The sequence below is a fragment of the Pandoraea capi genome, assembly GCF_902459735.1.
Classification (GTDB): Bacteria; Pseudomonadota; Gammaproteobacteria; order Burkholderiales; family Burkholderiaceae; genus Pandoraea; species Pandoraea capi.
Genome location: NZ_CABPRV010000002.1, coordinates 57672 through 115342 on the forward strand (window position 1 = coordinate 57672; position 57671 = coordinate 115342).

A 57671-nucleotide genomic window follows, 5' to 3' on the forward strand; every position below is an offset into this window, starting at 1 on the left:
ACTGGCGGACGTGAGTGACGCCGGCGGGACCGGCGCTGTCGAGGGTATCGACGGCGCCGACGCCATCGTCGGGCCTGTGTGCGACGTGGCGCCGACCGCCATCGACCCGGAGAGCCTTTCGCCGCACGCGTCGTTCGCGGTGCGGCGATTCCGTCATGGCGCCTGGCAGCAGGCGAGCGACGAATTGGCGGAGGAGGTGCCCGTTGCGCTGGAATTCAACGGCATCTCCCATGTGGTGATGCTCGCGACACCTGCCGATATCGAGGACTTTGCGCTGGGTTTCGCGTTGTCCGAAGGCATTCTGAATGATCGTCGAGAGTGCTACGGCATCGATGTCTCGGCGACGTCGCTGGGTATTACGGCGCATCTTGAGATTTCGTCCCGGGCGTTCGCCGGACTCAAGGAGCGGCGGCGCAATCTGACCGGACGCACGGGCTGTGGCCTTTGCGGCACGGAAAGCCTCGATCAGGTGTTGCGCCCGTTGCCGTCGGCAGGCGAGCCGCTGCGAGTGACACATACCGCGCTGGCGGCAGCGCACGCCGGGTTGGCGGCGCACCAGCCGCTTAACGGTGTGACGGGCGCGGTGCACGGCGCGGCGTGGTGTTCGCCGCAAGGCGAGATCCTGTGTCTTCGCGAGGACGTCGGGCGTCATAACGCACTGGACAAGCTCATCGGCGCACTGGCGCGTGACGGGCAGGCATTCGACCGAGGCTTCGTGCTCATGACGAGTCGCGCGAGCGTCGAAATCGTGCAAAAGGCCGCACAGGTGGGTATCCCGATGGTGGCGGCGGTCTCTGCGGCCACGGCGCTGGCGGTGCGCACGGCCGAGGCGGCAGGCGTCGCCCTCGTGGGCTTCGTTCGTGGGGAGCAGTGCGTCATCTACACCGGCGGGGCGGCGCTCGACGCGCCGGCCTGAACCATTCATCCACGCTAACTTAATGAAGCGGCAGGAGATTTTCGATGGACGGTAACAATCTCGTGCGAATGGCGAATCGCATCGCAGACTTCTTCGAATCGCTGCCCGATCGCGAGGAAGCGATGGGCGAAGTCGCCACCCATCTCCACAAGTTCTGGGATCCGCGCATGCGTACTCAGATTCTGGCGCTTGTCGATACGCCCGCCGCCGACGAAATGCACGCGCTGGTGCGCGAGGCACTTGCGCGGCATCGCGAGAAACTCACGCCTGCCGCCTGACGATCCGCATGCGTTGGGCGCTTGGTGTTTGATTTGTGTTTGATTCGCATCTGACGCGAGGCTACGCAGCTCGCGGTATAGTAGGGGTGACGGTCGTCGAGCGGCGGCCACACCACTAGCGGAGGACTTGATGAGCGATACCCCCACGCGCAAGCCAGGCCCACAGCAACCTCACAAAGAGGACGAAGTGGAGCGCGACCTCGACGAAGCCCTTGAGGAGACGTTCCCGGCGAGTGACCCCGTATCCATCGAAATCGACAAGCCGCGGCGAGTGCCGGCGTCGAAGTCTTCCGTAGCGAAGCGTCTTGACGAGGGGCTGGAGGAAACGTTCCCGGCGAGCGATCCGGTGTCGATCGATACTGGGAAGACGCCAAAGCGGTAACGTTTGTAGTCCGATGCCGGTAGATGGCGTGCCAATGCATCCAGATTCCGCTCGCAGCCCCGCCCGGCAGGGCCGCTGGCGAAAATAAATCTCGGGTCTCGTGCGGGTTTGCCGCCCGGGTTGCCCGATTTCATGGCAAAATGCCGCGCCTGACTCTCTCAGGCTGGGACTGTAGGAAATAAATGGCGGCAGGTACGGTAAAAAAAGTTCGACGCTACGCGCTGGAAACCATCGATGTGATGGGGCAGAGCGGGCTTGGCGTCGTCGAGCGCCCTGATGGGCGTTTCGTCATGTATCCGGAGTACTGGACACAGACGCAGGCGCTCAGCCAGAAAATGCGCACGCTTTACCGCCGGAACTGTCAGCTTGAGTACCAGTTGGCGAAGCTCACGCGTGAACTCGATCGACTGCGCAGCGTGGTCGACACGCCGCGTCCCGCCGGCAATCCGCAGGCCTCGTTACCCGGTACGGACGTGCCGCAGCCCGAGCCCAAGCTGGAACGAAAACCCGCCTCCGAACTACCGCCCCGACGACGCAAACGCGCCGCCTGAATGGCATTTCCGCGACGGCATTACGCTGTCATCCGTCCCGGCGATGACCCCGCGACATCAGCAACTTCCTGAATTCCCCAGCTTTCCACTTTCCATTAACAGCCAGTCTTTTGCCCGCTTCGCCGACGATCATGGCGCTTACCGCATCGCAACTCGAAACCTTCCGTAACGACGGTTATCTGATCCTCCCGCGCTACGTCGCGCAGGCCGACTGTGAGGCGATTCTGGCAGATGCGCGAGCGCAGTTGGCGGCGGGCACACTGCCACTCGAGTTCGAGGCCGACGTCGGTTACGAAGGGGCGCCGCAGTCGCGAGACGCCGAAGGCGGTCAGACGGTACGCCGCCTGCTCAAGGCCTACGATCGCGGCGACGCATTGCGCCATTGGGCAACGCGCCCGGATCTCGTCGAATCGCTGGCGCAGATCTTCGGTGAAGACGTCGTGCTCACGCTGGCCCATCACAACTGCGTGATGACCAAGCACCCGCATTTCGGCACGGCGACCGGTTGGCACCGTGACATTCGCTATTGGTCGTTCCCGGAGAACTCACTCATCTCCGTGTGGCTGGCATTAGGCCCGGAGACGCGCGACAACGGCGCGCTTCGCTTCATTCCGGGCTCGCACCGCGAGCAGCTCAAGCCGCATCAACTCGATTCGCTCGACTTCCTGCGCCCCGACGAACCGGACAATCAGCCGCTCGTCGTGCGTGGCAAGCAGGTCGAACTCGCTCAGGGCGATGTCGTGCTGTTCCACAGCGGCCTGTTCCATGCGGCAGGGCGCAACGAAGGCGAGACCACGAAGTTCTCGGTTGTCTTCGCGTACCGCGGCGCCAGCAATCCGCCGACACCGGGGTCGCGCTCCGCATCGGCTGGCGAAGTCGAACTCGGTCACTGAACTGAACGGCGCGGCACCGTCGCGCCAGCATCCATTCGATTTCCCCGTGGCAACCGGGCATCCATGTGCCCGGCACGCACGCTGCATTGGGCGTCACGCGCCATTGGCGCCATTTGTACTATCACCCACCATCTCGCATCTTTAAGCACCGCAGGCTGCGGCCATCTGCTTTCAATTTTCGCCATCTATCACCGTTTTGGGTGCTTTCCTAAAGCGACAAGTCTCTTTTCCCGCGTAGACTCTCCGGCCGCCCTTGTGGTGTCGTGCGCTGGTGCCAGTGGGCCACATCGACCTTCCGTCGATGTCGTGCCGCGCCAGTAATCTGCCTGACGCCATTCCATGAACAAGCGACGTGTCGCGCCTATGCGGATGTCATGCCGACATACCGCTGGGCGTGCAGGTCCGTTTCCGGAGGAGACACGTGTCCCATTTGCCCATTACGCCCGCAGCGCCAACTGCGTCCCTTGTTGCTTCCGACGCGTGCGGCGAAGCGAGTCGCGCCACCTGGGGGTCGCGACTGGGGTTCGTGCTGGCCGCCGCCGGCTCCGCCGTCGGCCTCGGCGCCGTGTGGAAATTTCCGTATGTCGTCGGTCAGCATGGCGGTGGCGCGTTTCTCACCGTCTATCTCGGCTGTGTGCTGACGCTCGGTGTCGCGTTGCTGCTCGCGGAGATGACCATCGGCCGACTTACGGGACAGTCGATCACGACGGCGTTGCGTACGTTAAGCGGACGCGGTTGGGCATGGGTCGGTCGCATCGCCACGTTCAACGCGTTCGCCATCCTGTCGTTCTATGTTGTCGTCGGCGGCTGGACGGTCGCCTATTTGCTGCGCGCACTCAGCGGTTCCGTATTGGCGAACGACGCCGCACGTCTGGTCAGCGAGTTTTCGACGTTTACGGCCAACCCGGTGGCGTCGCTCGCCAGCATGAGTGCATTTCTCGGCCTCACGGCGCTCATCGTGGCGGCTGGGGTGCAGAAGGGCATCGAGCGTGCAGGCAAGTGGCTCATGCCCGCACTGTTCTTCCTGATGCTGCTGGTCATCGCCCGGGCGCTCACGCTGCCGGGAGCAATGGCCGGTGTCGCCTGGTTTCTGACGCCTGACTTCTCCGCGATTTCCGGCGCCACGTTGCTTCAGGCGTTGGGGCTGGCATTCTTCTCGCTGTCGCTGGGGGCGGGCATGATCGTGGTCTATGGCTCCTATCTGCCCCGGGACGCGCGGCTCGCCGGTTCGGCCGTCTGGGTCGCGACACTCGCCACGCTGGCCTGTTTCCTCGCCGGCCTGATGATCCTGCCGGCCGTTTTTGCCTTCGGTGTCGCGCCCGACGCCGGTCCTGGCCTGACGTTCATCACCATGCCCGCGATCTTCGCGCAGATGCCGTTCGGCCATGCCGTCGCCATCGCCTTCTTCATGCTGCTGCTCTTCGCGGCGCTCACCTCAGCCGTCTCGTTGTTCGAGCCCGTGACAGCCTTCCTCATCGATGAGTATCAATGGCGTCGCGGTCCGGCGGTCGTAGCCGTGTTCATCGCGACGTTCCTCTTCGGCGCGCCTGCCGCACTGTCCTTCGGCATCTGGTCGGATGTGCGAATTTTCGATCGGACGATTTTCGATCTGATGGACTACGTCACCGTTAACTTGCTGATGCCTGCCGGCGGCTTGTGCGTGGCGTTCTTCGTAGGGGCGCGCATCTGGCCGAAGGCGCGTACCGTGCTCGAAGGCTCCCAGGCTCAGTGGTTCATTCCCCTGTGGCGGTTGCTGCTGCTCGTACTCACCCCGATCGCCATCTTCGGTGTCTGGTATCAGAGCCTCTGACGTCTCTGACGTCTCTGACGTCTCTGATGCCTCTGAAGCCTCTGGCGCATTCGGCGCATCACTGGCGTATTGCGGCGCTATGCAGAGATGCGCCAGAGGTCATCGCAAGCCTCGTGCGGGACGCGTGCCTAGCACGCCAGCCCAGGGGCCCAGGCTTCAGGCGAACGGCGTGCGCATCGTCACCCACTCCTCGGCAGCGGTCGGGTGCACGGCCAGCGTGCGGTCGAAGTCTGCCTTCGTGGCGCCCATCGAGAGCGCCACACCGAGCAACTGCACTTGCTCGCCCGCGTGATCTCCCACCATGTGCGCACCGACGATCTTGTCGGTTGCGCCATCCACCAGCAACTTCATCAGGATCTTCTCCTGACGGCCCGACAGCGTCGCCTTGAGCGGACGGAACGATGCCTTGAAGACTTTGAGCTGTGAGTACTGCGCACGGGCTTCGCTTTCCGTCAGTCCCACGACGCCGATTTCCGGGGTGCTGAACACCGCCGTCGGGATCAGCTTGTGATCGACGCGCGTGGGTCGCTCGCCAAACACCGTGTCGGCAAACGCCTGACCCTCACGGATCGCCATCGGCGTGAGATTGACGCGATCGGTGACATCTCCCACCGCAAAAATCGACGGCACGTTCGTGCGCGAGAACTCATCGACGATGACCGCACCCTTGTCATTGAGCGCCACGCCACTGGCGGCCAGTCCGAGGCCTTGGGTGTAAGGCACACGTCCTGCTGCGCTCAGTAACACGTTGGCGTCATGCGCGCTGCCGTCGGAGAGGGTGATGCGCAATCGATCCTGAATCTTCTCGGTACGCTCGATGGTGCGCTCGAGCAGGATCTCGATGCCACGTTCACGGTATGCCGCTTCGAGCGACGTACGGACTTCCTCGTCGAAGCCGCGCAGCAGGTGCGGCCCACGATGCACGACGGTGACCTTGGACCCCAACCCGGCGAACACGCCGGCGAATTCCAGCGCGATGTAACCGCCGCCGATGATCGTGATGCGCTCGGGCAGCGATTCGAGATGAAAGACCTCGTTGGAGGAGATGGCGTGCTCGCGGCCGACGAAGTGCGGCTGATCGGCCGGGCGTCCGCCGGTGGCGATCAGAATATGTCGCGCGGTAATGCGCTCGCCCGTCGCGGGCAGCACGACTGTGTGCGGGCCTTCGATCACGGCACGTGCGGCGACGAGTTCGGCGCCCGCGCGCTCCAGATTGGTCCGGTAGATGCCTTCGAGCCGCGCGATCTCCGCGTCTTTGCGAGCAATCAGCGTCTTCCAGTCGAACTTGGGCGAGGGGACCTGCCAGCCGAATCCGGCGGCATCTTCGAATTCGTCGGCGAAGCGGCTTGCGTAGACGAGCAGCTTCTTCGGCACGCAACCGCGAATCACGCACGTGCCGCCAACGCGAAATTCCTCGGCCACTTTCACCCGGGCACCGTACTGCGCGGCCACGCGCGCGGCGCGCACGCCGCCCGAACCGGCGCCGATGACGAACAGATCCACATCGAACTGGGACATTGCTGACTCCTTTATGTCATTAGGCATATCGCACGGGCAGACACCGATTCGGCCTGCGTGCCGAGCCCTGTGCTTATCGCGTGGAGCGATTGTGCCAGAGACAAGCTCCCTACATCGGACGGCCCGGGGATTTTCAGAGACGTCCGATGCCGACGTCGGACGCCACCGGCATCCTGCGCCCGTCATAAGGCAAAACGCCCGTCAATCCGGGTTTTCGCACGGTCGTGCACTTTTGTTGACTCACATCAATGCGTCAGGCGAAACACCGGCCGACAATCGAAGGCGTCGAAAGTCGATCAACGTTTCACCGGCGCGCTCGGGCGAGGGCCCACAAGGCCTGGCTCGGGTGACGTCGATAATCAATCGCGGCTGCCGGATGTTTCTGAAATGAAACGTTTCTCGGAAATTTTTCGGACTTCACGCGAATGGCGGAATTAGAAGTGCATAAGAATCAACACGTTGTCTCTCGTGGTCCGAAATTTGCTGTGTTCTATACAGGACAGGCGGGACTCACCGCCGGCACACGAGGATGTCATGACGAAGTCGCTTATCCGCCTCATGGGCGCCATGTCGGCGCTGGCGTTGTTGTGTTGCTTCTGGATGACGGCATCGGCACATGCCGCCAATCCGCCGGGCGCTGCGAAACATTCCGGTGCACCGGTTGCGACGAAGTCCACAACCGCCAGCGCCGGGCACGGCGCCCGGCCGTCGCGGGCCGCGCGCGCGAAGCGTGCGGCCCGTGTCTCGGCCTATGCCCCGCCTGGCGCTCCACCCCCCGCGCTGATCGGGGTGGCGCCGGCGCCGTGGCGCGATGTGTTCGCGGAAGCGGGCGCATGGGCCGCCGATCCGGTCATCGTGAGCGGTCGGACGTTGAGCGGAACACTGGGCAACGCCGGGCTGACGTTCGGCGCGGACGGTCTGGTGACCGGGCCGCGCGCTGGCCTCACGGGGCTGTATCAGACCGTGTGGCAGCGTGCGTTGACCAACCCCGTTCTGAGTACCCAACTCTTCGCCGGATCACCGGAATACTTCGGACTGCACTTCTAAACGCTTCCCTCCGCGCATGCGGCGTTCATTGCCGCGCTCAACGTCACGCTCAACGCCACACTCAACGCCACACTCATCGCAACGTTGACCGGCTTGCGACATCTCGCGCGAACGCCGATCGCACGACACCTTCACCCGGGTTCGTCGCTGCGCTCGTCATCGTCGCATCTGCGCGCCTATCGGGCCGCAAGGCCCACGGCGTCTGCCATTCCCTCGTGCTTGCCTCGCGAAGTTCAATGCGGTTAGGATTAACCCGCAGTTCAAGCGTGGCATTTCTCAAGACATGCCGACTGCCGGCATGCCATTCCGTTCTGGAGCCCCCTTATGAGCACGCCTGACGTATCTGTGCAAAGCCCTCCCCAGAAGAAAGCGATTCCCATCGGACTGATTGCCGGCGTGATCGTGATGATTGCCGTGCTCCTGATTCCCATGCCCGACGACCTGCCGGTCGCGGGGCATCGCATGCTGGCGATTCTCGCCTTCGCCGTGGTCGTGTGGATTACCGAAGCCGTGTCGTACGAAGCGAGCGCCATCATCATCACCTCGCTGATGGCTTTCCTCGTGGGCACGGCGCCTACGGTGCAGGACCCCAGTGTCGAATACGGCACCTCGCGCGCGATCAGCATGGCGCTCGCGGGTTTCTCCAATTCGGCGCTTGCACTGGTTGCCGGCGCGTTGTTCATCGCAGCGGCCATGACGCTCACCGGACTCGACCGGCGCATCGCCCTCGTCACGCTCTCGAAGATCGGCACGAGTACGCGTCGCGTCATGATCGGCGCGGTCGCCGTCACCATCCTGCTCTCGCTCGTCGTTCCCAGTGCCACGGCCCGCAGCGCGTGTGTGGTGCCGATCATGATGGGGGTGATTGCTGCGTTCGGTGTCGACAAGCGTTCGAACATCGCGGCCGGTGTGATGATCATCGTGGCGCAGGCCACCAGTATCTGGAACGTCGGGATTCAGACGGCTGCGGCGCAGAACCTGCTGACCGTCGGCTTCATGGACAAGATGCTCGGCGATCGCATCACGTGGGCAGAGTGGCTTGTGGCCGGTGTGCCGTGGGCCATCATCATGTCGGTGATCCTCGTGGTGCTGGTGCTCAAGATGATGCCGCCGGAGGCCGATGCCATCGCCGGCGGCAAGGAAGCGGTCGAAGCGCAACTGCGTGAGATGGGACCGATGACGAGCTCGCAAAAGCGTCTGCTTGCCGTGTCGATCGGGTTGTTGCTGTTCTGGGCGACGGAAGGCAAGCTGCATCGCTTCGATACGACGTCGGTCACTTACGTGGGCCTCGTCGTGCTGATGCTGCCGCGCTTCGGCGTGATGACGTGGAAGGACGTGCAGTCGCGCATTCCCTGGGGCACGGTGATCGTGTTCGGTGTCGGTATCAGCCTGGGGACCGCGTTGCTCACGACGCAAGCTGGGCAGTGGCTGGGCAATCATGTGGTGGCGGCCACCGGCCTCGATTCGCTGCCGACGTTGTGGATCTTCGCGATTCTGGCGGCATTCCTCATTCTCATTCACCTCGGTTTCGCGAGCGCTACGGCGCTGACGTCGGCCATGCTGCCGATTCTGATCGCCGTGCTGCAAACCTTGCCGGGCGACTTCAACCGGCTTGGCATGACGATGCTGCTGGGCTTCACGGTCAGCTTCGGTTTCATCCTGCCGATCAATGCACCGCAAAACATGGTCTGTCTGGGCACCGATACGTTCACGGCGAAGCAGTTCGCGCGTGTCGGGATCGTGGTCACCATCGTCGGTTATGCGTTGCTGCTGGTCTTCGCCGCGACGTACTGGCGCTGGCTGGGCTGGCTGTAATTCCACGCGTGCGTTGAACAAGGAGTCACAATGCGAATCCCCCTGAAAGACGCCGTCGACTTCGGTAAGCAGCTATTGCTCGCGCAAGGCGTGCCCGACGATATCGCGCTTGACGTCGCCCAGCATCTCGTCGAGTCGGACCGCGTCGGCTATGCGAGCCACGGCCTCTCGATCCTGCCGACCTACCGAAAAGTGCTGGAGGATGGGCAGGTCAATCCCACCGGACGCCCGAGCGTTCTCACCGATCATGGCAACCTGTTGCTGTACGAAGGCAATCGCGGTTTTGGCCAGCACGTCGGCAAGTTCGTCGTCGAGCATGCCATTGCACGCGCTTTCGACAAAGGCGTTGCGATCCTGACACTGCGCAACAGCCACCATCTGGGGCGCATGGGCCAGTACGGCGAGATGGCTGCGCATCAGGGATTGGTGTTCATGGCGTTCACGAACGTGACGAACCGCCAGCCGATGGTCGCGCCGTTCGGCGGCAGCGAACCGCGTCTGACGACCAACCCGCTGTGCTTTGCCGGTCCGCTGCCGAATAACCGTCCGCCGCTCGTGGTCGATATGGCGACGAGCGCCATTGCGATCAACAAGGCGCGGGTGCTGGCCGCCGAAGGCAAGCAGGCGCCGCCGGGGTCGTTGATCGACGGCTACGGAAACCCGAGCGCCGATCCGAACGCGCTCTTCACGGAACCGTTCGGGGCTCTGTTGCCGTTCGGCGGACATAAAGGTTATGCGCTGGGCATCGTGACGGAGTTGCTGGCGGGCGTGCTCTCGGGCGGCGGTACGATCCAGCCTGAGCATCCGCGCGCCGGGGTGGCGACGAACAACATGTTCGCCATCGTGCTCAATCCGCAGGTCGACTTCGCTGCGACATGGCGCTCGCATGAAGTGGAGGCGTTCATCGATTATTTGACGTCGTGCCCGCCGCAGCCCGGTTTTGATCGGGTGCAGTATCCGGGCGAGTACGAGGCGGATAATCGCAAGAAGCATCATGATCACGTCGATCTCACGCCGCCGATCTGGGAGTCGCTGCTGAAAATGGCGACGGACCTTGGCGTGGCGACACCGCGTACGTTGTAAGTGAGTGAGGCACGGTTTGCGCCGTGTCCGCTCGATGCAGTCCCTACGATAGACACGGCGCAGTGACAGCGCCGCAGCAGGTTCAGGCGATGCCCGCCCGTCCTTGGCGGCGCATTGCAGGGAGAAGTGAATACATGGCTTTACTCAAGGTGGACGTCGTTAGCACCGAGCGGTCGATTTTCTCGGGCGAGGCACGATTTGTCGAGGTGCCGGGCTCGGCAGGTGAGCTGGGAGTGCTCCCCGGGCATACGCCATTGCTCTCGGGGGTGCGCCCGGGTACGGTGCGAATCGAAGGGTCCGATGGCACCGAAACGTTTCTGTACATCGCGGGCGGCTTCGTCGAAATCCAGCCGGATCGAGTGACGGTGCTGGCCGACACGGCGATGCGCGCCGACAGTCTCGATCAGGCGCGAGCCGAGCGAGCGCGCGAGGCCGCCGCTGTGTTGCTCGAAAAGCAGACGGGCGACATCGACTACGCGAAGGCACAGGCCGAACTGGCCGAAGCCGTGGCTCAGTTGCAGGCCATCCGGCGCTTGCGCAAGCACAAGGAATCGCGCTGAGCGTATTTCGTCGACGGGCCTTGGCGCCAAGGCCCGTCATCCCTTCGGCGTAAGTTCTCGCCCCTCCGCCCACGATCATCGGGACGACCTGTCTCGTCGTCTCTCTCGTCTTCCCGCAGGACCCTCCCATCAACGAATTCCGTCGCGATGCCCGAATGGCATTCGACGGGTCTTTGCGCGACCCCAGCGCCCGAACCTGAGCGCCGCACCCCCCGACGCGGGGCGGCGAGTGCGCGACATCCGCGCGCCCATGCCGGTGCAACCGCATGAGGTAAACCCTGAAACGATTCAGCTTGCACCATTTTTTTGAACTCACTATATTTCTTTCAAATAACAGTTATTGCACTGAGATAACTGTTTAGCGAAAAATGCGTTGACCGCATTGTCGTCATCTCAATGCACGCGTGATGTCCACGCGTCGATGTCCATGGAGTTCAAATGAGCGAGACCGCAAAGCAAACGGAACAGGAAGTTCTCTTTACGCAGGTCGGCAAGGTTGCCGTCATCACGTTGAATCGCCCGCAGGCGCTCAACGCCTGGACTATCGCCATGCGCGAGCTGATCATCGATGCGCTCCAGCGCTTCAATGCCGATGACAACGTGGCGGCGGTGATCATGACCGGCGCGGGCCGCGCCTTCTCGGCCGGGCAGGATCTGGCCGAAGCGAAGCACTTCGACGGCGATACCGCCATCGAGTGGATCAAGGGCTGGGAGCATTACTACGACGTGATTCGCAGCCTGAAGAAGCCGCTGGTGATGGCGCTCAACGGCACCGCCGCCGGCTCGGCCTTCCAGGTCTCGCTGCTCGGTGATATCCGCGTGGGCCATCCGGGCGTGCGCATGGGGCAGCCGGAGATCAATGCCGGCATCGCCAGCACGACCGGTCCGTGGATCATGAACCACATGCTGGGCCTGTCGCGCACCATCGAACTCACGCTGACGGGCCGTCTGATGGAGGCCGACGAGAGCCATCGTCTGGGCCTGATCCATCACCTCGTGCCGGAAGACAAAGTGTTCGAAAAGGCACTCGAGATCGCGACTGAACTCGCCGAGAAGCCGCCGGTGGCCATGCGTCTGGACAAACAACGCTTCCGTGAAATGACCGAAGGCACGTTCCAGGACGCGATCGAAGCCGGCATGCGCATCCAGCGCGAGTCGTACGAATCGGGTGAACCGGCGCGCATGATGGCCGCCTTCTTCGCCAAGCGCGCCGCGAAGGCCGAGGCAGCGAAGGCCTGACGTCGACGTCCATTCCAGAAGAGATCGTCATCGAATGAAGTGCTGTCACGGTGCGCCGCCAGTGAGCGCGTACCGTGGCGAACCACACAGGGCATGCGCGGCGCGCCTGTCCACTGCAAAGCGGAGTTTCTTATGTCTGACTCGCACGACCCGCAAAACCCGTCCCGTCGCCGTCTGCTTCAAGTGGTCGGCGCCACCGCGCTGGCTGGCGCATTGCCGCTGGCCACCTCGCGCGGCGCCTTCGCGCAAGCCAAGCAGTTGATCGTTTCCGACCCCGGCGGTCCGTACGCCGTAGCGTATCGCCGTGCGTTCTACGATCCGTTCGAGAAAGCGACAGGCATCAAGGTGGTCAGCGTGGCGCGGGATTCGCAACCGGTTGCCCAATTCGCGGCAATGGTGCAGACGAAGAACTTCGTGTGGGATGTGACGACGCTCACGCTTTCGGCCGATATTCCCTATCTCGAATCGAAGGGCTTCCTCGAACCGATCGGCATGAAGGTCAGCGACTTCCCGGGCATCATGCCCGAGGCCGTGACCGCCGACTGGCTTGGTGTCGACGTCTATTCGACCGTGCTCGCTTACCGCACTGACAAGTTCCCGAAAGACGCCCCGCAGACGTGGGCCGACTTCTGGGACGTGAAGCGTTTCCCGGGCCGTCGTTCGCTGCGCCGCAGCCCGCTCGACACGCTGGAACAGGCGCTCATGGCCGATGGCGTGCCCATCGACAAGCTGTATCCGCTCGATCTGGACCGCGCGTTCAAGTCGCTCGACAAGATCAAGCCGCACATCAACCTCTGGTGGACGTCGGGGGCGCAGGCCATGCAGGCGATCCAGAACGGCGACGTCGACATGATGTCGACGTGGAACGGCCGCGCGCAGGCCGCCATCGACAACAAGGCGCCGGTAAAGATCGTCTGGAATCAGGGGCTGTATTCCATCGAAGGCTGGGGCATTCCGAAGGGCACGCCGCGCGCCGAGTTCGCCCGTCAGTTCGTGCGTTTCTGTGCGGACCCGGCACGTCAGGCGCTCATCACGCAGGATCTGGCGTACGGCCCGACCAACCTCAAGGCGTTCGACGGCATTCCCAAGGAGCGTGCGCCGCTGCTGCCGACGGCGCCGGCCAACCTGAAAGGCATGCGTCTGCCGAGCCCGCAGTGGTGGGCAGAGAACCGCACCCGAGCCACCGAGCGTTTCAACGCGTGGTTGTTGTCGTAAGCGTCGCGAACACCGGAACAGCGGAGCAGGATGAGCACGAACATGAGTACCAAACTGGAAACCATCGGTCTTGCCAAGACGTATCGCGAGACCCCCGCGCTCCTGCCGACGGACCTGCGGGTCGCGGCAGGGGAATTTCTCACGCTGCTCGGCCCGTCGGGCTCGGGCAAGACCACGCTGCTGCAAATGATCTCGGGGCTGGTCGAGCCCAGCGCCGGTCAATTGCTCATCGACGGGCGCGACGCCACGCATGACGCGCCGGGCAAGCGCGGCATCGGGATGGTGTTCCAGAGCTACGCGTTGTTCCCGCATATGACGGTCTGGGAGAACGTGGCGTACGGCCTGCGCATGCGCAAGCTGCCGCGCGCCGAACTCGCTCCGGCCGTCGATGCGGCGCTCGCGATGGTCAAGATGCAGGCCTTTGCACAGCGGCTGCCCTCGGAGTTGTCGGGCGGTCAGCAGCAACGGATTGCACTCGCGCGCTGCTTCGCGTTTCGTCCGTCGATCATCCTGCTCGACGAACCGCTCGGGGCGCTCGACAAGAAGCTGCGCGAGCACATGCAACTGGAGATTCGTCGGCTGCATCAGGAGTTGGGGGCCACGTTCATCTACGTGACCCACGATCAGGACGAGGCGTTGACGCTGTCCGACCGCATCTGTCTGATGAATCAGGCACGCATCGAGCAGATCGGTACGCCCGCGCAGTTGTACGACCGTCCAGCGACGCGTTTCGCTGCTGATTTCCTTGGGCACTCCAACTTGCTCGACGGTGTGGTCGAGCGCTTGCCCGATGGCCGTGTGGCGCTGCGGGTTGGGGCAACGGAAGGGGCGACTGACGGTGCGACAGGCACGCGTCTCGTGCCGATCGGCCCGAGCCCCGATCTTCCGGCAGCAGGGGCGGCCAGTCTGCTGGTACGCCCGGAGGCGGCCCGTCTGACGTCGCCCGAAGACGGCGCGCTCGCCGGCACGATTCGCGAAGTCGTGTTTCTCGGATCGGACACGCGCGCCATCGTTTCGCTGGGGCAGGGCGCCAGTGAGGGAGGGGATGGCGTGGCGGACTTCACCGTGCGTTGTCCGCGCGAGCTGACGCCGCGTGTGGGCGACCGTGTCGGGCTGGCGTGGGACCACAGTCGCGCCACGCTGCTTACGCGCTGAGCCACCTTCGGGGCGTTCGAGCGAGCGCCCGAGTCATTCGCTTCAGGAGTATTTGCCATGTGGCTTGTTCAACGCCTGCCTCAGGCGGGGCCTCGTATTGCCTGGCCGAAACATCTGGCCCGCTGGTTGCCGGCTTTGCCCGCGCTACTGTTCCTCGCAGTGTTCTTCATCGTGCCGGTCGTCGAGATTCTGCAAGGCGGCCTTTACGATGCCGACGGCGTGCTGTCCGTCGCGCAATTTGCGCGCATGACGCACTCGGCCGTCTACATCAAGGTGCTTGGTTCGACGTTCTGGATCGCGTTTCTGACGGCCGCGTTGTCGGTGTTGCTCGGCTATCCGGTAGCGTATCTGCTCGCCCGGTTGTCGGCCCGCTCGCGTGAGCGCTGGTTGCTGTGGATCGTGCTGCCGTTCTGGACCAGCTATCTCGTCAAGACTTATGCGTGGATGCTGCTGCTGTCGCGCACGGGTCTGCTCACGACGCTGGCGGCGCATCTCGGTCTGATCGACACGGCGGGCACGCTCGCACCTTCGCTCACCGGGGTGCTGATCGGCATGGTGCACGCGATGCTGCCGCTGGCTGTCATGACGATGCTGCCGATCATGCGCGGCATCAATATGCAACTCGTGCAGGCGGCGCAGACACTCGGTGCCGACCGCTCGACCGGCTTCTTCACGGTGTTTCTGCCGTTATCCGGTCCGGGCGCGGCGGCGGCCGGACTGCTCGTCTTCATCACGAGTCTGGGCTTCTTCATCGTGCCCGCGCTGCTCGGTTCGCCGCGTGAGTCGATGGTGGCGCAACTGGTCATCTCGTCGGTGCTGGAGCTGTTCGATCTACGCTTTGCCGGGGCGCTCTCGACGGTGTTGCTGCTGTGCTCGATCGTCGTGTTCTTCGTCTATGACCGGGTCGTCGGCCTGTCGTCGCTCGCGGGCGAAGCACCGGAGCGGCGTGCCGGGTCGGGCGGCCGAATGTTGCCGGCGCTGATCGCTGTGGGACGTATCGCAGGCAAGTTGTCGTTCTCGCGCGGCCGTGAGCATGCGCAGGGTGGTCTGGGCCTCAAGGCGTACACCTGGGCGGTCGTGCTGGCGCTGATACTGCCGATCGCGTTCGTCGTGCCGCTCGCGTTCACCAAGCAATCGTTCGTGTCGTTCCCGCCGGAACTCTTCACCTTCAAGTGGTTCGTGGCGTTCCTCGAATCGAGCGTGTGGCAGGCGGCGTTGCTGCGTTCGCTCGGCGTGGGTTTCGCGACGGCGGCGCTGGCGCTGGTCCTCGGCTTCGGTGCCAGTCTGGCGCTCGTGCGGTTGCCGTCGCGCTGGCGCAAGCCGTTGTTCGCGATGTTCATCGCACCGCTGATCGTGCCGCGTATCGTCGTTGCCGTCGGTCTGCTTTATCTCTTTGCACGCTGGGGGCTGGCGGGTACCAATGCGGGCCTCGTCATCGGTCACACCGTGCTGGCGATTCCTTACGTGGTGGTCACCTTGTCGGCGAGCTTCAAGCGCTTCGACTGGCGGCTCGACGACGCCGCCAAGATGCTCGGTGCGTCGGCCTTCACCCGCGTGCGTACGGTGCTGCTGCCGTTGCTCGCGGCAAGTCTCGGTTCTGCCTTCCTGTTCGCGTTCATCGTCTCGTTCGACGACCTGACCATCGCCATCTTCGTCTCCGGCGGGATCAACACCACGTTGCCGAAGCAGATGTGGGACGACATCCAACTGGCCGTCACGCCGACGCTGGCCGCAGTGGCCACGTCGCTCGTGTTCCTGATGGTGTTCGTCGTCTGGCTGTCTTCCATCTTCAAACGCAAGAGCTATTGATATCTGCGGATTCTCGTATGTCTATGTCCAACGTTGCCCGAGTCGCGCCGGTAAATGCGCAAATGTCTTCTGCTTCACATCCTGCATCACATGCTTACACGCAGTACTTTCCGCAGCGGGCTGCGGGCGACCAGCTCGACGTCGTACCGCTGCTCATGGCGGGGCTTCACGGGGCATCGACGAAGCCGGTCGTCGTCTTCGAAGGCGAGGCCATCGACCGCGCGCAGATGGCCGCGCGCGTCGGTGCCATGCAGGCCTGGTTCGCAGCGCAGGGGCTGGTGCCCGGTGATCGTGTGGCCGTCATGCTGGGCAATAGCGCTGCGCAGATCGCGCTGATTTATGCGCTCATGCTGTCCGGTCTCGTGTGGGTGCCTGTGAATACGCGCCTGAAGGGTGACGGTATCGAGTATCTGCTCGGTCACGCGAAGCCCCGGTTGCTTATCTCGGAGCCGTCGTTCGCGGCGGTGCTGGATGCCGGCGTTGCCCTTGCTGCCGAGCAAGCGGGACATCACGGCCCGCAGGTCGTGCGCCACTGGCTGGCCGACGTCATGGCGCAGGCCGCCGCGTTTGCCGGTACGGCGCCCGTCGCCGCGAACGTCACGCCCGCCTCGGTGCTCTGCATCATCTATACGTCGGGCACGACCGGCGCGCCGAAGGGGGTGCTGTTCACGCATCGCATGATGCGTATCGCCAGCGAAGCCGCGTTGCGCGTGGCCGATGCCGGTGACGGCGACCGTCTGTTCCTCTGGGAGCCGCTGTGCCATATCGGTGGCGCGCAGATGCTGTTGCTGCCGTTCCTGGTCGACGTCGAAATGCACGTGGTCGAGCGATTCTCCGCGAGCCGCTTCTGGCAGCAGTGCGGGCAGGCGCAGGCAACGCATCTGCATTACCTCGGTGGCATTCTGGACATCCTCATGCAATTGCCCCGGGACGCGCAACCGGCGACGAATTCGCTGCGCGTGGCGTGGGGGGCGGGGGTGTCGGCCAGTGCGTGGGAGGCGACACGCGACCGGCTGGGGTGCGCCTTGCGCGAGTGCTACGGCATGACGGAGTGTTCGAGCTTCGCGACGCTCAACGATGCCGACCGCCCCGGTTCCATCGGTCACGCGCTGCCTTGGCTCACGGTGGCGCTGCTCGACGACGACGGTCAACCCGTCGCAGACGGCGAGCCGGGCGAGATCGTGCTGTCGAGCGACGTTGACGGTGTGTTCCTGCCCGGGTATCTCGACAATCCGGAGGCCACGGCCAAGGCCTTGCGCGACGGCAAGCTCTACACCGGCGACAGCGCGCGACGTAACGCGGATGGCAGCCTGGTCTTCATCGGGCGACGCACCGACAGCATGCGGGTGCGCGGCGAGAACGTGTCGGCATGGGAGATCGAGCGCGTGTTCGCGCGACATCCGGCGGTGGCGGCGTGTGCAGCGATCGGTGTGGCGAGCGAGATTGGCGAGCAGGACGTCATGCTCTATGTGCAGTTTCGCGAGGCGGCAGTGGACTGGCCGACGTTGTCGCAATGGGCGTCGGAGCGGCTCGCCAGCTACCAGCGGCCACGTTACTATCGCGAGACGTCACACTTCGAGACGACGCCGTCGGAGAGAATCCGCAAGCACCTGCTGTCGCGCGAGACCGATGGCACATGGGATAGCGGCGGCATGAAGTGATTTTCCGCGTCGGCGTGAAGTCCAATTGAAGTCGCATTGAAGTCGCATTGAAGTCGAATGGGTTATTGCATAAAGATAGAGAGTTATTTTTATGAGATAATCCTGCGAAATTCTTCAAATACCGATCTGACTGTGGCCACCACCAAGACACCTCGCAGCCGAGCCAAAGACAAAGCCGTTACCACGGACGCGTCGCCGGGTGCGGCGGCATTGACCGACTCCACGCTTTACGTCAATTCCGTCGAAAAGGCGATGAAAGTGCTGACGGCGTTCGATGGTTCGAAGCGACATCTGTCGCTCTCCGAAATCGCGGTGGCCACGGGTCTCGACATCAGCGCCGCGCAGCGCTTCACGTTCACCCTTTCGGCTCTGGGGTATCTGCTCAAGGACCCGCAGAGCAAGAAGTACGAACTTTCGCCGAAGTTGCTCGACTTCACCTATCACTATCTCGTCTCGAACGAACTGGTGAGTCGGGCCGCCCCTTATCTCCAGCAACTGGCGGCCGAAACGGAAGAGGCGACGAACCTCACGGTGCGTCTCGATACCGACATCGTTTTCGTGTTGCGTATCGTGAGCCGTAGTGTCTTCAATGCCAACGTGATCGTCGGCTCGCGTCTGCCTGCGTACTGCACCGCACCGGGGCTGGCGATGTTAGCCACGCTCGACGACACTGAGATCGACGACATCCTCGCGCGCACCCATCTCGTCCAGTTCACGCCGGCGACCGTGGCACAGCCGCGCAAGATCAAGGAGCGGCTCGCCCGCATCCGCAAGCAGGGCTACTCGCACACTGAAGACGAGTTCTTCATGGGCGACATCTCTACGGCGGCGGCCGTCGTGAATCAGGACGGCCGGGCCATCGGCGCGATCAATATCGCCGTGCCCCGGGTGCGCTGGAACGCCGAGCGCGACGAGCGTCGCTTTGCCGATCTCGTCATTCAGACCGCCGGCGCGCTGTCCGCGCGCCGACGTCAGGAAATGTGAGACGTGCAGCACGCGTCAAGGCACGCTACCGAATGACGGGCCCAGGCCCAAGGGCACCCGGAAAGGCAGTGTAAGGAAGGTTGACACCGCCTTTGCCGACGGGCCTTCGCGGCAGTTGCCGTCCCAATTCGACGTGCTAGAATCCCGCCCCATGGGTATGGAGATACAAAACCGATGGCCGGACCGGGGCGGCCAGACGGTGCGTCATATAAGGCGCGCAAGCGGCTGTTGCGTTTGTTCATCTCCAGCATGACGAATGGCTGCGAACCGCCGATCGTTCGGTCAGGGTGCTATCTCCTGCCATCTCCTGATATCCCCCGTACTTCAAACTGCGCGTTGTGTCCGGGACCGAGGTGAGGGTCCGTCGGTTGCGATGCGTACGGGGGACGGAGCCATGGCTCTTGGTTTGTCGCTGCCGGCGTTAGACCTGCCGACACTACAGTTTGTGACCTTCCTGTTGAGTATCGCGACAGGCATCCTGTTCATGCTCGATGCGCTGCGTCGCGACGAGGCCGAATCGCCGCGATGGTGGAGTCTCGCCTTCCTGCTCGCAACATTCTCTCCCGTGCTCTATCTGCTCGCCGCGCGAAGCTCCCAGCTCGCGGTGCTCTATCCGTTGGGCAACGCGGTGGCAACGCTCGCCTTTGCCATGGTATGGAGCGGCGCACGCCGCTTCTATGGCCGCAGTGTGCAGTGGGTGGCCGTGTTCGGCGGCCCGGCCGTGCTGTTGTGGGGGACGTGGCTGTTTGCCCGGCCCCTGGACGCATGGAGTGGCGGCGTGTTGTTCTTCTCGTTGCTCGCGTTCTACAGCCTGATGGCGGCCAAGGAATTCTGGCAGGCGTCAGGGCTGCGGCTGCCCAGCAGCATCGTGCTGGCCGTCGTCGCCGTGCTGCACGGCTCGTTCTACACGGCACGTGCGGTGGCGCTCGTCTGGCTTGGCCCGACCGACGCGAAGTTCCTCGCGTGGTTCGGCCCGCAAGCGTCCACGACCGAAATGCTCGTGCTGATCGTCGTGGCGAGCTTCCTGATGGTGTCGCTGGGCAAGGAGCGCTCCGAGATCGCACTGCACCGCGCCGCAACGCGTGATGGCCTCACGCAGGCGTTCAATCGTCCCGAGTTCACCCGCCTCGCACGCGAGCAGCTACGACGTCACGGCGCGGCGCGCGCACCTGTCGCCTTGCTCCTGCTGGACCTCGATCACTTCAAGCGTATCAACGACACGTACGGGCATCCGTTTGGTGACACGGTGCTGCTGCTCTTTGCACGCACGGCGGCGCAGCAATTGCGGGCCGACGACATCTTCGGGCGATACGGCGGCGAGGAGTTCGCGCTATTCCTGCCGGGCGTGGGCGCCAACGAGGCGCAGGCCATTGCGGAGCGCGTGCGCGAGGCGTTCGAGCGCTCGGCGAGGGTGGTGCAGGGCGAGACGGTGGCGGCGACGGTGAGCATCGGCATTGCCTGCGACGAACGCTCGCGCGGTGAGTTGTCGTCGCTGGTACAGCGCGCCGATCGCGCGCTCTATCAGGCCAAGGCCGCCGGCCGAAATCGCTGCATGCGTTACACGCCCGAGACGACCATGCCCGTGATCGATCCCCGCGCCGACTTGCCCTCGCAAACGTTGCAGGCGGCGGGCGGGTGACGTCGGTCGCGCTTACCAGCGCCAGCGCACGCCGAGCGTGGCAGACACACTCTGCTGGCGCGTATCGTCGATCTGCGTGAGGTAGGCGAGCGAGGCATACACGCTCGCGTGCTTGTTGAAGCGGCCGGCCACACCGACGCCGAACTGGGCCGCCGTGGTGTTCGCGCTCGATACGATTGGCGTCGTGCCGCCGAAAATCGCTTTCCCGTCGTTGCCGAACGTGTGCAGCAGATTGAATAGCAGATAGGGACGCAGCAGGCCACGTTCGCCGTCGTAATTGCCTTCCAGACGGGCGCCGATTCGGGCGAGCCAGCTACTGGTGCTGTCGAACGACACCGTGGAGACCGCGTCGGTCAGGTCGTTCAGCGACTGGCGCTGATAGACGATTTGCGCCTGCGGTTCGAGCGTGAGGGTCGACGTCAGACGGATCGGCCAACCCGTCTCCAGCGACGCCGATATCGCTTTGCCGCGCGTGCTCGTGTTCATGCCGCTGACCGGCTTCGATTCGTATTGCAGGGTCGAGCCAAGCACCACGGCATCGAGGTAGGCGAGGTTGGGCATCACGTGTGTCCAGTACAAACCTGCGCTGTACATGTCCAGGCCCAACGTGCCGGTGTGAGTGTCCATCGCGCCCAGTGCGCTGCCTTGCGTGTCGCCCGAGGCGCGTGTCCATCCCGCGATAATCCCTACGTGATCGTTGTGCCCGCTGTCCGTTCGGCGCGACACGAGGTCATGGCCGATCTGTACGCCCCCGATGTTGCCGTCGAATTGGGGCGACACATCGCCTTTGGGACGAAACTGTTCCGTCTGCCCCCAGACCCGCGCCCAACCTGCCGGCAGCCAGCCGTTCTCGTCGAGCAGGCCTTGTTGCCCCTGCCGCTCGTGGAACGTTCCCATCTGCGCGAAGCCGGCCACGCGTGCGATCTCCGGCATGACGGAGTACACCGGGACTTCCACCCGGTAGATAGGCATCGGGGCCGAGCCTTCGGCGCCCGTTGGCGGACTGCCGACGGCGCCGACCGGCGAGAGTACCGTGCTGATCGTCTGTCCCGTCAGCGGGTCGACATAAGTCACCGCAGTGGCCACGGGCACGGTGGAGCGTAGATACCAGTTGTTGGCAGTGCCGGGCGTGGTGCCGCCTTGATACAGGTAGTACGTGTAGGCGCCCTGACTGACGGCGCCGTTCAGCGTGAAGGCGCTGGCCGACGACGTGGCGCCGCCGACTGCGTTGACCATCGGAATGCCGTTACCCGTCGTGAGTGCCCCGGCCCCGCCCATGTTGTTGACCGAGAGCGTCGTAGTGCCGCCGATCGCACCGCCGCTCACGGTGAGCGGGGCGACCTTCGAGTTGTCGTCGCCAAGCACGGTATCGATCGCGAGTTTGCCGCCCTGGCCCGTGTAATTTCCCACGACGGTCAGCGTGCCGTTGCCGGCGCCATCGCCCGGGCGCACGGTGCCGGCGTTAGTCAGATTGCCGGTGAGTGTGCCGGTACCGGTGAGCGTGGCGCCCGATGCCACCTGCGACGTTGCACCCCCGAGCGTACTGTTCAGCGTGAACACGCCGCTTTGAAACTGTGCCGATGTGAAGTTGCCGCTGCCCGTCCATGTCCAGTTGTCGCCCTGCATATTGAGCGTGCCGAAATTGACGAACGGATTGCTCGACGTACCGCTGCCTTGCAGATTGACGGTGCTTACCGCACTGCTACCGCCGTCGGCGGTGCCGATGATCTGCGAGCCTGTCTGCAATGTCAGCGTATTGGAGCGTGCGGCTGCGTTCATTGCAATGGCCTTGCCCACGTCGCTCTGGATCAGGCCCGCATTGGTGATGGAGACCGTGCCGTTGACCGTGCGAACCCCGAACCCCTGACGGCTGATGATCTGGCCGCCCGCCTGATTCACGATCGACGTTGTGAAGCCCGAGGCCGTGTTCGACACGACGGCGTCGCTGTTGATGCCGCGCGCTTCGATGTAGCCGCTGTTGGTTAGACGGTTGTTGTTGCCCTGCATGAACACCGTGAACGAACGGTTCGACGCTGTGCCGCCTGTCGTGATCAGCGTGCCGCTGTTCGTGACGCTGCTTTGCCCGCCCACCACGCTGATCGCACGGCTGCCGCCGCCGTTTGCCGTCACGGTCCCGGTGTTGACGAAGGTGCTGTTCAGACCGAGGCCGGACGATTGCCCCCATGCGGCGGTCATGCCGAAGGCGTTCGGACCGTTGACGGTGATCGTGCCGTTATTGGTCAGCGAGTCGTGGTTGCCGTTGCTCGCCATGCCATCGTTTTCGAACCCTGATGTCGTGATGACGCCGGTCGACGTGTTGACGAGCGTGTTGTCATCATGAGCGCCGAGCATCGCCGCGCCACGGCCTGACGGGTTGGTGCCGGTCATGCTCACCGTGCCGGCGTTGGTAATCGTGCTGGAGGAGTCGACGGTGATCGTCGCGATATCGGGTGACGCGCGCACCGAGGAGATCGTCGCGCCTTGCTGGACATTCACCGTCACCCCCGTGCTGCCCGCCTGTGCGGCGACGACGCCGTCTGTGCCCGTGCAGGTCACAGTGGTGCCGCTCGGTGGCGCAACGTTATCGCATGCGGCACGCGCCTGCGTGGCGCAACACAGCGACAGGGCCAGAATGAGGGGCTTGAGGGGCAGCGGACACTGCGCGGATCCGAAAGACGCAACGGCACGTGGCGAGGTCGTCATATCGCGCTCCTGAGGGTGGGGAAATTTTTTAATTCATATCGCGCAATTCAAGTGAATTCAAAATAGGTGCTTAATTCTTCAACAACAAATATCGGCGTTGTTTTTTGGTGAGTTGTAATAAGTTGTTACGGGCTTCTAGATTTTCTAAGGAAAGTTTTCGAATTCCGGTCTGATTTTCTTTTTAATTCGAATTAAGCGGTGGCGCGGGTCTCGGGAGGCTTCGGTCTGGCGGACGTTCCGGGCGTCCTGTAGAGTGTGATTTTTCGTCGATTCCGAAGCGCTATATTCAATGCCTTCTACTATTCGCAATTCGCTTGTCTGGATTTTCGATGCTTTTGAACACGATGAGTCGTATTTGCGCAAACGAATGTTCGGGGCTGAAGCGGCTTATGTGAATGGCCGGCAATGTCTCGCGGTCATCGACCGGGATGCGCCGTGGGATGGTCTGCTGGTTTGCACGTCGCATGAGCATCACGCGTCGCTGATGGCGGAAATGCCGGCGTTGCGCCCGCACCCGGTGCTGGGGAAGTGGCTCTACATGCCGCAGTCCGAGGACACGTTCGAAGCCGTTGCGTCGCGCCTCACGGCATTGGTGCTTGCAGGCGACCCCCGTATCGGCATCGAACCGAAACCCCGCAAGCCACGCAAGGCGGCTAACGAGAGGGTGCGCGCGGGATAGCGCCCGCGCAAACGTCGGCAGTTCAGTCGGCTGCGATATGCACCATTTCTTCGGACTCGTCGGCCTGACCTGGCGCCTTTTTCTTCATCCGGATGAAGAGCAGTAGCGGCATGACGACGACCGTGAGCAGGAGCATTAGCCGGAAATCGTCCAGATACGCAATCATTGCCGCCTGACGGGTGACCTCCGCATTGAGCGCGGCCATGGCTGCTGCGCCATACGTCTGCACGTAGCTCTGGACCCCTTGCGAGAACGGTGTGATGTGCTCGGAGAGCACGGCATGATTCACCTGCGTGTTCTGGGTGAGCAGCGTCTGCACGACCGAAATACCGATGCTGCTGCCGATGTTGCGCGACAGGCTGTAGATCGCCGCGCCATCGGCACGGAACTGTCCCGGCAGCGTGGCGAACGTCACCGTCGTGAGCGGTACGAACACGAAGCCCAGCCCGAAGCCCTGAATCACCCCCGGCCAGACGATGTCCGACGGACTCAGCGTCAGCGAGTAGCCGGCCATCAGATACAACGAATAGGCGGTCAGGGCGAAGCCGAAGCCGAGCAGATACCGTACGTCGACCTTGCCGACGAGCCGCCCGACGATCAGCATCGCCGCCATGGTCCCCGCACCCGAGGGCGCGGTGACCAGGCCGGTCAGAATGGCGGGGTAGCCGAACAGGCTTTGCAGCATGGGCGGGAGCAGGGCGCGCGTGGCGTAGAGAATGATGCCGACGACGAAGATGTAGACGACGCCCGTGTTGAAGTTCCGGTCACGCAGCAGTGCGCGGTTGAAGAAGGAATGTTCGCCGGCCGTCCATGTGTGAACTATGAAATATGCGAAGCAGATGATGGCGCCGAGCATCTCCAGCCAGATTTCCGTCGAGTTGAGCCAGTCCTGCTGCTCGCCTCGGTCCAGCAGGAGTTGCAACAGCCCGATGGCCAGACTCAGGGTGACGAAGCCCAACGCGTCGAATTTGCCCGCTTTTTGCTCAGGCGGCTCTCGCAGATAGGCGGCAATCCCCAGGAAGGCGATCAGTCCGATGGGCAGGTTGATGTAGAAGACCCAGCGCCAGTTATAGCTGTCCGTGAGCCATCCGCCGAGCGACGGCCCGAGAATCGGCCCGACCATCACGCCCATGCCGAACACCGCCATGGCCGAGCCGTGCTTGCTCGGCGGATTGATGTCGAGCATGGTCGCCTGCGAGAGGGGCACGAGTGCCGCGCCACAAATGCCCTGAAACAAACGCGCCGCCACGATCTCGGTGAGCGATTGCGCCATGCCGCACAGGGCAGACGCAATGGTGAAGCCCGCCACCGACCACAGGAAGACGCGGCGTCGGCCGAAGCGCGCGCAAAGCGTACCGGTGAGCGGGGTGGCGATGGCGGCGGCCACGATGTAGGACGTCAGCACCCACGTGATCGAGTCCTGCGACGCGGACAAGCTGCCCTGCATGTGAGGCAGCGCAACGTTGGCGATGGTGCTGTCGAGCGTCTGCAAGATCGTTGCCAGCATGACGGAGACGCTGACGAGCGCCCGGTGTTTGCCCGGATCGTCAGCCTTAGCGGGGGATGCCACGGTATTTCCTCTGGTAGATCGTCGCGCGTGGTGTTCTTCGCGCACCGTTGTCGGGCGGTCCGATGGCCTGTCGCCTCGTCCGCATTTCTTATGGGTTTGCCGCCGGTGACCGGCGACTCTTGTCTCCTGCCTCGTGGTTCGTCTTTATTCCGATTCGGTCTCCCTGGCGACGTCGTCCCTGAGTTTTGCGGGAGCGGGGCATTCGGCTTCGGCGCGTGTGAGGCTGGTCAGGACCTTGCCCAGCAGGCGCGAGAGTTCGACGCGCTCGGCTGGTGTCAGGTCGGCCAGTGCTTCGCGCTCGGTCACGTTGGCGAATGCCACGATGGTGTCGATCTTGGCCTCGGAGGCATCGGTCAGATAGAGCAGATGGGCGCGCTTGTCGTGCGGATCGCGTTCGCGTCGCACCAATCCCTTTTCCCGCAGGCGATCCAGCAGCCGCACGAGCGCCATCGGCGTGAGTTCCATGCGTTCGGCGAGTTCGGCCTGCGTCTGCACGCCGTAGCGATGCAGCATCACCAGCACGCGGCATTGCGCCCGTGTCAGGTCGAAGTTGCCCCGGGCGCGCCGGTCGAACAGCCGCGAATGCACGCGTGCCACATCGTGAACCAGCGTGCCGAACCGGGAGGACCAATCGATTTTCGGCATGTCGTCGTCAGGGCTGGCGGGGCGAGACGCGTCGCTCGTCCCTTCGTCGCGACATCCCGTCAGTCAGTGAAATTAGTAAACACGTTTATCATTTTGCCAGAGTCTTTCTTAGGACGGCAACTGTCTCAAATAGGTGACAGCCGATCTCCGGGGAAAGATGGCGTAAGCGGGTGACGGGGAATTCCCGGATCGTTGGCAAACCGTTTCATACGGTGGGACGGGGCTTCCCGGGCCATTGGCGCCGGGGCGGAACGGGGCGGCGTGGAGGTCCCGCGAGGAATGTGAAAAACCTAACGAAAATAAGCACTTGACACTTCGCTCAAGCGGATCAAGAAAGGAATTGTGCGATGCAGTGGCGCCTTTGCCCATGCACGGCACCAGCCCTTTCATTGACCTTAAGGAGTGTCAATCATGTTTGATCTTGCACAAGCTTCGGATGTCCTGTCGATCACCAATGCCGACCGGCCGACCGGCAGTCTCCATCGGGTGTCGCCGCCCGCCGCGGTTCGTCCGCCGGTGTCTGCGATGTCCGATACCGTGGCATTGCGTGAAGAGCGTTTGCCTTTCATTGTCTCCATTGCGAGCGACGAGACATCACTGCGCGATGCCGTGGCGATGCGTCAGGCGGCTTATGGCCGTCATCTGCCGGAGCTCGCTGCCACATTGAGCGACCCGGAATCCAGCGACCGTGAACCGGGGGCTATCGTGCTCATGGCACGCGCACGGCTCGACGGTGCGGTACTTGGCACGATGCGTATCCAGACCAATCGGTACCACGCGCTGCATCTCGAGGATTCCGCACCGCTGCCCGACTGGTTGGGGAGTGCGGCGCTTGCGGAAGCGACTCGTCTGGGTGTGGTGGCCGGGCCTGTCGGGCGGGTCGTCAAGACGGCGCTTTTCAAGGCCTTCTATCAGTATTGCCTGCTCTCGGGCATCGACTGGATGGTGATCACGGCGCGCCCGCCGCTGCATCGGCAGTACGAAGCGCTGATGTTTACCGACGTGTTCCCGTCTCAGGAACTGATTCCGATGGCTCACGTTGGCGGCATCGGGCACCGCGTACTGGCGCTCGACGTGGCGCAGGCACGCACGCGCTGGCAGGCGGCGGGGCATCCGTTGTTTGCTTATATGTGCCTCACGCACCATCCCGACTTGCGTCTCGGCATGCCGGATGAGCAAGGGGTGGCGGATCGTCGGTACGAAGTCAAGCCGGCACCGGTCGAAGCCAGTGTTGGCGCGCATTTGCGGGATTTATCTTTTGGTGCCGACGAGGTACGATGCGTAGCAGCAGGCTACAGCCTGGCGGTGTAATGCCGTTAAGCGAATTAACGTTATCCCGTCGTATGCCGCAGGGGTTTCCGGCAGCGACGGCGGTAACGGGTTTTACGGGCGAGAGACACCTGCCCGTGCAGGCCGGAACAGCGGCGGCACGGGACAGGGCCGGCCCGGCCGGGGAGGCGAGCTTTCGGGCACGCCTCGTTCGGGATTCACCGCGGGGGCGACTAACGAGATAAGGGCACAAAAGTCATATGGCGGGGGAACTCGGCAACGAGCGTGACGATCACGGCCGTAATACGAACGATTTCTCCGATGAGTTGAGCGAACTCACCGGCGCGCGGCGCCGTTGGCGTATTACCGCACGACTCGACGAGCTCTTTCGAAGCATTTCCCTGTACGCCGTGCCCGCAGCGATCATGCTGCTCTCGGGCATCGTGCTCATGTTTCAGGAAAGTCAGTACGCCGTGCGCGGTGCAACGCCGGTGTCGTTTCAGGCGCAAGGCGATTTGCCGGCCACCTTCAATCCGCCGATGGCGCAAGGCGCGCTGGAGCGCGTCACGCCCGTCCAGCAATTCAGCACGCATCTGTCAGAAGCGCCCGTGTGGTTTCGCTTTACGGTACCGCCCGTGGGCGATCAGGAGCGGACCGTCATCGAATTCCCGTCTCGTCACGCGCAGACGCTCGCCTGCTGGCGCAGTCCCGACAGTCCCGCGATTGGCCGCGCCGATCGAAGTGGGGTGAGCGGGGCGGTGCGGATGTCGAAAGCGGGCTTCGCGATCGATCTCGGCCATCTCGTCGAACCGGTGACGCTGCTCTGCCAGGGCACGTTTTCCGGCCCGGCGCACCTGTCGCTGGTGGCTTGGCCTGCGCCGGAGTTGCGCATCTCCGAGAAAGAGTTTCATCGCAGCAACGGCTTGCTGGAAGGCGGGTTGCTCACGCTGTCGGCGTTCGTGCTGGTCACCGCCATCATCAACAAGGAATGGCTCTATGTATTGTTTGCCGCCTGGCTGATCGGCAACCTGCGGCTCGCGGCAAATTCGCTGGGCGCCGATACGCAGTGGCTGGAGCGTGCCATTCCAATGGACTGGGACGCGCTGGTGCGCAAGGCGACGTTCGCGATCTACTACGTGCTGACCTATTCGCTGTTCACGCAGTTGTTCAAGCGGGAGTTGCGCCGGATCGGTTTGCGCTGGATGGTGATGGTGCTGCAATGGGCCGGTGTGGTGCTGTGCTGCGCGGCCATTGCCTTGCCGTATGCGCATTTCATTCCGGTGTTGTGGGCCGTCGCGGCGCTTGGCATCGTGATCGTGCTGGTGCTGCTCGCGCGCATTCTCGTGCTCACGCGCTCGCGGGTTGCGGTCTGGTATAGCGCGTCGCTCGCCATCGTCCTGTTCGCGACGTTTTCCGAGGTGATCGCCGCCGCGTTCAACGCCCGTGCGTTGTCGTCGGCGCTCAACAGCGTGACGGCGGCGCTCTTCTCGAGCCTGATGGCGGCGCTGGCCATTGCCGAGCAGATGCGCATGGAGCATCAAGGCAAGCTCGAAGCCCAGACCGAATTGCGTAATGCATACGACGTCACGCCGGTGGGGCTCTTCACGCTCAACGATCAGGGGGTGTTCGTACGGGGCAATGCCGCGCTGCACACCATGCTGGGTATTCCCAGCACCGAAGGGCGCACTTTCCGCTGGGACCAGTTCTTCGGTCAGAGCACCTGGCGCATGTTGCTCGATGTGGCTCAGCACAGCGATGAGTCGGAGCTTGAAATCCTTTCGCTGCCGCGCGACGACGGCCGCGTGAGCCGCTATCTCGTCAAGGCGATCTTCTCCGACGGGCGTATCGAAGGCTCGTTGCAGGACATCACGGAACGCGCCCGCACGATGGAGCAGTTGCGCTATCTGGCGGAGAACGATCCGCTGACCGGGGTTTCGAACCGGCGCGGTATCGAGAAATCGCTCGGCGAAGCCATCCGGACGCTGTCGGACGCGCGTCCCGCGGCGCTGGCGTATCTGGATCTGGACCGCTTCAAGCTCGTCAACGATCTGTTCGGTCACGCGGCCGGCGACGAGGTGCTGCGCCAGGCCTGCGACCGGATGCGCGCGCGGCTGTCGACGGAGCAAAGCGTGGGCCGCACCGGTGGCGACGAATTCATCGTGGTGTTCCGCGATGCCACCATCAAGGAGGCCGCCGCCGTGGCGCGTCGTCTGGTCGACGCGATTGCGGGTGAGCCTTATCAGATCGGAGACCGGGCGTTTCAGGTGCGGGCGTCGGCCGGGGTCATCGAGCTGACGACCGACATGCGCGTTCCAGACGCCATTTCGTCGGCGGACCGTGCCTGCCGTGAAGCCAAGAAGAGCCGACGCGAACTGGTCGTCTACGAACGCGGTGCGGCAGCGTTCCGCGAGCGGCTGGCGGAATTGCGTCTGATCGACGCCCTCGACGCCGGCCTCACGCCCAATACGTTGTTCCTCGAAATGCAGCCGATCATGGAGATGGCGTCGCCGGGAGAGTCGCTGAATTTCGAGGTGCTCCTGCGTATGCGCGATTCGGACGGCAATATCGTGCCGGCCTCGCGCATCATCAGTGCCGCCGAGGAGAACGGCACCATCGGCATGATCGATAAATGGGTGCTGACGAACACGCTGGCGTGGATCGATGCGCATCGCGAGCAGCTTCCCAAGACGCGGTTCGTGTGTGTGAATCTCTCCGGTGCGTCGCTCAACGACGAACACTTCGTGCGCGACATCTTCGCCACGCTGGCCGCGCACGAGCGTTCGGTCGGGTTGCTGTGCATCGAGATCACGGAGACGGTGGCGTTGCACGATCTAGACAATACGCGCCGCTTCGTCGATCGCATTCATCAGTTGGGCGGACGCATTGCGCTCGACGATTTCGGGGCGGGCTTCAGTTCGTTTTCGTATCTCAAGGATCTCGCGGTCGACGCCATCAAAATCGACGGCGCGTTCGTCAAGAGCATGGCCGCACACCCGGCCAATCTGGCGATCGTCGAGGCCATCGTCGCGCTGGCCAAGAATCTGGGGATTCGCAGCGTCGCGGAGTGGGTGGAAGATGCCTCGACCCTCGAAGCGCTGTCGGAGCTCGGTGTCGACTATGTACAGGGGTTTTTGATTGCGCGTCCGCAGACCCCAGAAGCCATTCTTGCCGCCGACTCGGCAGCGAGCTTCGTGCGCGACCCGCAACTGAGTGCGTTGCTCGTCGAACTCGGGCAATCGTTCTATCCACGCCCGAGCGGCAGCACGGCGCTGCACTGATCTTCCGTGCCTGCGCAGGTCGCGGGGGTACGCAAACGACCTGTTGCAATGCACTCCATCGGCGTACGAATCGCCGTCTATCCCTGAGCATTGTCTGTATTTCTCGCAATGCTCTATTTCTCGCCAGATTTCCTTACACCCCCTGTTAGACGGTGTGTGACGGCCGAAAAGCCGCATGAACAGGGGCTTCCGGTGTCAAGCCCCGTGATCCTGGGCTGCGAAGGAGGGTAACCTGACGTAAGATTTCCAACTGGAATAAATCTTGTCCCGGGCAAAGTCCGGGTGGCAGAATTTATCCATCGATGTGATGGAGCAAGGTCTCCATGCCTTCGTGAGCGGCACTGCGGGCAGGGGGAAGCGCAGAGGCGAACGGTTCACGCAGGATCGGCAATCGACCGACACGCGATTCGTAACGGGGTTAGGGCCGTCCATCCACAAGGTGAGAGCGGCGCAACCGGAACACCTAACCAAAACAACGACAATGCTTTCGACGATCCTCAAACTCGTTTACCGCCATAGCCATTCGGCGAAGTGGCGGCACAACGAACGACTCTGGCCGCACGCGCGTATCGAGCGCGATGCGATGGGGGCCATTGAACGATTCACTTGGCGTGGGCGTCACGTACCGCTTGCGCGTCGCGCTGAGCTGCAACGCCTGCGACGTCTGCCTTGCCATATCATCGCCAGCGGCCCCTCGATCGCGGAGATTGATTACGACGCGATGCCGATGCACCACGTCATAGGTGTGAATGGGGCGATTGCGCTCACCGACTTCGCACCGGTCAAATTCAACTACTACTGCATTCTCGATGCCGGCTTCGTGCGCCAGCGTCCGGATCTGGCGCGCCGTATCGTGGCGCGCAATCTGGTGTTGTTCGTCACGCCCGTGGTGCTCGCCCGCTTGCTCGAGATGTTCCCGATGTCGGCTTTCGGCTGCCGCTTCTATCTGGTCGACGATATTTTCAAGCGCGGCTTCGAAGCGGCGCGCACGACCGCAACGTTGCGGGCCGATGCGCAGGTGTCGGCGAGCGCGTCGTTCGTGGGCGACGAGAGTGCACTGGGTTTCAGCTTTGACATCGACAACGGTTTTTTCCACGGCGGCACAGTGGCGTATTTCGCGCTGCAAGTGGCGACCTGGCTGGGCTTCACCGAAATGTACCTCCATGGCCTCGATCTGCGCGATGCATCGCACACGCCGCGTTTTTACGAGACGATGCAGACCCGTGCGCCCACGCGTCTGGATGCCGAGTTCGCGCACCTGATCGAACCGTCGTTCCGTCACGCCTCGGAAGTGTTGCGTGCCCGTGGCGTGCGCGTCGAGAATCTCTCGCAAACGAGCGCGCTGGGCGAGGACATCTTCGCAAAGGTCGACTGGCGCTCGTTGCGTCGTCGCAACCTGAGTCTGGTGGTGCCGGACGAAGCGCTGCCGGTCGCGGCGGTGGAGCGTGTCGCGCCGACGCTTCGTCCCACCGGAACCCACGGTCACGCCTGAGTGGTCGTATCCGGCATGCCTGCGCGTAAAAGTCGGGGCCGGAGGCCCGCCGGACGGTGACCTACCTGCTACAATCGCTCTCCGGGTTTTCCTGAAGCAATGAGCGATTATGGGGTTTGGCTGGTTCGGACTGTCGACGTTTTGGTTGCTGGCGTTGTGCTGGCCTGGCGTACGGGGTCTGCTTGGCGGTGAGATAAGAATCTTCGGCCCCGGCACGCTCCGTATGCTGCTTGGCGTTCCGCTCGCGATGGTGTCGAGCGCCACGCTGGCCGCACTCACCGGTGGCGAGGGCAATACGGCCGGCGGCAGCGTCGGCCAATCGCTCTCCCACGGCCTGCACGTGGCGCTCGGTGGCACGCTCGCCATGGGCGCCGCGGGTGCCGTGCTCCTCTTTTCCCTTCCGCTTGTCTTCGGCACCACCTGGTGGGGCATGTTCTCGCGCGGCCCATCTGCTGGTGACGAAGACGATTCTCCTTCCTTCGAGCCGAGAGATTCGCGCGCCGATACCGGCCGCCGCGAACCGGCGCGTGGTCTTTCGCAAATGTCGTTCGATACGACGGAGCGGACCGAGCGAGCGGAGCGTGGCGGCTATACGCCGACGCTTGGACAAGGGCATCACAATGTCGGTAGTCTGATCGAAGAACCTGTCCCGCGCCGTCGCGGGCTGGCCGCGCAGCCGCGCTGGAAGCTGTCCGACGAGGAGCGTGCGCGCCTGGACGCGATGCAACCGCCGCCGCTGACCACGCGTGGGGCGCCGCGCGCCGAGCCGTCGTTTGGCAGCGGCGCGACGACGCGTCCGGCAGGAAAGGGGGCGCCGGTCGGACGAGGCGGCGTGGCGGCGGCTGCGACGCTTGCGTCCGCGGGTGCGGCTGGAAGCGCGGCAGTAGGTTCAGCAGGAAGCGCCGCAGCGGGCACTCGTCCTGTACCGCCTCGTGGTGCCTATGCCTCCGGTCAGAGTCGTGGCGAAGCGTTACGCATGACGGAGTTTGTCCGTGCTGAGCCGGGATTGCCGCCGCGTGAATCGCGCGCTGCGTTAGCGACGGCATCCTCGTCTGCCGCTGCGACGGCGGCTCGCCCGGCGACGCCCGCACCGGTAGCGATGGCGACGTCGATGGCTTCGACGATGTCCGGGACTGTGAACACGTCGGCTTCGACCGACCCGCTGCGTTCCACGCCGATTCCGGGGACGGATGGGCGCCGCCCCGTGGGCACGGCGCCTGCGCATTTGCGCGGCACCATCGTCCATAGTCCGTTCCGCAAACCACAGTTGGGGCTAGAAGACATTCCGCCGCGTGGTGCGCCGCCCATTGCGCCGCGTGCACCTGCGCTCAGCACGCCGGGCGCGGCTTCCAATATCGACGCACCGACGATTCCCACCTCAGCGTTGATGTCACTGAACGCACCGAACACTGGCACTGCGCCGGCGGTGTCGCCCGCGGCGGCCCCACATCCTGCGGTGACGCCTGCCATGCGGGGGGCGGCCTCCTGGTCGGCGGCCGATGCCGCCACGCCGTTGTCGTCGGATGTCTCCGAGTTTTCTCCCATCGACTGGTCGGTGAACGATACCGAGCCGGGGCATGAGGAAGTCGCGGCGGAAGGCCCGACGCCCGAAATGCTCGCGCAGCAGGAAGCGGCGCGAGCTGCCGAGCAGGCGCGTGTTGATGCGCTGGCCGCACTGCGCAGCGAAGCCGAGGCACTCCTGCGCGATCTGCGCGAGTGGAGCGGTGCGGACTCGTTGGTCGGTGCTAGTGCGCCGACGTCTGAGCCGCAACCCACCGCATCGTCTGTGCCGTTGGCTTCGCCGATACCCTCGGCATATTCGTTCGCGTCAGTCGACGCGCCAGTGGTCGGCGATGAGGCGCATTCGACTGCTGCCCCGCAAGCGCTTGCCCCTGCCGACGTCTCGGCCGAGCCGATAGCGCAGACCCCACCGGTCGCGCCGCGTGTGCCGTCCGCACCGCTCGCACCCGCCGAGGTGCTCAATTTGCCCCCGACGGTTCTGCTGCCGAAGGCCGCTGTTGCCGTGACGACAACGCCTGTCGCCGCTACGACGCCGCCTCGCCGTTTCCTTTTCGCCGACGTGCTGGCGAGTGTCGAGGCATACGACCCGCCTGTCCAATCTGGGGCCATGAAGATCGAACGACCGATCGTCGACGCGGTGACGGCACCCAATGAGCCAGATCCGGTGACAACTACGGTGTCGGCGCAAGCGCCATTCGACACAGTGGAAGCCACGCCGCCGTTCGACGTATCGGATGTGCCTGAAGCGCCTGAAGCGCCCGACGTCGCAAATATTGCCGATGTCGCCAATCTCACAAGCGAGCCCGCTCAATTGTCGCCGTCCGACGTTGACGACGATATCGAGCCCACGTTGAAGCCGCATTACGTTTTGCGCGCCGATGGCACGTGGGCGCGCGCCGACGGCGTGCCGCTCGCGCAAGACGAGCCGACACCGCAAACGCCCTACACAGCGCCACTGTCCGCGCCTGCGGTGCCGACGCCAACGGCCCCCGCCATCCCGTCGTTTGCTACCGCTGCACCGCTGCCGTCTTTCGGCATGTCGACATCGGAAGTCTCGCCGACGGCCAGATTCGCGGCGGATACGCCCTACGAATTGCCGCCGCCGCGCGTGATCATCGACTACGATTTGCCGTCGGTGGATCTGCTCTCGCCGGCGACGCAGCAGGATCATGCCAACGTCGTGTCCGACGAAGCGCTCGCTGCGGTGAGTCAGCTCATCGAGCAGCGGCTGGCGGAATTCAAGGTGCCGGTGACAGTCGTCGGCGCGTCGGCAGGGCCGGTGATCACGCGTTTCGAGGTCGAGCCAGCCGTTGGCGTGCGTGGCGCGCAGGTCGTCGGCCTGATGAAGGATCTTGCGCGCGCGCTGGGGGTCACATCGATCCGCGTCGTCGAGACGATCCCGGGCAAGACCTGCATGGGGCTGGAATTGCCCAATGCGCAGCGTCAGATGATCCGCCTGTCCGAAATCCTGACGGCGCCGGTATTCGATGCGCACCGCTCGCGACTGGCGCTGGCGATGGGCAAGGACATCACCGGCGAGCCGATCGTTGCCGACCTGGCTCGCGCGCCGCACTTGCTGGTCGCCGGAACGACCGGTTCGGGCAAGTCGGTGGCGGTGAACGCCATGATCCTGTCGTTGCTGTACAAGGCGACGCCGGACGACGTGCGCCTCATCATGATCGATCCGAAGATGCTCGAACTGTCCGTCTATGGCGGCATTCCGCATCTGCTCGCACCGGTCGTGACCGACATGAAGCAGGCCGCGCACGCACTGAACTGGTGCGTCGGCGAGATGGAAAAGCGTTACCGTCTGATGTCCGCGCTCGGCGTGCGCAATCTGGCCGGTTACAACGAGAAAATCGACGCGGCGCGTGCGGGGGGCGAGAAGGTAAGCAACCCGTTCTCGCTCACCCCGGATGCGCCCGAGCCGCTGGACCGTCTGCCATTCATCGTCGTGGTGATCGACGAACTGGCCGATCTCATGATGGTGGCCGGCAAGAAGATCGAAGAACTGATTGCACGTCTCGCACAGAAGGCCCGTGCCGCGGGTATTCACCTGATTCTGGCCACGCAGCGTCCGTCCGTCGACGTCATCACCGGTCTCATCAAGGCGAACATTCCCACCCGCGTCGCGTTCCAGGTGTCGTCCAAAATCGACTCGCGCACGATTCTCGACCAGATGGGCGCGGAGTCGCTGCTGGGGCAGGGCGACATGCTGTTCCTGCCGCCGGGCACCGGATATCCGCAGCGCGTGCACGGGGCTTTCGTCGCCGACGACGAGGTGCATCGTGTCGTGCAGCACTGGCAGCAGTACGGCGAACCGGACTACGACGAAGCCATTCTCGCGGGCGATCCGGCAGATGCCGCGACGGCCGATCTGTTCGGGGATTCTGCCGGCGACGCCGAAGCAGATCCGCTGTACGATGAGGCCGCCGCATTCGTGTTGAACTCGCGACGCGCGTCGATTTCTGCCGTGCAACGGCAATTGCGCATCGGTTACAACCGTGCTGCACGTCTCATCGAGCAGATGGAAGCGGCCGGACTCGTCACGCCGATGGGACGAAACGGCACCCGCGAGGTCGTCGCGCCGGGCGAATAATCGCTTTCGCTTACAACTCCCTTACGACCCGTCGATCGAGTCGAACTCTTTGGCACTCCGTGCCGTTCTCCGGACACGCGCCGTACAAGGGCGCGTGCCGTCAAACTCCTTGGAAACCCGCGCCAATTGGCGCTAATGGGGCGCAAACCCGCGTCCCCGTAGGGGTATTCCCGCCTTTGCGGGCGAAACTCAGCGATCACATAATCGGCGCGCTAGGTTGGTCGTTCGAAGCGTGCTTGACGGTATCGCCCTGACACGAATTACAAGGACCGGGGCGGTGCGAGGGGGGACAACACCCGTGAATCGCGCATCCACGGCAGGGCCTGCGACACCAAGGAAAGTCGCAGCAGAAAACCGCAGCAGAAAAGCGTCATATCGAAACGCATCGCACCGAAGGAGACCTTTATGCAATTCCGATTCAAGCTCATGGCCGGCGCTGTCGCGTTCGCCTTGTCCGCCTCGATGGCCATTGCGGCCGACCCGATCAAGATCGGCGTGTCGGGCCCGTTCACCGGCGGCTCGTCGTCGATGGGCGTATCCATGCGTGACGGCGTGCGTCTGGCCGCTGCGGAAATCAACAAGTCGGGCGGCGTGCTCGGCCGTCAGATCCAGTTGGTCGAGCGCGACGAAGAAGCCAAGAACGAGCGCGGCGTGCAGGTTGCGCAGGAACTGATCAACAAGGAAAAGGTGGTGGCCACCGTCGGTTACATCAACACCGGCGTGGCGCTCGCTTCGCAGCGTTTTTATCAGGATGCCAAAATTCCGGTGTTCAACAACGTGGCGACGGGCACGGTGATTACCGACCAGTTCAAGCCGCCTCAGTACCCGGACAACTACGTCTTCCGAAACTCGGCCAAGGACAGCATCCAGGCGCCGATGATCGTGGAAGAAGCCATCACGCGTCGCGGTTTCAAGAAACCCGCGATTCTGGCCGACTCGACCAACTACGGTCAACTCGGGCGTGAGGATCTGGAAAAAGCGCTCAAGGCCAAGGGCATTACGCCGGTTGCCGTCGAGAAGTTCAACATCAAGGACGTCGACATGACGGCCCAGTTGCTCAAGGCCAAGCAGGCCGGCGCCGACGTGATCCTCACATACGGCATCGGACCGGAACTGGCGCAGATCGCCAACGGCATGGCCAAGATCGGCTGGAAGGTGCCGCTCGTCGGTAGCTGGACGCTCGCCATGGCGAACTACATCGACAACTCGGGCGCGAACGGCGAAGGCGCACGTATGCCGCAGACGTTCATTCAGGAACCGAATACGCCGAAGCGCAAGGCTTTCATCGACGGCTATCTGGCCATGTTCAAGCCGAAGAACAACCGCATCGATTCGGCGGTTTCGGCAGCGCAAGGTTACGACTCGATCTACCTGCTGGCGGCTGCGATCAAGCAGGCAGGCAGCACGGACGGCCCGAAGGTGCGTGCAGCGCTCGAAGACCTGAAGGCGCCGGTGGAAGGCGTGGTCACGACCTACGATCATCCGTTCACGCATGACGATCACGACGCCATCACCGCCAACATTCCGGTGTTCGGTGAAGTGAAGGGCGGCCGTGTCGTGTACGCCTACGACACCGATCTGAAGGCGGGCAGCAAGGTCCGCGAAAAGGCGGCGAAATAAGTCGCATCCCCTCCCGGCGCTGCATCTTGCAGCCATGACGGGTGAACGACGGCGCGCGTCGCCCTCGCTCCGGGCCCCTGACAAGGGGGTGTCGGGGCGGGGCTCGCGCGCTGTCTTCACACCACCGTTGCCCGCCGCCGGCACTCGGGACCGGCGTGCGGCGCACGCATCGAATGCCTCCCGAGCATCGCTCGTAGGCTCGCACTCGCGAGAGAGGACCGCATGACCATCCTGATTCAACTCATCTACAGCGGTATCGCGCTGGGGATGATCTACGCCGTGATCGCCTTCGGTTACCAACTGACGTTCGCGACGTCCGGCACCCTGAACTTTGGCCAGGGCGAAGCGCTGATGCTTGGCGCACTGGTCGGCCTGACGCTGGTCGACACCCTCGGTCTGAATTATTGGCTGATGATTCCCATCGTCTGCCTGTTCGGCCTCGTCCAAGGCGCACTCGTCGAGCGCATCGGCGTGAAACCTGCGTTACGCATCAAGTCGGAATTTGGCTGGATCATGTCCACCATTGCACTGGGCATCATCTTCAAGAACGTCGCGGAAAACGTGTGGGGTCGCGACGACCTCAAGTTTCCGTCGCCGTTGCCCGAGGCGCCGATCAGCCTGCTGGGCGCGAACGTGCTGCCGATGGAACTGCTCGTCGTCGTGGGCGCCTTGGTCATGATGGCCGCCGTAGAGTTCTTCAACCGTCGTTCGATCTACGGCAAGGCCGTGGTCGCGACCGCGAACGACCGCGACGCCGCAGGACTCATGGGCATCAACACCAGTCTGGTGATCACGTTCTCGTACGCGTTGTCGTCGATGGCTGCCGCCTTTGCGGGCGTGCTCGTGGCGCCGCTCACGCTGACGGGTGCCACGATGGGCGCCGTGCTCGGCCTGAAGGCATTTGCCGTGGCGATCATCGGTGGTCTGTCGAGCGGTATGGGCGTGCTCGTGGGCGGTGTGATCCTCGGTGTCGCCGAGACCACGACCGCGTTCTACATCTCCACCGGCTACAAAGACGTGCCGGGCCTCGTTTTGCTGCTGCTCGTGCTGGTCGTGAAGCCGGCAGGCCTGTTCGGCAAGACCGCCATCAAGAAGGTGTAACCATGACCGCACAGACCTCCTCTGCACGTGGGGCCGGTGATCTCGGCGGCCTGCGCGTCACGACGAAGCTCGCCGCCGTGCTCGGCATCGTCGCGCTGTTCGGCTTTCCTCTCGCCGTCGGCAACCCGTATTACATCCACATGATCGAGACGATCATGATCTACGCGATCCTGCTCTTCGGGCTGGACATCGTCGTGGGTTACACAGGGCAGGTGTCGCTCGGCCACGCTGGCCTGTTCGGCATCGGCGCTTATGTCGCGGGTGTGTTTTTCGCCAAGCTCGGCCTCTCGCTCTGGCTGGCGCTCCCGGCCGCCATTCTGGTGACGGCTGCCTTCGGTGCAGTGCTGGCTTTGCCCGCATTGCGCGTGATCGGCCCCTATCTGGCGATGGTCACGCTGGCGTTCGGCACCATCATCCAGATTCTCATCAACGAGATGGATTTTCTGACGTCCGGGCCGTTGGGCATCAAGCTCACGAAGCCGGTCATCGGCGGTCATCCGATCGATGAGACCGAGTACTACTGGATCGTGGCCGTGCTGCTGTTGCTGAGCATGGTCGTCGCCCACCGCATTCTGAAGTCGCACCTCGGCCGCGCGTTCGAAGCCTTGCGCGATTCGCCGGTGGCGTCGGACTGTATGGGCGTTTCGGTGTATCGCTACAAGGTGTATGCGTTCGTGATCAGCGCAGGGTTCGCGGGACTCGCGGGCAGCCTCTACGCTTACTCGGAGCAGTACATCTCGCCGAACACGTACAACTTCGAGCTCACGATTCTGTTCCTGCTCGCCGTGATCATGGGCGGACGCAAGACACGCAGCGGCTCGTTGCTGGGCGCGGCGATCATCGTGTTGCTGCCGCAGTTGCTCGACGACATCAACATCTTCCGTATCGTGGCCTCGCTGATTGCCGTGGTCACGACCATCGCGGCGGTCACGGCGGTGGCGCGTGCACGGACCACGCTCGCGAAAGCGGCCGTGCCCGTCATCGGCACGGTCGCGCTCGCCGGCGTGACCTGGTGGCGCGACAGCATCACCGACTGGCGTCTGACGATCTTCGGTCTGATGATCCTCTTCGTCGTGTACTACCTGCCGGACGGCATCATCGGCTTCCTGCGCTCGCGCGTGCTGAACCGTCGCCGCGCGCATACGGTCTCGGCCACGCAAGTGGACGAATCGGCTGCCGGTAGCAGCGATCCCGTGCTGGCCGCTGCGGCCGCCGGGCCGGACGAGTTGCTGAAGGTGCGTCAGTTGCTGATGCAGTTCGACGGCCTGAAGGCACTCAATCAGGTAGATCTGACGGTCAAGCGCGGCACGATTCACGGTCTGATCGGCCCGAACGGCTCAGGCAAGAGCACGATGATGAACGTGCTCACCGGCATCTATGTGCCGACCGCCGGCACGATCGAGTTCGCCGGGCAGTCGCTGGCCGGCCGCACGTCGTCCGACATTGCACTCTCCGGCGTGGCGCGAACGTTCCAGAACGTGCAGCTCTTCGGGGAAATGACGGCGCTGGAGAACGTGCTGGTCGGCCTGCACCACACGTTCGGCTCGACGCTGCTCGACGTCTCCCTGCGTCTGCCGCGATACAAGCGCGAAGAAGATGGCGCGCGTGCCCGTGCGATGCGACTGCTGGAATTCGTGGGGCTGGCGTCGCTCGCCGACGAGGAGGCGCGCAACCTGCCGTACGGCAAGCAGCGTCTGCTTGAAATTGCCCGCGCGCTGGCGCTCGATCCGCGTCTGTTGCTGCTCGACGAGCCGGCTGCCGGTCTCACGGCCCCCGACATTCGCGAACTGCTCGCCATCATTCGCAAGATTCGTGATCACGGCATTACGGTGATTCTGATCGAGCACCACATGGACGTGGTGATGAGCACCTGCCAGACGGTGTCGGTGCTGGACTTCGGGCAGAAGATTGCCGAAGGACTGCCCGCGCAGATTCAGGCCGACGAAAAGGTGATCGAGGCGTATCTGGGCGGTTCATCGACCACGCACTGACGCCACACGACGGACAGACGAACCAACGGAACCCCTATGCTTTCCATTCGTAATCTGCAAGCCGGCTACGGCAAGGTGCAGGTGCTGCACGGCATCGATATCGACGTGCCGGGCGGTCAGGTCGTCACGCTCATCGGCTCGAACGGTGCGGGCAAGACGACCACCATGCGTGCTGTGTCCGGCATGATCAAGCCGACCTCCGGTGAAATCACGCTCGGCGAAAAGCGCATCGACGGGCTCGATTCGCACCGCATCGCGAAACTGGGTCTGGCGCATTCGCCGGAAGGTCGTCGCGTGTTCGCCACCATGTCAGTGACGGACAATCTCCGGCTGGGCGCGTTTCCTCGCCTGACGGGGAGCCGCCCGCGCGGCGATGTGGCAGCCGATCTGGACCGCGCGATGGACCTGTTCCCGCGCCTGAAGGAGCGGCGCAACCAGTTGGCCGGCACGCTCTCCGGCGGCGAGCAGCAAATGCTGGCGATGGCGCGTGCCGTCATGCTGCGTCCCGACATCGTGCTGCTCGACGAGCCGTCAATGGGGCTGGCGCCGATTCTGGTCGACGAGGTTTTTCGCATTATCAGCAACCTGAAGGCCGAAGGCGTCACGATGCTGCTCGTGGAGCAGTTCGCCGCTGCGGCGCTGGCGGTGGCCGACTACGGCTATGTGCTCGAGAACGGCAGCATTTCCGTGCACGGGCCGGCGGAAAGCCTGCGTAACGACGACAAGGTGCGCGCGGCGTATCTGGGCGGCAGTCACTGAGATTCTGTGCGATCTCAGTGAGCGTCCGATGAAACACAAAGGGCAGCCATTCGGCTGCCCTTTGTGTTTTCGTAGCGCGTTGACCGAGTGACAGGTGACGCGTCAGCGGTTCACATCCACCACGACGCGCCCATGAATCTCGCCTTTCACGATGCGCTGGCCGATGCCGATGGCATCCGCCAGACCCACATCGTGCGAGATGCTACCGAGCTTCTGCGGTTCCAGATCGCGCGCGAGCCGCTGCCAGGCTTCCTCACGCAATTCGCGCGGCGCCATCACGCTATCGATGCCGTGCAACGTCACGCCTCGCAGAATGAACGGCGCCATGTTCGCCGGAAAGTCCATGCCCTGGGCGAGACCACAGGCCGTTGCCACGCCGCCGTATCGCAACTGCGCGATCGCATTGACGAGGGTGTGCGAGCCGACCGAATCGACGACCGCCGCCCAACGCTCCTTTTGCAGCGGTTTGCCCGGGTCCGACAACAGGCTGCGGTCGATGATCTCCGCCGCTCCCAGCGCTTCCAGATAGTCCGTCTCATGCAGCTTGCCCGTTGATGCCACCACGCGATAACCGAGCGAACTGAGCAACCCGATGGTCACCGAGCCGACGCCGCCAGACGCGCCGGTGACGAGCACGTCGCCATGGTGCGGCATCACGCCGCTGCGCTCCAGTGCCATCACCGACAGCATGGCGGTGTAACCGGCGGTGCCGATGATCATGGCGTCGCGCGGCGAGAAACGTTCCGGCAGGCGCACGAGCCAGTCGCCGCGCAGGCGCGCTTTCTGGGCGAGGCACCCCCAGTAAGTCTCGCCGACACCGTAGCCGTTGAGCACTACGCGGTCGCCCTTGTGCCACGCAGGGTGAGACGATTCGAGCACGGTGCCCGCGCCGTCGATGCCGGCGACCATCGGCCACGCGCGAACGACTGGGGCGCGGCCGGTGATGGCGAGGCCGTCCTTGTAATTGATGGTGGAGTAGTCGACGGCGACGAGAACATCGCCATCGGCGGGCAGTGCATCGTCCGGCAATTCGGTCACGGCAGCGTGCGTGGCGCCGTCGGACTGCGTCAACAAGATGGCCTTGAACATGCCTTGAAGTCTCCGAAACGGATGGGGCGACGGGGCAGACGTCATTGCCGCTGCCCCGGTCATGGCAAGCGCGAGTGGCTACGATGCCGCGCCAAAGGTATCGGCAATCGCGTGCCGAATGGCCTCGCGCGTCTCCTGTGTCAGGACGTCGATCAACTGCGCTGCCGGCAGGGCGCGCGCCAGCGGTGCCGCCTGACCGGCCCATTGTGCCGCATAGCCGCTGTCCTTGTGTGCCTTGGCGGCGGCGTTGAGCGACTTGCCGGCGTCGTAGGTGATGGGGTAGTCGGGGATCGTGGGCCTGTCCGTGACTTGTTCCAACGCCCAGAAGCGATTGGCGAGTCCGCGCACGGGACGCCCCGAGATGGCGCGGATGAGCGCCGTGCGAGGTGGCTGCCCGCTGAGCAACGTGTCGCGGTAGGGCGTGTCCGCGCCGGACTCCGGGCAGGTGACGAACGCGGTGCCCATTTGTGCCGCCTGCGCGCCGAGGGCCAGCACGGCGGCGATACCTGCGCCGTCCATGATGCCGCCTGCCGCAATGATCGGCAGCGAGGTTCGCGCGGCCAGCCGACGCACGAGCGCGAAGGTGCCGAGTTGTTCGTCTTCGCTCGGTTGGCGGTCGCCTTCGTCGTTAAAGCGTCCGCGATGACCACCGGCCTCCCAGCCTTGCGCGACGATGGCGTCGATCCCGGCGCCTTCGATGGCGTCGGCCTCGGCTTCATTCGTCGCCGAGGCGAAGAGCACGATTCCGGCAGCCTTCAACGCATCGATCCACGCCTGTTGCGGCAAGCCGAAATGAAAGCTGACGACGGCCGGGCGCTCCTCGAGGAACATCTCGTACATCGCCACGTCCTCGACGAAGCTCAGGTAGATCTCGCGCAGGGATGCGGGCGGCGTGGCTTCGAAGCGTGCGAACTCCGGCGCGAGATAGTCGAGCCAGGCGGCTTCACGTGCAGCATCGGCACGGGCTGGCACGTGGGCAAAGACGTTGACGTTGAAGGGACGGGCGGTCAGCGCGCGCGTTTGCCGAATGACGTTGCGTGCGGCGGCAGCGTCCATGTTGCCGACGGCGAGCGAGCCGAGCCCGCCCGCGTTGGACACTGCGGCGACCAGCGCCGGCGTCGATGCCACGGCCATCGGCGCCTGCACGATCGGCGTGGACATACCCAGACGTTGCGTGATGCGAGCCGTCATGACGTCGCCCCGCTCAGAAGGTGGTAGCGAGTTCGCGCAGCGTGTCGAACGTCTCGTGCAATTCGGCGCGTAGCACGCCGACGAGTTCTGCGGCTGGCAACGCACGCGCCAGCGGTGCTGCCTGACCGGCCCACTGCGCGGCGTAATCGCTGTTGCCTTTGGCCTTGGCGGCGGCATTGAGGGCCTTGCCGGCGTCGTAGGTGACGGGATAGGCGGGCAGGTCGGGGCGCTCTGCTGTTTGCTCGATGGCGTAAAGACGATTGACGAAGCCGCGTGCGGGGCGTCCGGAAATGGCGCGGATCAACGCCGTGCGCGGCGGGTTCGGGCCGGCGAGACGTTCACGGTACGCGGCGTCGGCCGACGACTCAGGGCACGCGACGAATGCCGTGCCGAGTTGCGCGGCCTGAGCGCCGAGGGCCAGCACGGCGGCGATACCTGCGCCGTCCATGATGCCGCCGGCAGCGATGACGGGCACCGACGTATGCGTGACGATGAGGCGCACGAGCGCGAGCGTGCCGAGTTGCTCGTCGTCCGTGGGCACGCGGTCGCCGAGATCCTCGAAGCGTCCCCGATGGCCGCCGGCTTCATAGCCCTGCGCGACGATGGCATCGATCCCGGCCGCTTCAATGGCTTTGGCTTCGGCCAGATTCGTCGCCGTCGCGAACAGGGTGATGCCTGCGGCGTGCAGCGCGTCGATCTTGTCTTGCGTCGGCAGCCCGAAGTGGAAGCTGACGACGTCGGGTCGTTCCTCCAGCAGCATCGTGTACATCGCGTCGTCTGCCACGAAGCTCTTGTAGATCTCGCTCAGCGTTGCGGGCGGCGTGGCCTCAAAGCGGGCGAATTCCGGCGCGAGGTACGCAAGCCAGGCGGCGTCGCGTGCGGTATCGAGTTTGGCCGGCGCGTGGCAGAAGACGTTGACGTTGAATGGCTTGCGCGTGAGGGCGCGCGTCTCGTGAATGACTTTGCGGGCGGCGTCGGCACTGACGGCCGCGACACCGACCGAGCCTAGCCCGCCGGCGTTGGAGACGGCGGCAGCCAGCGCCGGTGTGGAGGTGCCGGCCATCGGCGCCTGAATGATCGGAGTCAGCAGACCCAGTCGTTCGATCAGCGCGCGATTGCGGGATTGGGAAGCGTTGGAGCTAGGCATGACGATCTGCACCTATGAGTGTTCAATGGGGGGAACAACGGCAGTCACAGCAGGCGGTATGTTCACTATGGCATACGCCCGGTGCGAAAAAAGATACCACTGAAATGCATCTTTATGCCAGACACCCCAGCATCGTCATGGGCTTCGGTTCATTCGGACGAGCCTTGTCCGTGACGCTGGCTGTCGTGCGCTTCGTCGTCTCTGCCCATCAGGTCGGCGGCGCGTGAGCGCTGCATGTCCGCTCGACGGAAGTAACCGATAACGGTCGCAACGCTGGTGTGCCCGGTCATCGTCATCGTTTCCGCGAGTGGGACTTGCGCGAGCGCGGCCTCGGTCACGAAACCTGCGCGTAACGAGTGCGCGGAGAAATCGCCCTCCAGGCCGGCGAGCGCACATCGGTCTCGCACGATGTCTCGTACGGCCGCCTCGGAGAGTGGTTCGCCGAGATGCCCGCCACGCCTGACGCGGCGGAAGATCGGGCCGGTTTCGATGCCGGAGGCCGAGAGCCAGTCGGTGAGAGCAGCGGCGGCTACACCCGTGACCGGCTTCTCGTTTTCCGGAAGATCCGCACCCTGCTGATTCGTTTTCGACCATGTCAGCGTGTAGACGTAATGCTCCGGCCCGCTGCGCCGCACGTTCTCGCACGTGGCCCGTACGACTTCCGAACGGCGACGTCCCCCGCTGGCCCACGCGAACAGCAGCAATGCCCGGTCGCGCTTGCCGCGCAGTGAGTCGTCGCAGGTCGCCAGCAACGCCCGCAGCGGTTCGCGTGTGAGGGCGTCTTTCTTGGCGGTGCGTACGCCGCGTTTTGCATAAGCGCGACGCGTTTTCGCGAGTAGTTCGCGCACGGCGGGTTCCGCGCAGGGATTCGGCAGGTCTTGCGACGTATGCAGCTTGGCGATGACGCTGATCCGGTGCAGCAGCGTGGCGAGCGCTGGTGGCCCCAGCCGGGCTTTGAGACCCTGCGCGACCAGCGCGGCATCGAGGGCTTCCGGCATTTCCGTCGTCAGGCCGTGCTTGCCCTGGCGCTGCGCGTGATCGACCACGAATTGCACGATCGCTGCGGGCGGCAAGGGCGCGACGAGCGCTTCGCCATAGCGCAGGCGATACCAGCCCATCCAGTAGCGCATGGCCGATTGATAACTGTGACGCGTATTGACCGAGTCGCCTTCGCGGGCAAGCGCCTGTGCGGCTTCACGCGCATCGGCGTCGAGCGTTTCCGGGTTCAGCAGCGCGGGCAGGCCCTTGTCAGACGGCTTTTTCACGATGGCGCCAACGCCGGATTCGGATGCCGTAGGGGCGCGAGATGTAATTTTCTTATCGAACATATGATTTATTATGTAATATGTAGTAAATATAACGTATGCGATAAATAAGTTGCGATAATCTTCCATTATCGTGGGTTATTTGGCAATGCCGCTGAATTCAGGGAGTCCTTCGCGATGACTACGTCTCAAACCTCGAAATCCGTCACGCCCACGCCCACGCCATCGCCCCGGCACGGTGGCCGAGGTATTTCGGAGCACGACGTCTGGACGGCCGCCGACACGCTGCTGATGGCGGGCCAGCGCCCGACCATCGAACGCATTCGTCAGCAGTTGGGTCGAGGTTCGCCAAATACGGTCAGCCCGTATCTGGATGCCTGGTTTGCGGGATTGGGGGCGCGCTTGCAGGGCGCGGGCGACGGCATTGCCGGTGTGCCGGAAGGTATCGAGATGCCGGAGTCGGTGGCGCGCGCGGCGCTGGGCTTGTGGACGTTGGCGCTGGAGGAAGGCCGAGCGGCGCTTGCCGATGAGGCGGCGGTCCGACGTGCCGTGCTGGATGCTCGCGAAGCCGAGCTGATGGCAGACCGCGAGGCGCTGGAGCAGGCGCGCGCCGTTTTGCACGAGCGGATCGCTTCGGCGGAGACGGCAGCGGCTGATGCGCGTCAGGCGAGGGATGATGCGCAAGCGCAGGCCCGGCGTGCCGAAGCCTTGTTGATCGATGCCCAGGCGGATGCGGTTGCGTCGCGTCAGGCGCTTTCCGCCGCCCGCGATGCGATGCAAGCATTGCAGGACGAACACGCAGCGCATCGCGCCGAGTGGGACGCCGAGCGTAGCAGACTCGCCGAACGTGCGGACGCGAACGAGCGTCGTCTGATGCTGGAACTGGACGCCGCACGCGAGTCCATCAAATCGTTGCAGCAGGAACGCAAGCAGTTGCAGCGGCAGTTGCAGGAAACCGAAACGGCGCTCGCCGCAATGACCGAAGCGCAACATGAAATGCGTTCGGCCAAGGCGTTGCAGGACGTTGTGGTCGCGCGATTGCGTGAGCAGATCAGCGCGCAGGAAGCGTTGACGGCGACGTATCAGTCGATGCTGTCGGCGCCGCCTGCATCGACGGCCTCTGCGGGGCGTAGCGTGCCGTCGGGGCCGAAGCGTCGGGTCAGTAGTGGCCTTACGCCGTCAGCATCGGTGCTGCGACGCGGGCGTCGAGCCTGACATCGCTTGTCCACCGCCGTTGCGAGTGGCGCTGCGTGCTTGATTGACCGAGGGTGAACACCCCGGTCGATCCTGCAACCATCACTTGCCGGAGGTTTGCGCCAGCGCCGGCGTGCCAGATTCCCAGCCGCCGCCAAGTGCCCGGAACGTTGCCACGGCTGCGCGGGCGTTATCGGCCTGTGCGCGGGCATCGGCATCACGCACCGCCAGCAACTGGCGGTCCGCATCGAGCACTTCATACAAGCTGACGGTCCCGCCGGTATAGGCTTCCTGAGCGCTGTCGCGCGCGCGCGTTTGTGCGTCGACCGCGCTCGCCAGATCCTTGCGTTGCTGTTCCAGTTCCACCAGCGTGACGATGGCGTTCTCCACGTCCTCCGTCGCATGCAGCATCGACAGGCGATATTCCGCTAACGCTTGTGCATTCGCGCCTCGCGCCTGTTCGACTTCAGCGTCGATGCGTCCGAAATCGAACAGACGCCAACGCAGACCGAGCGTGGCGAGCGGCTGGAAGGTGGCTACGCTCGGTACGCGTCCGCCGGCCAACGTGTCGAAGCCGAGCATGCCTGACAGCGACAGCTTCGGGTAATACTCGGCCAGCGACGCGCCGATGCGTTCGTTCGATGCCGCCAGTTTCCGCTCGGCGGCGATGACGTCCGGGCGGCGGCGCAGCAGATCGGCGGGTGCGCTGGCGTCGCCGATGGCGGGGATCGTCAGCGGGCGTGCCTTCAGATCGTCATCCTGTGTATTGAGGCTCATGCGGCGGGCGTAGGTGCCGGGTGCCGCACCCATCAATACGTCCAGCCGGTTCAACTGCGTCTCTCGTTCGATGCGCAAGGGCGGCAACGTCGTACGTGCCTGAGCCAGCAGCGCTTCGGATTGCGCCAGCTCCCGGGCCGTGGCCAGTCCGTCTTTCAGGCGCAAGCGCACGATTTCCATCAGCCGGGCATCGGTGTCGATCTGATCCTGCGCGATGGCCAGACGCCGTTGCGCCGCTCGCACGCGAAAATAGGCGTCGGCCGCTTCCGCCACGATGCTCACACGAACACCGTCGCGCTGCGCTTGCGCTGCCTGAGCCAAGGCCCCGGCGGCTTGCGCCGAGCGTTGCAGCCCGCCGAACAGATCCAGCTCCCAACTGGCGCCCGCGCCAATGTCGTAGATCGTCATATTGCGGTTATAGCCGGGGATGTTTCGCGCCACCACGCCCAATGGCCCCTCCAGCGACTGATGCTCGCGCGTGACGCTGCCGTCGAGCGTGACGGATGGCAATCGTTGCGCCCCGGCCTCGCGGGCTTGTGCCCGGGCCTGCGCCACGCGGGCCATCGCGGCCTGCAAATCCAGATTCTGTGCGAGCGCCTGCTCGACGATGCCCGTCAGGACGGGGTCGTGAAAACTCGTCCACCACGTATCCAGTGAAAGCGGTTTGTCCGCCGCCGCGCGACCAGCGTCGCGCTGCGATAACAGAGCGCCGCCTTCGAAATGGGCGGGTAAATCTGCCTTCGGGGCGACGTAATCGGGCCCGACGGCGCAGCCTGCCAGCGCACTGACAGTCAATGCCAGCAAGGCATTGCGCAGGAGCGGGGAGGTCGTGCCGGGGATCGTCAGCGAGATTGCGTTCATGGAATTTAACGAGTTACTTGCAAGATGATAGTTGCAACTCTATACTCACTTCCATTATGAAAGCAACCCCCGTGTTGCGAGTTTCGACATTCCCTGTTTTCACCCTCAGAGCGAAGAAGGATCCATCCATGACATCCCCGAGCACTCCCGCCCAGAACGCCAGCCAGTCGGGCGGCCCTCCCAAGCGTGGTGGATTCCCGCGCCGTCTTGTCGTGCGCGGCGCATTGGTCGTCGCGGCGATTGCCGCGCTGGGTTACGGGACTTACTGGTGGACGACGGCACGCTATTTCGAGTCGACGGACGATGCCTATGTTGGCGGCGACGTCACTGTGCTGGGACCGAAAGTGCCGGGCTACATCGCGCAGGTGTTGGTGACGGACAATCAGGCGGTGCACGCTGGCGACGTGCTCGTGCGGCTGGACGATCGTGATTACCGCGCAGCACTGGCGAAGGCGGAGGGTGCCGTTGCCGCGCAGCAGGCGCTACTGGCGAATCTGGACGCTACCGCCAAATTGCAGACGGCGGTCATCGCGCAGGCCCGGGCGAGTGTCGTGGCCGTGACGGCCGATGCCCGCCGTGCGCATGACGATCAGGTGCGTTATCAGGATCTCGTCGCGAAATCGGCGGTGTCGGTGCAAAGCGCCCAGAAGGCGGATGCCGATTACAAGCAGATCGCGGCGAATCGCGAGCGGGCCGAAGCCGGCGCAGTCGCTGCCGAGCGCCAACTGGATGTGATCGCCACGCAGAAGCAGCAGGCGCAAGCGGCGCTGGCACAGGCGGTCGCGGAGCGTGACATCGCCAAACTCAATCTCGAATATACGGTGCTGCGCGCCCCGGTCGACGGCACTGTCGGTAATCGACGCGCACGCGCCGGGGCTTATGCGCAGGCGGGAACGCAATTGCTCGCCGTCGTGCCGGCGCATGGGTTGTGGGTCGACGCGAACTTCAAGGAAGGGCAGGTCGCGCACTTGCGCCCGGGCATGCCGGTGAAGATCGAAGCCGATGTGCTGCCGGGCCGGGTCTTCCATGGCCGGGTCGCGAGTCTGGCCCCGGCGACGGGGGCGCAGTTCAGTGTGCTGCCGCCGGAGAATGCGACGGGCAACTTCACCAAGATCGTCCAGCGTGTGCCGGTACGGGTGCTGCTCGATGAGGCTGACGGTCGTCTGGGCACGCTGCGCCCCGGTCTGTCGGTGACGGCGGAGATCGATGCGCGGGGTGACGGTAACGTCGACGGCGGCAAGCCGGGCACGCCGTCCGCGGCCAAGGTGGCGGCAAGATGAGCGCCGCACAAGCCGGCGCGGCGCAACCGGCACAACCGTTCCCCGCCGGCGGGCAAGGCGAGGCCGGCGCGAAGCCCGCGCATTCTGCGAACGACGAACGTCGGGGCGTTGCGCCGCCGACCGGCGGAGGCTTCTCGGCGGATTCGATGTCCACGCCGGCCAAGGTGATCGCGTTCGCGACGATGGTCGTCGGGATGTTCATTGCGCTGCTCGACATTCAGATCGTGTCGGCGTCGCTTCGCGATATCGGTGGCGGCCTGTCGGCCGGGGCTGACGAGACCGCGTGGGTGCAGACAAGCTACCTGATCGCCGAGATCATGGTGATCCCGCTCTCGGGCTGGCTCTCGCGCGTGATGTCGACGCGCTGGATCTTCGCCGCCTCTGCGGCCGGGTTCACGCTGGCCAGTCTGCTGTGCGGCGCTGCGTGGAACATCCAGAGCATGATCGCGTTCCGCGCGTTGCAGGGGTTTCTCGGCGGCTCGATGATTCCGCTCGTCTTCACCACGGCGTTTGCGTTCTTCAGTGGCCCGCAACGTGTCGTGGCGGCGGCGGTGATCGGCGGACTCTCGTCGCTGGCGCCAACGCTGGGCCCGACCATCGGCGGCTGGATCACCGATAACTATTCGTGGCACTGGCTGTTCTTCATCAACATCGTGCCAGGCATCTTCGTGACGGTGACCGTGCCGCTGATGGTGCGCATCGACCGTCCGGATTTTTCGTTGCTGCGCGGGGCCGATTACCTTGGCATGGCGTTGATGGCGGTGAGTCTGGGGTGTCTGGAATACACGTTGGAAGAAGGGCCGCGCTGGGACTGGTTCGGTGACGATACGATTCGTACGACCGCCTGGCTGGCCGGGCTGTGCGGCGTGGCGTTCATCTGGCGAAGTCTGGTGTACGCGCAACCCATCGTCGACTTGCGCGCCCTCAAGCAGCGAAACTTCGCGCTTGGGTGCTTCTTCTCGTTCGCCACGGGGATCGGGATTTTCGCGACGATTTACCTCACGCCGTTGTTCCTCGGGCGGGTGCGCGGATTCTCGGCATTTGAAATCGGGATGGCCGTCTTCTCGACGGGCATTTTCCAGTTGCTGTCGATTCCGGTCTATACGATGCTCGCCAACCGTGTCGATCTGCGCATTCTGATGATGGTCGGTATCGGTGGATTCGGGCTGTCGATGTGGCAGTTTGCACCGATCACGCACGACTGGGGGGCGGCTCAACTGATGCTGCCGCAGGCGTTGCGCGGCGCGGCGCAACAGTTCGCGGTGGCGCCGATCGTGACATTGACGTTGGGTAGCCTGCCGCCTGCGCGGCTGCGTCTGGCGTCGGGGCTGTTCAATCTGATGCGAAATCTGGGCGGTGCGATCGGCATTGCCGTCTGTACCACTGTGCTCAACGATCGCACTAACCTGCATTTCTTCCGCCTGGCGGAAAACATGGGGGTGGGCAACCCGGCCGTCGGCCAATGGCTGGCTGGGGTAGGGGCGCGGATGAGCGCGGCCGGGCTCGACGTCGTCGACGCGCAGACAGCGGCGCTCCGTCAGCTCTGGCTGTTGACGCTACGTGAGGCGCAGACGATCACGTTCGGCGACATCTTTGCCGGGCTGGGGCTGATTTTCCTTGGCGTGACGTTGATGGTGCCGCTCATGCGAAAGGTTGCACCTCCGAAAGCGCCTAGTGCGGATGCACATTGAGGGGGTGGCAGTGGAATTCACTTCAGAGAAATAACGTTGCAATTGACGAATAAGTCATTGATTTTAAAAACACCTATTCGTCGGACGCCAAGCGCGACCTCGGTATCCGGGGCGATATCGACACCGACCGGCTTGCTCGTCGGTGTCGACGCGCTTATGCTCACTTGCATGGTAATAGGCAGGGTTTGTCGTTCATGGCATCCCGGAACGGAGGAAACCTCATGCACCGCAAAACATTCCGCGATATGCAATGCCCCATCGCCCGCAGCCTTGAGCGTGTGGGCGAATGGTGGAGCATTCTGATTTTGCGCGAAGCCGGGTACGGCACCACGCGCTTCGACGACTTTCAGCGTCGGCTGGACATCGCGCCGAACATGCTGACACGTCGACTGAATGCGCTGGTGGAGGAAGGTTTGCTGGCGCGGCGTCAGTACTGCGACCGTCCGCCGCGTTTCGAATATGTGCTGACGGATGCCGGGCGCGATTTCCGTCCTGTGCTGTGGGCGTTGTTGGCCTGGGGCAACCGGCATTTCGCGCCGGAGGGCATCGCGGCTCAACTGGTGGACCGTGAGACGGGCGAGGTCGTGGAACCGGTGGTCGTCGATGCCGTGACCGGTGTGCGTCTTGACCCGAAGCGTCACGTGCCGACTGCCGGGCCGGTGGCAAACGAAAGCATGCGGGCGAGACTTGCGCGTGCCGCAGAATTTGCCGCGACGCAGTCGTTGACGGCGGATGGCGCGTCGGCAAATCAGGCTAAGGATGTTTCTGAGGAAGCGTCGGTTAGTCGTTGATTTTTATCGGGAGTTTTTTCTGTTCGGTGGGGTGATGCCGGTTGAGTTTGTCATTAGCTCCTGGCCGAGCGCTTCGGCCGCTGCCGCCAGTCCATTCAGTATTCGCTCGGCCACACGTGCCGGAAAGCCCGGCGGAAGTCGGGCTTCGATTGTCTCGATGACCAGTAATGATGTGCTTGAGCAGCGCGGTTTTCTCTTGTGCGCCAGCGATGGAGATGCGGAAGTCGTCAGGCGCTTCGTCCTGCGGTGCACCGCGCATCGTCGGCGGCAGAAGGGTTCCACGCAGACTGCGAGATCGGGCGGCCTTCGTCCGATTCGCCCCAACTGTCGGCGTACTGCAACTGATCGCGGCCGTTGTGGCTAACGCTCCATGTGCCGACGAAAGTACCGTTCATCCATAAACCAAGCCTGTGGCGACGAGGCTGTCCGTGTCCTGCCGTTGCCATTACCATTCCTTATCTGTCGAAATCCTGCCCGCCGGCGATATCTGGGTTGTTTTTTGCGGAACGCAAGCGGGATGCTGCAATGAAATACAAATCATGATTTGTATTTGTAAAAAACAAACCATGATTTGTATGCGGGGTGATGCAGGAGAGGAAACGCGGGCGTCTGGCGATCAGGCCATCACCGGCGCGCCGGGAATGCCCGGCAGGTTGGCGAGCAGGCGTGCGAAGGCGTCGCTCGTGAGCGGCTTGCCCAGCAGGAAGCCTTGTAGTTCATCGCAGTCGAGCGTTTTGAGGGCTTCGCGCTGCGATGCCGTTTCCACGCCTTCGGCCACCACATCCATATCCAGCGAGTGCGCCAGCGCGATGATCGCGGAGACGACCGCGCTGCCTTCACGTCCGCACGTGTCGAGGCCGTTGGTAAAGAAGCGGTCCATCTTCAGTTGCTTGACGCGAAAGCGCTGCAAGTACGCCAGACTCGAATATCCCGTGCCGAAGTCGTCGATGGCGACCTCGAAGCCATGCTCCTGAAACGCCCGGATCACGTCGATGGTGTGCTGCGCATCGAACATCGCCACCGTCTCCGTGATTTCGAACATCAGCCGTGAACAGGCGATGTCGGCGTCGCGCACGATCTCCAGAATGTTCTCGACCAGCAGCGACTGCGCCATCTGACGCGGCGACAGATTGATTGCGACCTTGACCGGCGGCAGTCCCGCAGCGTCCCATTCCCGGATGTGCCGGCACGTCTCGCGCACGACCCAATAGCCGATTTGCACGATCTGGCCGGTGCGCTCGGCCACCGGGATGAAATCCGCCGGCTGCAATTCGCCGAACGTCGGATGCGACAGACGCAGCAGCGCCTCGGCGCCGGCCAGTGCCTCCGTGTCACCCCGATATTTCGGCTGGAAGTTCAGCGAAAAGTACTGCTCGCTCTCGGCGTCGTGCAGCGCCTGCTGGATCTCCCAGGTGCGCTGTGCGGCGGCGTTCATGCGCGGCTCGAAATAGCGGAAGATACCGCGCCCGGCCCGCTTGGCCTCGTACATGGCCGTGTCGGCGTGCTTGAGCAGCAGATCGATGCTGTCGCCGTCGTCCGGGAACAGCGCCACGCCGATGCTGGGCATCACGTGCAGCGACTGATTGCCGACCTTCAGTCCATCGCGCATGTCGTCGAGCAGACGTTGCGCCACGCGGCCCGCGACCTCCGGCGACGACAGCGAGCCGAGCAGAACCACGAATTCGTCGCCGCCCAGCCGCGCCACCACGTCGTCGCCGTTCACGTTCTTGCGCAGTCGTTTGGCGAAGGCGCGCAGCACGTCGTCGCCGACATTGTGGCCGAGCGAATCGTTGATGGTCTTGAAGCCGTCGAGGTCCATGAACAGCACGGCGAAACGGCGCTGATCACGACGGGAGTTGATCAGCATGCGCGCGGCGGCGTCGTGCAGCGCGCGACGGTTGGGCAGATCGGTCAGGGCGTCATAAGTCGCCATGCGTGCGATCTGCGTATTGAGTTGCAGGACGGAACTGGCCAGAAAGCTGGTGCGGGCGTCCAGGCGGGAGACGAGCAGGGTGGTGACCAGAATCAGGAAGGTAAAGAGGCTGACGGTCGTCACCAGCCACGACGAACTGACGCCGTTGGCCGCCCCGCATACCGCGCCGGCCGAGAAGGTCGCGGCGGACATGCCGGTGTAGTGCATCGCCGTGATGGCCAGTCCCATGACGACGGCTGCACCCACTCGCTTGGCCATCACGTAGCGCAGACTGCCGTCGCGCAAGGTGCGGGCGATCCAGAGCGCCGCCGTGGCTGCGGCAATCGCGATGAGGATCGAGGCGATGAAAAGCACCGGATCGTAACTGATGTCCGGATCCATCTTCATGGCGGCCATGCCGGAGTAGTGCATGGCTGCGATGCCGAGTCCCAGCAGGACGCCGGCGCAGCCCAGGCGCCAGCGGGTGAACGGTTCGCTTGCCACGAGCCACAGCGCGGCCCAGGAAATCACGATCGCGATGCCGAGCGACGCCGCCGTGATCGCCGGGTCGTAGCCGAGCGGCAGCGTGGCGTTCGATGCCAGAGGCGACCATGAGGGTGACAGCGACAGGGCGAGCATGCCGATGAAGTGCATCGACCAGATCCCGATGCCCATGGCGGTCGCGCCCACGGCGAGCCATGCGTGGCGCATGCCACGATGGGTCATGAGATAGATGCGACCAGAAAGATCGAGCGCCGTAAACGACGCCAGGACTGCCACGGCTAGCGAAAGCGCAACGAGCCAACCACTGTACGAACTGGACATATGAAAACCGACCGAAAAGTCCCGCTTAACTGGTTATCGGCACACCGGGCCAATAGTTGAGGATTGCGGTGGAATATTTCCGAGAGCTCCGGCATAGGCGCGCTTGCGCGTCAGTCGTCTCGACGGGTATCGAAGGGGCCCGGATCGATGGGGGTCGATCCGCGTCGATGCTCGACAGTGCCGATGCCATGGTGAATAATCCGTCCATACCCGCCCCGGTCTGCGTCGTCTGCGGTGACCGACGGCAACCGATGCCAACCGAAGTCAACACTGCGTTAGCGTCGTGTACCAACGTGCCGGAGGCAACCCCTCGGGGGCTTCGACGCCGGCTGTGAATCGGTGACACGACAGGGGCGAAATACAGCAGCCCTAGATTTTGCCTGATTTCCGTAGGATTTCCTCTCACTGAGTGCAATCTTGGTGGCCAACTTGCCCGCAGGAGCCGTGATATGCGCATTCGCATGGGGCTGTTGCAAGTGCTGGTGGTATGTGGGATCGGGGTCACGCTGGCGTGGCCTGTGATCGCGGCGACATCCGAAGACTCACCGTCGTTGGGGGCCGCAGTCTCGGTAGACGGGACGCAGTCTGCCGAGACTGCGGCGGCGCCAGCCAGCGCCCGCGATCCGCAAGATGGCGTCGAGCTGCGTTTCATGGATCGCCCGGTCGTGACGTTTCGCGGTGTGCTCGGTGGCGCCACGCCTGATGTGCGCGCCGCACGAGCCCGGTCGGTGCTCGACAGCCTGTCCGGGCGCGTCTTCGATTCGCCGGTCGACGTATTGCATGCATCGCTCGGGGGGGTCTCCGGCGTGGCGTTCCGCCTTCAGGACCGAATTCTCTTTGCGCTGACGGCCGACGACCTCGCGCCCGGCGACCCGCGCTCGCTCGACGCCGTGGCCGCCGACGTCCAGAAGAACCTTCAGGTCGCGTTCACCGCCAGACGTCAACAACTCCATTGGCCGACGATCCTGCGCGGCATCGCGCTCAGTGCGCTGGGGGCTGTCGTGCTTGTGATTCTCGTGATCACGGTCGGGCGCACCCGCGCGCGACTAGAGGCATGGTTGCAGGGGGCGTTGGAGAAGCGTGTCCTGAAGCGAACGGCGCGCACTTTCGACTGGACGGGCTCGGCCTTCCATCTGGTGCATCAGATCGTGCAGATCGGCGCTGTGTGCGTCGCACTGGCGCTCGCCTATCTCTACCTGATCTTCATGTTGATGCAGTTCCCCGCCAGTCAGCCCATGGCGGGACGCATGTCCGATTTCCTCTGGTCGCTGGTCGACAAGTTCGGGCTCGGCGTGGCGGGGGCCATCCCTGGCATTCTGACCGTCATCGTCATCTTCCTGCTCACGCGCGCGCTGCAAAGCCTCGTCAACAATATCTTCGACGCCGTACAGAACGGACGCCTCACCATCCCCGGCATGCACCCCGAGACGGCCGGCGCCACGCGGCGTGTCGTGTCGGTAGTGGTGTGGGGGCTGGCGCTGACCTTCGCCTATCCGTACATGCCAGGCGCGCAGAGCGACGTCTTCAAGGGCCTCTCGGTCTTGCTGGGCCTGATGGTCACGCTGGGGTCGAGCGGTATCGTCAATCAGTTGATGAGCGGGATGATCGTGATTTACAGCCGGTCGTTGAAGAAGGGCGATCTCGTGTCGATCGGCGACGCGACGGGCGTCGTGGTCGGGGTCGATGCCCTGTCCGTGAAGCTCGTCAACATGGCGCAGGAAGAGCTGACGATTCCCAACGCGGTCGTGGTGGCGTCGACCGTGCGCAATTTCTCGGCAAAGGGCCACGGGCGAGGTGTCGCCATCAGCACCACGCTGACGATCGGGTACGACACGCCGTGGCGTCAGGTGCACGCCATGCTGATCG

42 protein-coding genes (1 of these 42 only partly in view) are annotated in these 57671 nt (G+C 64.0%); 31 read left to right on the top strand and 11 right to left on the bottom strand.

The window, feature by feature from the left end:
• Window positions 1-10: 10 nt before the first annotated feature.
• The 6 genes from fdhD (at window position 11) to PCA20602_RS03850 (ending at window position 4830) form a co-directional block, all read left to right on the top strand.
• Entirely contained in the window at window positions 11-916 is a 906-nt protein-coding gene (fdhD, locus tag PCA20602_RS03825) for a formate dehydrogenase accessory sulfurtransferase FdhD (protein WP_246182016.1), read from the top strand.
• A 44-nt stretch (window positions 917-960) separates the two neighbouring features.
• Window positions 961-1194, top strand: coding sequence for a formate dehydrogenase subunit delta (locus tag PCA20602_RS03830; protein WP_150720062.1), 234 nt, complete (start codon window positions 961-963; stop codon window positions 1192-1194).
• Between the two features lie 130 nt (window positions 1195-1324).
• Window positions 1325-1576, top strand: a complete 252-nt coding sequence (locus tag PCA20602_RS03835; protein ID WP_150720063.1) for a hypothetical protein — start codon at window positions 1325-1327, stop codon at window positions 1574-1576.
• A gap of 182 nt (window positions 1577-1758) precedes the next feature.
• Complete coding sequence (locus tag PCA20602_RS03840; RefSeq protein ID WP_069343856.1) at window positions 1759-2127, top strand: hypothetical protein; 369 nt, start codon at window positions 1759-1761, stop codon at window positions 2125-2127.
• A 131-nt stretch (window positions 2128-2258) separates the two neighbouring features.
• The gene (locus PCA20602_RS03845) at window positions 2259-3020 is read left to right on the top strand and encodes a phytanoyl-CoA dioxygenase family protein (RefSeq protein WP_150720064.1); all 762 of its coding nucleotides are present in this window, start codon (window positions 2259-2261) and stop codon (window positions 3018-3020) included.
• Window positions 3021-3441: 421 nt separating this feature from the next.
• A complete protein-coding gene (locus tag PCA20602_RS03850; RefSeq protein ID WP_246182017.1) occupies window positions 3442-4830 on the top strand; it encodes a sodium-dependent transporter in 1389 nt (462 codons plus the stop codon).
• Between the two features lie 156 nt (window positions 4831-4986).
• Here PCA20602_RS03850 and gor read toward each other — a convergent pair whose 3' ends face one another.
• Window positions 4987-6348, bottom strand: coding sequence for a glutathione-disulfide reductase (gor, locus tag PCA20602_RS03855; protein WP_150720065.1), 1362 nt, complete (start codon window positions 6346-6348; stop codon window positions 4987-4989).
• Between the two features lie 534 nt (window positions 6349-6882).
• On the opposite strand from gor, the gene PCA20602_RS03860 reads away from it, so the two are divergent.
• From PCA20602_RS03860 to PCA20602_RS03910, 11 genes are all read left to right on the top strand, one after another.
• Window positions 6883-7395, top strand: coding sequence for a hypothetical protein (locus PCA20602_RS03860; protein ID WP_150720066.1), 513 nt, complete (start codon window positions 6883-6885; stop codon window positions 7393-7395).
• 324 nt (window positions 7396-7719) lie between these two features.
• Window positions 7720-9210, top strand: a complete 1491-nt coding sequence (locus PCA20602_RS03865; protein WP_150720067.1) for a DASS family sodium-coupled anion symporter — start codon at window positions 7720-7722, stop codon at window positions 9208-9210.
• A gap of 30 nt (window positions 9211-9240) precedes the next feature.
• The gene (locus PCA20602_RS03870) at window positions 9241-10293 is read left to right on the top strand and encodes an Ldh family oxidoreductase (protein WP_150720068.1); all 1053 of its coding nucleotides are present in this window, start codon (window positions 9241-9243) and stop codon (window positions 10291-10293) included.
• A gap of 134 nt (window positions 10294-10427) precedes the next feature.
• A complete protein-coding gene (locus tag PCA20602_RS03875) occupies window positions 10428-10853 on the top strand; it encodes a F0F1 ATP synthase subunit epsilon (RefSeq protein ID WP_150720069.1) in 426 nt (141 codons plus the stop codon).
• A gap of 438 nt (window positions 10854-11291) precedes the next feature.
• A complete protein-coding gene (locus PCA20602_RS03880; RefSeq protein ID WP_150720070.1) occupies window positions 11292-12092 on the top strand; it encodes an enoyl-CoA hydratase/isomerase family protein in 801 nt (266 codons plus the stop codon).
• 132 nt (window positions 12093-12224) lie between these two features.
• Entirely contained in the window at window positions 12225-13307 is a 1083-nt protein-coding gene (locus tag PCA20602_RS03885) for an ABC transporter substrate-binding protein (protein ID WP_150720071.1), read from the top strand.
• A gap of 42 nt (window positions 13308-13349) precedes the next feature.
• Complete coding sequence (locus PCA20602_RS03890) at window positions 13350-14462, top strand: ABC transporter ATP-binding protein (protein WP_150720072.1); 1113 nt, start codon at window positions 13350-13352, stop codon at window positions 14460-14462.
• 57 nt (window positions 14463-14519) lie between these two features.
• The gene (locus tag PCA20602_RS03895; protein WP_150720073.1) at window positions 14520-16271 is read left to right on the top strand and encodes an ABC transporter permease subunit; all 1752 of its coding nucleotides are present in this window, start codon (window positions 14520-14522) and stop codon (window positions 16269-16271) included.
• Window positions 16272-16333: 62 nt separating this feature from the next.
• On the top strand, window positions 16334-17932 hold the full coding sequence (locus tag PCA20602_RS03900) for an AMP-binding protein (RefSeq protein ID WP_246182018.1): 1599 nt from the start codon (window positions 16334-16336) through the stop codon (window positions 17930-17932).
• A 132-nt stretch (window positions 17933-18064) separates the two neighbouring features.
• Complete coding sequence (locus PCA20602_RS03905) at window positions 18065-18916, top strand: IclR family transcriptional regulator (protein WP_242561333.1); 852 nt, start codon at window positions 18065-18067, stop codon at window positions 18914-18916.
• A gap of 394 nt (window positions 18917-19310) precedes the next feature.
• The gene (locus PCA20602_RS03910) at window positions 19311-20555 is read left to right on the top strand and encodes a GGDEF domain-containing protein (protein ID WP_174980787.1); all 1245 of its coding nucleotides are present in this window, start codon (window positions 19311-19313) and stop codon (window positions 20553-20555) included.
• 12 nt (window positions 20556-20567) lie between these two features.
• On the opposite strand, the gene PCA20602_RS03915 is transcribed toward PCA20602_RS03910, so the two are convergent.
• A complete protein-coding gene (locus PCA20602_RS03915) occupies window positions 20568-23258 on the bottom strand; it encodes an autotransporter family protein (protein WP_150720076.1) in 2691 nt (896 codons plus the stop codon).
• Between the two features lie 289 nt (window positions 23259-23547).
• On the opposite strand from PCA20602_RS03915, the gene PCA20602_RS03920 reads away from it, so the two are divergent.
• Window positions 23548-23937 carry a hypothetical protein gene (locus PCA20602_RS03920; RefSeq protein WP_150720077.1) on the top strand — a complete coding sequence of 130 codons (390 nt, stop codon included), beginning with the start codon at window positions 23548-23550 and terminating at the stop codon, window positions 23935-23937.
• A 22-nt stretch (window positions 23938-23959) separates the two neighbouring features.
• On the opposite strand, the gene PCA20602_RS03925 is transcribed toward PCA20602_RS03920, so the two are convergent.
• Window positions 23960-25507 carry an MDR family MFS transporter gene (locus PCA20602_RS03925; protein WP_150720078.1) on the bottom strand — a complete coding sequence of 516 codons (1548 nt, stop codon included), beginning with the start codon at window positions 25505-25507 and terminating at the stop codon, window positions 23960-23962.
• Window positions 25508-25651: 144 nt separating this feature from the next.
• Window positions 25652-26152 (bottom strand): MarR family winged helix-turn-helix transcriptional regulator, encoded by a 501-nt coding sequence (locus tag PCA20602_RS03930; protein WP_069343382.1) that lies wholly within the window; start codon window positions 26150-26152, stop codon window positions 25652-25654.
• A 411-nt stretch (window positions 26153-26563) separates the two neighbouring features.
• On the opposite strand from PCA20602_RS03930, the gene PCA20602_RS03935 reads away from it, so the two are divergent.
• The 8 genes from PCA20602_RS03935 (at window position 26564) to PCA20602_RS03970 (ending at window position 41782) form a co-directional block, all read left to right on the top strand.
• Window positions 26564-27463 (top strand): hypothetical protein, encoded by a 900-nt coding sequence (locus PCA20602_RS03935; protein ID WP_150720079.1) that lies wholly within the window; start codon window positions 26564-26566, stop codon window positions 27461-27463.
• 218 nt (window positions 27464-27681) lie between these two features.
• Complete coding sequence (locus PCA20602_RS03940) at window positions 27682-30699, top strand: putative bifunctional diguanylate cyclase/phosphodiesterase (protein ID WP_150720080.1); 3018 nt, start codon at window positions 27682-27684, stop codon at window positions 30697-30699.
• A 727-nt stretch (window positions 30700-31426) separates the two neighbouring features.
• Window positions 31427-32191, top strand: a complete 765-nt coding sequence (locus PCA20602_RS03945; protein WP_150720081.1) for a hypothetical protein — start codon at window positions 31427-31429, stop codon at window positions 32189-32191.
• 223 nt (window positions 32192-32414) lie between these two features.
• Window positions 32415-36311 carry an FtsK/SpoIIIE family DNA translocase gene (locus PCA20602_RS03950; protein WP_246182019.1) on the top strand — a complete coding sequence of 1299 codons (3897 nt, stop codon included), beginning with the start codon at window positions 32415-32417 and terminating at the stop codon, window positions 36309-36311.
• A gap of 405 nt (window positions 36312-36716) precedes the next feature.
• Complete coding sequence (locus PCA20602_RS03955; protein WP_150720083.1) at window positions 36717-37931, top strand: ABC transporter substrate-binding protein; 1215 nt, start codon at window positions 36717-36719, stop codon at window positions 37929-37931.
• A gap of 222 nt (window positions 37932-38153) precedes the next feature.
• Window positions 38154-39032 carry a branched-chain amino acid ABC transporter permease gene (locus PCA20602_RS03960; protein WP_150720084.1) on the top strand — a complete coding sequence of 293 codons (879 nt, stop codon included), beginning with the start codon at window positions 38154-38156 and terminating at the stop codon, window positions 39030-39032.
• A 2-nt stretch (window positions 39033-39034) separates the two neighbouring features.
• Window positions 39035-41023 carry a branched-chain amino acid ABC transporter ATP-binding protein/permease gene (locus PCA20602_RS03965; RefSeq protein ID WP_246182020.1) on the top strand — a complete coding sequence of 663 codons (1989 nt, stop codon included), beginning with the start codon at window positions 39035-39037 and terminating at the stop codon, window positions 41021-41023.
• A 36-nt stretch (window positions 41024-41059) separates the two neighbouring features.
• On the top strand, window positions 41060-41782 hold the full coding sequence (locus PCA20602_RS03970) for an ABC transporter ATP-binding protein (protein WP_069343389.1): 723 nt from the start codon (window positions 41060-41062) through the stop codon (window positions 41780-41782).
• A 102-nt stretch (window positions 41783-41884) separates the two neighbouring features.
• On the opposite strand, the gene acuI is transcribed toward PCA20602_RS03970, so the two are convergent.
• From acuI to PCA20602_RS03990, 4 genes are all read right to left on the bottom strand, one after another.
• Window positions 41885-42871 (bottom strand): acrylyl-CoA reductase (NADPH), encoded by a 987-nt coding sequence (gene acuI, locus PCA20602_RS03975; protein ID WP_150720085.1) that lies wholly within the window; start codon window positions 42869-42871, stop codon window positions 41885-41887.
• A 78-nt stretch (window positions 42872-42949) separates the two neighbouring features.
• Window positions 42950-44062: an NAD(P)H-dependent flavin oxidoreductase gene (locus PCA20602_RS03980; protein ID WP_150720086.1), complete on the bottom strand. Its 1113-nt coding sequence runs from the start codon at window positions 44060-44062 to the stop codon at window positions 42950-42952.
• A gap of 13 nt (window positions 44063-44075) precedes the next feature.
• A complete protein-coding gene (locus PCA20602_RS03985; RefSeq protein WP_150720087.1) occupies window positions 44076-45209 on the bottom strand; it encodes an NAD(P)H-dependent flavin oxidoreductase in 1134 nt (377 codons plus the stop codon).
• Between the two features lie 149 nt (window positions 45210-45358).
• The gene (locus PCA20602_RS03990) at window positions 45359-46474 is read right to left on the bottom strand and encodes a site-specific integrase (RefSeq protein ID WP_246182021.1); all 1116 of its coding nucleotides are present in this window, start codon (window positions 46472-46474) and stop codon (window positions 45359-45361) included.
• Between the two features lie 177 nt (window positions 46475-46651).
• Here PCA20602_RS03990 and PCA20602_RS03995 point away from each other — a divergent pair, with 177 nt between their 5' ends.
• Complete coding sequence (locus PCA20602_RS03995; RefSeq protein WP_150720089.1) at window positions 46652-47689, top strand: DNA-binding protein; 1038 nt, start codon at window positions 46652-46654, stop codon at window positions 47687-47689.
• Between the two features lie 81 nt (window positions 47690-47770).
• Here PCA20602_RS03995 and PCA20602_RS04000 read toward each other — a convergent pair whose 3' ends face one another.
• Entirely contained in the window at window positions 47771-49306 is a 1536-nt protein-coding gene (locus PCA20602_RS04000) for an efflux transporter outer membrane subunit (protein WP_150720090.1), read from the bottom strand.
• Between the two features lie 128 nt (window positions 49307-49434).
• Here PCA20602_RS04000 and PCA20602_RS04005 point away from each other — a divergent pair, with 128 nt between their 5' ends.
• The 3 genes from PCA20602_RS04005 (at window position 49435) to PCA20602_RS04015 (ending at window position 53068) form a co-directional block, all read left to right on the top strand.
• The gene (locus PCA20602_RS04005) at window positions 49435-50586 is read left to right on the top strand and encodes an HlyD family secretion protein (RefSeq protein ID WP_150720091.1); all 1152 of its coding nucleotides are present in this window, start codon (window positions 49435-49437) and stop codon (window positions 50584-50586) included.
• A gap of 146 nt (window positions 50587-50732) precedes the next feature.
• Window positions 50733-52277: a DHA2 family efflux MFS transporter permease subunit gene (locus tag PCA20602_RS04010; RefSeq protein WP_174980866.1), complete on the top strand. Its 1545-nt coding sequence runs from the start codon at window positions 50733-50735 to the stop codon at window positions 52275-52277.
• 221 nt (window positions 52278-52498) lie between these two features.
• Complete coding sequence (locus PCA20602_RS04015; RefSeq protein ID WP_150720093.1) at window positions 52499-53068, top strand: winged helix-turn-helix transcriptional regulator; 570 nt, start codon at window positions 52499-52501, stop codon at window positions 53066-53068.
• Between the two features lie 227 nt (window positions 53069-53295).
• Here PCA20602_RS04015 and PCA20602_RS25520 read toward each other — a convergent pair whose 3' ends face one another.
• Window positions 53296-53463: a hypothetical protein gene (locus PCA20602_RS25520; RefSeq protein ID WP_174980789.1), complete on the bottom strand. Its 168-nt coding sequence runs from the start codon at window positions 53461-53463 to the stop codon at window positions 53296-53298.
• 221 nt (window positions 53464-53684) lie between these two features.
• The gene (locus PCA20602_RS04020; RefSeq protein WP_069343396.1) at window positions 53685-55805 is read right to left on the bottom strand and encodes a putative bifunctional diguanylate cyclase/phosphodiesterase; all 2121 of its coding nucleotides are present in this window, start codon (window positions 55803-55805) and stop codon (window positions 53685-53687) included.
• A 449-nt stretch (window positions 55806-56254) separates the two neighbouring features.
• Between PCA20602_RS04020 and PCA20602_RS04025 the strand changes: the two genes are divergently transcribed.
• A protein-coding gene (locus PCA20602_RS04025) for a mechanosensitive ion channel family protein (protein WP_150720094.1) crosses the window boundary here: on the top strand, window positions 56255-57671 show its 5' portion. 350 nt of this gene lie beyond the right edge of the window; only the first 1417 of its 1767 coding nucleotides appear in the window; it begins with the start codon at window positions 56255-56257; its stop codon lies off the right edge, out of view.

Bases quoted from the DNA above. Each gene is read 5' to 3' on its own strand.
- PCA20602_RS03830 (WP_150720062.1), top strand. From the start codon at position 961: ATGGACGGTAACAATCTCGTGCGAATGGCGAATCGCATCGCAGACTTC.
- PCA20602_RS03835 (WP_150720063.1), top strand. From the start codon at position 1,325: ATGAGCGATACCCCCACGCGCAAGCCAGGCCCACAGCAACCTCACAAA.
- PCA20602_RS03840 (WP_069343856.1), top strand. From the start codon at position 1,759: ATGGCGGCAGGTACGGTAAAAAAAGTTCGACGCTACGCGCTGGAAACC.
- PCA20602_RS03845 (WP_150720064.1), top strand. From the start codon at position 2,259: ATGGCGCTTACCGCATCGCAACTCGAAACCTTCCGTAACGACGGTTAT.
- gor (WP_150720065.1), bottom strand. From the start codon at position 6,348: ATGTCCCAGTTCGATGTGGATCTGTTCGTCATCGGCGCCGGTTCGGGC.
- PCA20602_RS03860 (WP_150720066.1), top strand. From the start codon at position 6,883: ATGACGAAGTCGCTTATCCGCCTCATGGGCGCCATGTCGGCGCTGGCG.
- PCA20602_RS03865 (WP_150720067.1), top strand. From the start codon at position 7,720: ATGAGCACGCCTGACGTATCTGTGCAAAGCCCTCCCCAGAAGAAAGCG.
- PCA20602_RS03870 (WP_150720068.1), top strand. From the start codon at position 9,241: ATGCGAATCCCCCTGAAAGACGCCGTCGACTTCGGTAAGCAGCTATTG.
- PCA20602_RS03875 (WP_150720069.1), top strand. From the start codon at position 10,428: ATGGCTTTACTCAAGGTGGACGTCGTTAGCACCGAGCGGTCGATTTTC.
- PCA20602_RS03880 (WP_150720070.1), top strand. From the start codon at position 11,292: ATGAGCGAGACCGCAAAGCAAACGGAACAGGAAGTTCTCTTTACGCAG.
- PCA20602_RS03885 (WP_150720071.1), top strand. From the start codon at position 12,225: ATGTCTGACTCGCACGACCCGCAAAACCCGTCCCGTCGCCGTCTGCTT.
- PCA20602_RS03890 (WP_150720072.1), top strand. From the start codon at position 13,350: ATGAGTACCAAACTGGAAACCATCGGTCTTGCCAAGACGTATCGCGAG.
- PCA20602_RS03895 (WP_150720073.1), top strand. From the start codon at position 14,520: ATGTGGCTTGTTCAACGCCTGCCTCAGGCGGGGCCTCGTATTGCCTGG.
- PCA20602_RS03900 (WP_246182018.1), top strand. From the start codon at position 16,334: ATGTCTTCTGCTTCACATCCTGCATCACATGCTTACACGCAGTACTTT.
- PCA20602_RS03910 (WP_174980787.1), top strand. From the start codon at position 19,311: ATGGCTCTTGGTTTGTCGCTGCCGGCGTTAGACCTGCCGACACTACAG.
- PCA20602_RS03915 (WP_150720076.1), bottom strand. From the start codon at position 23,258: ATGACGACCTCGCCACGTGCCGTTGCGTCTTTCGGATCCGCGCAGTGT.
- PCA20602_RS03920 (WP_150720077.1), top strand. From the start codon at position 23,548: ATGCCTTCTACTATTCGCAATTCGCTTGTCTGGATTTTCGATGCTTTT.
- PCA20602_RS03930 (WP_069343382.1), bottom strand. From the start codon at position 26,152: ATGCCGAAAATCGATTGGTCCTCCCGGTTCGGCACGCTGGTTCACGAT.
- PCA20602_RS03935 (WP_150720079.1), top strand. From the start codon at position 26,564: ATGTTTGATCTTGCACAAGCTTCGGATGTCCTGTCGATCACCAATGCC.
- PCA20602_RS03940 (WP_150720080.1), top strand. From the start codon at position 27,682: ATGGCGGGGGAACTCGGCAACGAGCGTGACGATCACGGCCGTAATACG.
- PCA20602_RS03945 (WP_150720081.1), top strand. From the start codon at position 31,427: ATGCACCACGTCATAGGTGTGAATGGGGCGATTGCGCTCACCGACTTC.
- PCA20602_RS03950 (WP_246182019.1), top strand. From the start codon at position 32,415: ATGCTGCTTGGCGTTCCGCTCGCGATGGTGTCGAGCGCCACGCTGGCC.
- PCA20602_RS03955 (WP_150720083.1), top strand. From the start codon at position 36,717: ATGCAATTCCGATTCAAGCTCATGGCCGGCGCTGTCGCGTTCGCCTTG.
- PCA20602_RS03960 (WP_150720084.1), top strand. From the start codon at position 38,154: ATGACCATCCTGATTCAACTCATCTACAGCGGTATCGCGCTGGGGATG.
- PCA20602_RS03965 (WP_246182020.1), top strand. From the start codon at position 39,035: ATGACCGCACAGACCTCCTCTGCACGTGGGGCCGGTGATCTCGGCGGC.
- PCA20602_RS03970 (WP_069343389.1), top strand. From the start codon at position 41,060: ATGCTTTCCATTCGTAATCTGCAAGCCGGCTACGGCAAGGTGCAGGTG.
- acuI (WP_150720085.1), bottom strand. From the start codon at position 42,871: ATGTTCAAGGCCATCTTGTTGACGCAGTCCGACGGCGCCACGCACGCT.
- PCA20602_RS03980 (WP_150720086.1), bottom strand. From the start codon at position 44,062: ATGACGGCTCGCATCACGCAACGTCTGGGTATGTCCACGCCGATCGTG.
- PCA20602_RS03985 (WP_150720087.1), bottom strand. From the start codon at position 45,209: ATGCCTAGCTCCAACGCTTCCCAATCCCGCAATCGCGCGCTGATCGAA.
- PCA20602_RS03995 (WP_150720089.1), top strand. From the start codon at position 46,652: ATGACTACGTCTCAAACCTCGAAATCCGTCACGCCCACGCCCACGCCA.
- PCA20602_RS04000 (WP_150720090.1), bottom strand. From the start codon at position 49,306: ATGAACGCAATCTCGCTGACGATCCCCGGCACGACCTCCCCGCTCCTG.
- PCA20602_RS04005 (WP_150720091.1), top strand. From the start codon at position 49,435: ATGACATCCCCGAGCACTCCCGCCCAGAACGCCAGCCAGTCGGGCGGC.
- PCA20602_RS04010 (WP_174980866.1), top strand. From the start codon at position 50,733: ATGTCCACGCCGGCCAAGGTGATCGCGTTCGCGACGATGGTCGTCGGG.
- PCA20602_RS04015 (WP_150720093.1), top strand. From the start codon at position 52,499: ATGCACCGCAAAACATTCCGCGATATGCAATGCCCCATCGCCCGCAGC.
- PCA20602_RS25520 (WP_174980789.1), bottom strand. From the start codon at position 53,463: ATGAACGGTACTTTCGTCGGCACATGGAGCGTTAGCCACAACGGCCGC.
- PCA20602_RS04020 (WP_069343396.1), bottom strand. From the start codon at position 55,805: ATGTCCAGTTCGTACAGTGGTTGGCTCGTTGCGCTTTCGCTAGCCGTG.